The organism is Streptomyces sp. ISL-96 (assembly GCF_018614035.1).
Taxonomy (GTDB): domain Bacteria; phylum Actinomycetota; class Actinomycetes; order Streptomycetales; family Streptomycetaceae; genus Streptomyces.
The window spans coordinates 1-57,268 of the sequence record NZ_JAGGPA010000038.1 but is presented as its reverse complement, the minus strand read 5'-3'; the positions used below and the strand labels follow the sequence as shown (position 1 = coordinate 57,268).

Sequence of the window (57,268 nt, the reverse complement as noted above, 5' to 3'; positions counted from 1 at the left end):
GGTGGCCGTGGACGGACGGGTCGAGGCCGACCAGGTCGAGGAGTTCGGCGGCGCGCTCACGGGCCTTGGCGCGCTTGACGCCGAGGAGGTGGGGGACGGTGGCGGTGTTGTCCAGGACGGTCTTGTGGGGGAAGAGGCCGACCTGCTGGATGACGTAGCCGATACGGCGGCGGAGCTGGACGGGGTCGATGGTCGATATGTCGTCCCCGTCGAGGAATATCCGGCCGTCGGTCGGCTCGATCAGCCGGTTCACCATCTTCATGGTGGTGGTCTTGCCGCAGCCGGACGGGCCGACGAGCGTGACCAGTTCGCCCTCGGCGACTTCGAAGGAGAGGTCGTCGACGGCGGTGGTGCCGTCGGCGTACCGCTTGGTGACGTGCTCGAATCGGATCATGATTCCCCATTGTGGCCGGTCCGGTGTCAAGACCATGTTGCGGGAATGTGGCGGGCCCCGGCGGTTGTCAGTGGCCGGGGATAGGGTCGTCAGACATAGGTTCGAGGTCTCGGGGGAGGTGCGGCGGCATGAGCGGCGGCCAGAGCTGTCTGACGGCGAACGACTGGATTTGCGGGGAGTACGTCCGCTCCCGCAGCCAGGAGTTGACCGACGCGACGGTCCAGCATGTGTGGATCACGCTGGTTTCGGTGGCGATCGGCCTGCTGATCGCCTTTCCGCTGGCGCTGCTCGCGCGTGGCCCCGGCGGACGCCGGTCGAGATTCGCCGGCCCGGTCCTCGGCTTCACGACCGTGCTCTACACCGTGCCCTCGCTGGCGATGTTCTCGCTGCTGCTGCCGGTGTTCGGCCTGTCGGCGGCCGTGGTGGTCACGGGACTCGTGCTCTACTCGCTGACCGTTCTCGTGCGCAACATCCTGGCCGGGCTCGAAGCGGTGCCCGCGGAGGCGCGGGAGGCCGCGCTGGGGATGGGGTACGGCCGGGGGCGGCTGCTGTGGGAGGTCGAACTGCCGCTGGCGCTGCCCGCCCTGCTGGCCGGGGTGCGCATCGCGACGGTGTCGACGGTCGCCCTGACGACGGTCGGCGCGATCGTGGGGTACGGCGGGCTCGGGACGCTGATCGTCGACGGCCTCGACTCCCTCTTCAAGGCGCAGGTCCTGACGGCCTCGGTGATCTGCGTGCTGCTGGCGGTGGTGGCCGACCTGCTGCTGCTCGGCCTCCAGCGGCTGCTGACGCCGTGGACGAGGCCGCGTACGCCCCGAATACGTACGAGGGGCCGGGCTGCCGTCTCCACCACCCGTATCGCGAAGGCCGGCTGATTCATGGGAGCGATCGCAGACGCCTTCACGTGGCTGGGGACCGGCGCCAACTGGCAGGGTGAGAGCGGCGTCTGGAACCGGCTGGCCGAGCATCTGTACTTCAGCGGCGTGTGCCTGCTGCTGTCCTGTCTGATCGCGCTGCCGGTGGCGCTGTGGCTCGGACACCTGGGCCGGGGCGGCGCGCTCGCCATCAACCTCTCCAACGTGGGGCGGGCGATCCCCACCCTCGCGGTGCTGATCCTGCTGACGCTCACCCCTCTGGGCAAGCAGGGCGACCTGCCGACGGTCATCGCGCTGGTGCTGTTCGCCGTACCGCCGCTGCTGACCAACGCGTACATCGGTATGCGCGAGGTGGACCGGGCAGTGGTGGAGGCGGCGCGCGGGATGGGCATGTCGGGGTGGCAGCTGTTCGTACGGGTCGAACTGCCCCTCGCGTACCCGCTGGTGATGACCGGGCTCAGGTCGGCGGCCGTTCAGGTGGTCGCCACCGCCACGCTGGCCGCGATGGCGGGCGAGGGCGGCCTGGGCAGGATCATCACGGCCGGTTTCAACACGTACAACACGCCGCAGGTGGTGGCGGGCGCATTGCTCGTCGCCGTTCTCGCGCTGCTGGTGGAGGGCGTGCTGGTGGCGGCGGACCGGCTGCTCGACCCGATGCGGCGGCGCGGCTCGGTGTCGCGGCAGACGGCCTGACGATGGCTCTTTTCTTCTTCCTTGGATGGTGAACCTCATGAGCAGGATCTCGCGCACAGCGGGTGCGGTAGCGGCAGTGATGGCACTGGCCGGCGGGCTGGCGGCGTGCGGCGGCGAAAGCCTGGAGAAGGGCGGCACCGGTGGTGCGGGCGGGACCGGTGACACCGGCAAGAAGGTGTCGCTGGTCATCGGTTCAGCCGGATTCACCGAGTCCAAGGTGCTGGCCGAGCTGTATGCGCAGCTCCTCGACGATGCCGGATACGGCACCTCCATCAAGACGGTGGAGAACCGTGAACTGTACGAACCCGCCCTGGAGAAGGGCGAGATCGACGTCGTACCGGAATACGCCGCTACGCTTGCCGAATTCCTCAACGCGAAGGCCAACGGCCCCAAGGCGCCGGAGAAGAATCCGGTCGCGTCCAGCGATGTGGCCGCCACCTTCAAAGCACTGGAGAAGCTCGCGCAGCCGCGCGGACTGAAGGTGCTGCCGGCCGGCGAGGCCGTCGACCAGAACGCCTTCGCGGTGAGCAAGGAATACGCCGGCAAGAACAACCTCAAGACACTTTCCGATCTTGGTGAGTCCAAGCTCAAGGTGAAGATCGCGGCGGGCGACGAATGCGAGATCCGGCCCTTCTGCGCACCGGGTCTGAAGAAGAAGTACGGGATCGACGTCACCGGCGTCGACCCCAAGGGCGTAGGCACCCCGCAGTCCAAGCAGGCCGTCAAGGACGGCGCCGATCAGCTGGTGCTGACCACGACCACCGACGCGACGCTGGAGGGCTTCGGACTCGTACTCCTGGAGGACGACAAGAAGCTGCAGAACGCCGACAACGTACTGCCGGTGGTCAATGCGAAGGACGCCGGAACGCAGGAGATAGCGGACGCTCTCGGCAAGCTCACCAAGGTGCTCACGACCGAAGATCTGGTGGAGCTGAACCGCAAGATCGACGCTGACAGGGCGAAGCCGGCCGACGCCGCGAAGGAGTATCTGGAGTCGAAGGGTCTGATCAAGAAGTAGATCGCGTAAGGAATTGGGTAACCGCCCGGGAACAGATTGCCGGGCGGGTCCCCATCCGCCGTCTACGCACGGTAAATTTCAGGCCATGCCACGTGGACGCCACCGCCATTCCCCACCCCTGCACAGGATCCTTCCGCCTTCGGCGGTCGCCGGCGCGTCAATACTCTGCGCCGCCGGTGCCTGGTTGTTCGCGGAACCGGTGGTGCTGCGCGGTCTGGTCGCGGCCGCCGCCGCCGCGGCGGTCACCGGTGCGGTCCTCATGCGCGGCTGGGACCGTGCGGCGGGCAGGCGCGTGGCCGAATTGTCGCGGGCCCGTGCGAACGACGAGTGGAAGACCGAGGAGCGAATAGCCGACCTCGAATCGGACCTTGAGGAGTCGCGCGAGCTGCGCGCCAAGCTGGACGCGAAACTGCGCGCCAAGCGGGTCGAACTGGCCGCCCTGCGCGGCGAGCACGCCGCGCTCCTGCGGCGCTACGCGACCGCGGAGACCGAGCGCGCCAGCGCGCTGGAAGGCCGGCGGCTGCTGGCCATCGAGGCGGCGGCCCCCGCGAAGGCGTTGCCGGCCGCGGGAAGTTCGCCGACGCCGTCCGCGTATCTGAGGGCGTCCATGGCGCTGGACAAGCTGTCGCGCAACGCGGCGGAGCAGGAATCCCGGAAGTCACGGGAGTCGCGCGAGTCGCGGAAGTCGCGGGAGGAGCCGGAGGGGAAGTCCGAGGCGGCCGCCGGTAGCGACGCCGTGCCCTCCCAGGAGCACGCTCGCCCGGCGTCCGCCGTTGTGCCGCGCCCCATCGCTGCCGCCTCCGCGGTCGTGCCGTACGCAACCCAGCCCCGCCGGGCCTCGCGCGCCCAGGGGGGCTTCGACTTCTTCGGCGCCCAGAAGTCGGCCGCCGCGGCGATCGAAGCCGTCCAGAACGAGGACCTCGCGGACGTGGTGGGCGAGGAGGCGCTGGCCGACGCGCACCGGGTGGCGGGTGGCCGGGTGGTGGGCCAGGTCATCGACCTGACGGCCCACGACGAGACGGAACAGCTCGACGTGGCGGTCCTGCGCAGCGCGATCTCGTAACCCCGGAGGCGTGAAAGCCCTTCGGGCGTGTCCTCACGCCGAGTGCCGGCCGCCGCCGCCCGCGCGTACCAGCCCCGACTCGTACGCCAGCACCACCACCTGAACCCGGTCCCGCAGGTTGAGCTTGGTCAGGATGCGGCCGACGTGCGTCTTGACCGTGGCCTCCGACAGGACCAGCCGCGCCGCGATCTCACCGTTCGACAGCCCCTGCGCCACGAGCAGCATCACCTCCCGCTCGCGTTCGGTCAGCCGCGCCAGCGCGGTGTCGACGGCCTTCGTCTCCTTGCCCGTACTCGGCAGCATCGGCGAGAAGCGGTCCAGCAGCCGCCGCGTCGTCGACGGCGCGACGACCGCGTCACCGCTGTGCACCGCGCGGATCGCGGCCAGCAGTTCGGCCGGCGGCACGTCCTTGAGCATGAAGCCGCTGGCCCCCGCCTTCAGCCCGGAGAAGGCGTACTCGTCCAGGTCGAAGGTGGTCAGGATGAGCACCTTCGGAGCGTCAGGGTCCGCGCAGATGCGCCGCGTCGCCTCGACCCCGTCCAGCCTCGGCATGCGTACGTCCATCAGCACGACGTCCACCGCCGTGGAGCGCAGTACCTCGATCGCCTCCGCCCCGTCACCCGCCTCCGCGACGACGTCCATGTCCGGCTGGGCGGCCAGAACCATCCGGAAGCCGGTGCGCAGCAGCACCTGATCGTCTACGAGCATCACGCGGATGGACATGGGATGGGGTGCCTTTCGTCGGCATCAGTCGGCGTAGTTCGACGCAGTTCGGCGTAGTTCGTGGTCAGTGGGCCGGTTTGAGCGGCAGCAGCGCGCTGATCCGGAAGCCGCCGCCCGGCCGCGGCCCCGCGTCGAGCGTGCCGCCGACCATACCCACGCGCTCGCGCATGCCGATCAGGCCGTGTCCCTGACCGTCGGCGCCGCCGTCCTCGTACAGTTCGTGCGCCGCTCCCCGCCCGTCGTCCTCGACCAGCAGCCCGAGCCCGTCGTCGAAGTACACGAGCCGGACGCTCGCACCCGCCTCGGGCCCGCCGTGCTTGCGCGTGTTGGTGAGGGCTTCCTGCACGATGCGGTACGCCGTGAGTTCCACCCCGCTCGGCAGTGGCCGCGGTGTGCCCTCGACCTTGAAGTCGACGCTCAGCCCGGCGGTCCGTACCTTCTCGACGAGGTCCTCGATCTGCTCGACGTCGGGCTGCGGCACGTACTCGCCGCCCACTGCCTGCTCACCCGTCCGCAGCACGCCCAGCAGCCGCCGCATCTCGGCCAGCGCCTGGCGGCCGGTCGAAGAGATGGTCTCCAGCGCCTGCCTCGCCTGCGCGGGCGAGGCGTCCAGGACGTACGCCGCGCCGTCCGCCTGGACGACCATCACCGAAACGTTGTGCGCGACGACGTCGTGCAGCTCGCGGGCGATACGGGCCCGTTCGGCGGCGACGGCCACCTTCGACTGCGCCTCGCGCTCCTTCTCCAGGCGTGCGGCGCGCTCCTCCAGCTCGGCGAAGTACGCGCGCCGGGTGCGCATCGAGTCGCCGAGGACCCACGCCAGCGCGAAGGGGAGCGCCATGACGATCGAGAAGAAGACCGAGGCGAGGACCGTGCCGTCCTTGTCGGCCGGCCAGCGCAGGTGCGCGAGCGGAGCCGCCGCGAGACCGCCTATGAGCGCGACCCGTGATATCCAGCGGGGCCCGTCGCTCGCGGCGACGGTGTAGATGATGACGAGCATGGCCCAGTCGGCCGGATTGACCTCCACGTCCAGCACGAGCTGCGCGACGCCCATCAGGACGGCCAGCAGCAGCATCTTCTGCGGCGCGCGGCGGCGCAGGGCCACCACGAGGCAGAGCAGCGTGATGATCGGGAAGGCCGCGATGCGTGAGTCGCTGCCCATCGACGCCTGGACGGCCCACAGCAGGGAGAACCCGAGGAGCAGCACAGCCCAGAAGCTGTCGACACTCGTCGGGTGCCTGCGGATGAAATCGTAGAGGCGTTGCACGTAACCCAGCGTAGGGAAAACGAATAGGTGCAGGGGTCAACCGGAGGGGCGATCCGGTGGGCCGGAGCCTACTCCCCAAGGTGGAGACTTGGTGCCGTGACGGATGAGTGGCAGGGGTGGCGGGAGGCGGCGGAGCAGGCGCTCTACGGCCCGGAAGGTTTCTACGTGCGCCCCGGCGGTCCCGGCCCGTCCGGCCATTTCCGTACGTCGGTGCACGCGTCCGCACTGTTCGCGGGGGCGGTCGCGCGGCTGCTGGGGGACGTCGACGAAGCGCTCGGGCGGCCGCAGGAGCTGGCGCTGGTCGACGTGGGGGCGGGGCGGGGCGAGCTGCTGACGGCGGTACTGGCGGCGCTGGCCCCGGAGCCGGAGCTTTCGGCGCGCGTGAGGGCGTACGCCGTGGAACGCGCGCCCCGCCCGGCCGGTCTGGACCACCGCATCGAGTGGCTGGCCGAGCCCCCGTCGGGCGTCGCCGGGCTGCTGTTCGCGAACGAGTGGCTGGACAACGTCCCGGTCGACGTGGTCGAGACCGACGCGGCGGGTGTCGCGCGGTACGTGCTCGTACGCCGACGGGACGGCGAAGAGCGCCTGGGTGACCCGGTGGCCGGGCCGGACGCGCAGTGGCTCGCGCGCTGGTGGCCGTTGCCGCCGGACGCCGAACCCGGGCTGCGGGCCGAGATCGGCCGCCCGCGCGACGAGGCGTGGGCGGCGGCGGTCGCGACGCTCGACGCGGGCCTGGCCGTCGCGGTCGACTACGCCCACGAACGGGCGGCGCGTCCGCCCTTCGGCACGCTGGCCGGCTTCCGGGCGGGCCGGGAGGTACGCCCGGTCCCGGACGGCACCTGCGACATCACCTCCCACGTCGCGCTGGACGCCTGCGCGCTGCCGGGCGCGGAGCTGCTGCCGCAGCGCGAGGCGCTGCGCCGCCTGGGCGTCACGGCCGGCCGGCCCCCGCTGGCGCTGGCGACCACGGATCCGGCGGCGTACGTACGAGCGCTGTCGGGAGCGGGCGAGGCGGCGGAACTGACGGCCCGCGGGGGTCTGGGGGACTTCACCTGGCTGATGCAGTGGGCGGGCTTGTCCTCGGATGCCGGGCCAGGGCCCGGGGCGGAGCCCCGGCCGTAACCCGCACAGGGGATACTGGCCGCATGACGGAGACCATGGTCGGCATCGGCGGCGCGGCGGAGAGCACCGACATGGTGCTCAACATCGGCCCGCAGCATCCCTCCACGCACGGCGTCCTCCGCCTCAGGCTCGTGCTCGACGGCGAGCGCATCCAGCACGCGGAGCCGGTCATCGGCTACATGCACCGCGGCGCGGAGAAGCTTTTCGAGGCCCGCGACTACCGCCAGATCGTGATGCTCGCGAACCGCCACGACTGGCTGTCCGCGTTCTCCAACGAGCTGGGCGTCGTCATGGCCGTCGAGCGCATGCTCGGCATGGAGGTCCCGGAGCGCGCCGTCTGGACCCGCACGCTCCTCGCCGAGCTGAACCGAGTCCTCAACCACTTGATGTTCCTCGGCTCATATCCCCTCGAACTGGGCGGAATCACCCCGGTCTTCTACGCGTTCCGCGAGCGCGAAGAGCTGCAGGCGGTCATGGAGGAGGTCTCCGGCGGCCGCATGCACTACATGTTCAACCGGGTCGGCGGCCTGAAGGAGGACCTTCCCGCGGGCTGGCTCGGCCGGGCCCGCGAGGCCGTCGCGGACGTCCGGTCCCGGATGAACGTGTACGACGAGCTCGTCATCGGCAACGAGATCTTCCGCGGCCGTACGCGCGACGTCGGCGTACTGTCGCGCGAGGCCGTCCACGCGTACGGCGTCAGCGGCCCGATCGCCCGCGCCTCCGGCGTCGACTTCGACCTGCGGCGCGACGAGCCGTACCTGGCGTACGGCGAGCTCCAGGACACCCTCAAGGTCGCCACCAGGACCGAGGGCGACTGCCTCGCACGCTTCGAGATCCTTCTGGAGCAGACGCACAACTCGCTCGATCTGGCGGACGCCTGCCTGGACCGGATGGCCGACCTCGCGCCCGGCCCGATCAACCAGCGGCTGCCCAAGGTGCTGAAGGCCCCGGAGGGGCACACGTACGCCTGGACCGAGAATCCGCTGGGCATCAACGGCTACTACCTCGTCTCGAAGGGCGAGAAGACGCCGTACCGGCTGAAGCTGCGCTCGGCGTCGTTCAACAACATCCAGGCCCTGGTGGAACTGCTGCCGGGGACGCTCGTCGCCGACATGGTGGCGATCCTCGGATCGCTCTTCTTCGTCGTGGGCGACATCGACAAGTGACGAGTTCGCCTCTTAGCCCAGCACCTCAGTAGCTCAGCTGTTCGTCCCAGTCGGTTCCGCGCCCGTCCGGTGTGAGATCGAACAGGTTCCAGAGCGGTTCGATGGTGCCGAGATGCCGTGGGCCGTGCGCGGGATCGTCGGTGGGCGCGTAGAGCAGCTCCGAGCCCCAGAAGTGGCGGATCTCCTCGCCGTCGCGCCGGAACACGTTCAGCATCGGCATCGACGCCCCGTCCGCCGTCTCCGCCAGATAGTCGCGCCGGTACGCATTGCCGGCGGCGGACAGCAGCCGCAGCCGCCGCCAGCCGCGCTCCTCGGCGAAGGCGAGAAGCCGGGGCAGCGGCGCTTTCGCGACAACGGCGAAGTTGACGCGCTGGGTGACGTGCTCGACGGCGCCGTCGAGCTGATCGAGCAGGGCCGTACACGACGGGCAGGGTCCTTCTTCGAGCTTCAACCGCGCGGTACGTCCCTCCCTGGGCCCCGGCCGGTCGTCGCCGGGGTGGCGCGGGAACATGAAGCCGTAGATCACCAGCGAATCCTTGCCGGGCGCGAACAGCTCCGAGAGCCGCACATCGGCCGGAGCGCCGTCGGCCCCCGCCCCCTGGAAGACGTAATCCTGGGGCACCAGGCCGCCCGGAGGCAGCTTGCGCCTCGCGGCGGCCACCGCCTCGGTGGCGCGGCGCAGCGAGACCTCCTGCAGCAGCAGCCGATCACGTGCGGCACGGTACTCCGCCGATTCGCCTGGAAACATCACATTCATGCCGCCAGCGTGTGGTCTGCGACGGCCCACGGCCAGTCGGTACGCGTCTCAGCGCAGTACGCCCTCCAGGAAGTCGCTGCCCAGCCGGGACACCACCTGGAGGTCCAGGCCGTGCAGGACATAGCGGCCGCGGCGCTGGGTGGTCAGCAGGCCGGCCTTCCGCAGGATCGTCAGGTGGCGGGAGACCTCGGGCGCGGTGATGCCGTGTGCCTCGGCGAGCTCGCCCGTTGTGTACGGGCTGCGGGCCAGGTTGCGGCACAGGCGCATGCGCATCGGGTGGGCCAGCGCCTCCATCCGCAGCTTCAGCAGCTCCACCGAAGCGGGGCCCGGCAGTTCGGGGGCGCCGACCGGGTAGTGGATCACCGGACGCCAGCCGGGGGCGTGCAGGATCGACAGGTGCGGCCAGCCGAAGCTGGACGGGACGAAGGTGAGCCCCGCGCCGACGGCAGACTCCACGGCGCTGGTGCGGCCCTCGGCCAGCTTGTCGGCGTGGATACGGGTCCTGGCTCCCCCCGCGCCCCCGCTCTCCTTCAGCGTCAGCGCGGGGGAGACGGTGCGCAGCGCCTCCGCCAGGCCCTTGTGGCGCAGCACCTCTGCGTGGTGCCGGGCGTCGGCGGCCAGCTGGACCCGTATGCGGCGCCAGGTGTCGGCGAAGAACGCCTGGTCGCAGTCCTCGAACAGCCGCCGCAGCCAGGCCCGTACGGACGCCGGGTCGGCCAGCAGCCGACACGCGAAGTCCGTCTGCTTCGGCCCGCGCGCGGCGGCCAGGTCCAGGGCGCGGTCGCGCGTGGTCGCGTCGACGAGGGGGGACGGGCTGACGATGCCGTACGTACTGGAGCAGGTGAATTCCAGGGCGGCCGAGACGAACCGCTCGTCGTCCAGCCGGTCCAGCGCGTCCAGGTCCTCGCTGAGCGTCGCGCCCGTCCTGCCGTCGCCGCCGCGTACGCCGGCGAACGGCGTGAACACGTCCGAGAACGTACTCCGCCACAGGAACTCCGCCTCGCTCAACCGGTCGGCGAGGTCAGGTTTGAGCGAGGCGGCGGTCGCGGTCGCCCAGCCGTGCAGCCCTGGGTGGTGGCCTGGTTCGGACAGGGCGTGCAGGGCCATGCCGAGCTCCGCCAGCGGGGAGGTCTCGAAGACGATGCGCTCGGGCGGCAGGCCGGTGATGTCGATGGACACGCTCATGGGCTCCATCGTGCCTGGCGCCACTGACAGCCGGGCCGTCGATTGACGGGGCTCGTCAAACGCAGTGCGGTGCGGGGGCGGCGTACGCATGGTGAGGACATGAACGCCATTCAGCAGCACATGCTCGACGTCTACCGCGCCGCCCAGCTCGGCTCTCCCGCGCCGCCGGCGCCCGGTCTCAACGACTGGCAGGTGGTTCGGGAGGTCCGCGACCACCGCCGGGTCCGGGCGGTGGCCGAGAACCGACCGCACCGGGTTCACCGGCTCCGGGCCGCGCTGGCGAACCTTTTCGCCTCGCCCACCCGTCGCTCCGGGCGCCCCCGCCCTGTTGCTGGAACCGGATCCAGCGCGTGCGGCTAGGGGGTGGGCGCGGGCTCCCTGCGGGGCTTTTCCCCGCAGGCGCGCGCCCTACGCCGCAGCCAGCCGCCCCGCGAAGTCCCTCACCGCCGCCACCACGTCCTGCGCCGTCCACTCCAGGCCGTGAGACGCCACCGTCACCTCAGTGACGGAAAGCCCCGGCGGCGTGTCCGCGAACCACCGGCGGAACAGCGTCACGCCCGTCTCCTCCGCCTGCCGCACCCCCGCCTCCGTCAGGACCTCCGCCGCGTACGGCAGCCAAACCTGGAACTGGTGCGTGTGCGGCGGCTCCGGGTGTATCCGGAACCACGGCAGCCCGGCCGCCCGGAACCCCTCCGCGAGCGCCCCCGCCACCACCTTCGCGTGCGCCACGTACTCCGGCAGTCGCGGCAGCTCCCGCTCCAGGCCGAGCAGCGCGGAGAGCGCCGCCGGGTACTGCTGGAAGACCTGGCCGCCGTACCGGTGCCGCCAGGTCCGCGCCTCCGCGACCAGCGAAGCCGGACCCGCCAGCACCGCCCCCGACATCCCGTCCAGCGACTTGTAGAAGGACACGTACACACTGTCCGCCAGCTCGGCGATTTCCGGGAGCGTACGCCCGAAGTGGGGGGCGCACTCCCACAGTCGCGCGCCGTCGAAGTGCACCACCGCATCGCGTTCCCGCGCCGCCTCGACGACCGCCGTCAGCTCCTCCCACGACGGGAGTACGAAACCGGCGTCGCGCAGCGGAAGTTCCAGCATCAGCGTGCCGAACGGCTCGCTGAATTCCCGGACTTCGTCCGCCGTCGGAAGCCGCGGCGCGTGCGTCGGGTGCACCGTACGCAGCCCGCTCACCACCGACAACGCGCCGCCCTCGTGCATCTCCGGATGGGACAGCGGATGCAGCGCCACCGTCGCATTGCCCGTACGCCCCGCCCAGCACCGCAGCGCGATCTGCTGCGCCATCGTGCCGGTCGGGAAGAACGCCGCCGCTTCCAGACCCAGCGTCCGCGCGACACGCCGTTCCAGCTCGGCGACGACACCGTCGCCGTACACGTCGGTCCACTCGTCCAGGTCGTACGCCGAACCGGCATCCGCCGCCAGCGCCTTCAGCCGTTCGCCCACCGTCGAGTCCGCGGAGGCGCGCGAGAGTATGCGCCGCGAGTTCTTCCACGCGGTCAGCCTGCGCCGACGCTGCTCCTGCTCGCTGGTCTCTGTCATCAGCCGATCATCGCGTACCGTGCGGCCTCTGCCCACAGCCTGTGGACAGCGAGACAACCGCACGAAACGCTGGCGTAGCATGACGAGAAATCGTCCGGTACCCCCCGCGGACTGGAACGGAAGGCCGTCCCCGCGTGAACGTGAACGCACCAAAGGCAGCACATGAGTCCCTGGACGCCAGGGACCGACCGGCCCGCCTCACCGTCGGCGTGGTCGGAGCCGGCAGAGTCGGCCCCGTACTGGCCGCCGCGCTGCGGCTCGCGGGCCATCGCCCGGTCGCCGTGTCCGGCGTCTCGGACGCGTCCGTACGCAGGGCCGCGACGCTCCTGCCCGACGTCCCGCTCGTCACCCCCGCCGAGGTCCTGGCCCGCGCCGAGCTCGTCCTGCTGACCGTTCCCGACGACGCCCTGCCGGGCCTGGTCGAGGGACTCGCCGAGACCGGCGCCGTACGCCCCGGACAGCTCATCGTGCACACCTCCGGGCGGTACGGAACGCGCGTCCTCGCACCCGCCCTGCGCGCCGGCGCACTGCCGCTGGCCCTGCACCCCGCCATGACGTTCACGGGAACGTCCGTCGACGTGCAGCGGCTCGCGGGCTGTTCCTTCGGCGTCACCGCGCCCCAGGAGCTGCGCCTCGCGGCCGAGGCCCTGGTCATCGAGATGGGCGGCGAGCCCGAGTGGGTCGCCGAAGAGTCGCGCCCGCTCTACCACGCGGCCCTCGCCCTCGGCGCGAACCACCTGGTCACCCTGGTCGCCCAGTCGATGGAGCTGCTGCGCACGGCCGGCGTCGAGGCGCCCGACCGGATGCTCGGACCGCTCCTCGGCGCCGCCCTCGACAACGCCCTGCGCTCCGGCGACGCCGCCCTCACGGGGCCCGTCGCGCGCGGCGACGCGGGAACGGTCGCCGCGCACGTCGCGGAGCTGCGCAAGCACGCGCCGCAGGCCGTCGCCGGATACCTCGCCATGGCCCGTACGACCGCCGACCGCGCCCTCGCGCACGGCCTGCTCAAGCCGGAGCTCGCCGAGGACCTTCTCGACGTACTGGCCGACGGAACCGACGGGGACAAGACCACCGGAGAGGGAGAGGACCGATGAGCGGCGCCTTCGAGCTTGTCCCCACGCGTGAGGACCTCCACCACGTCCTCCAGCACTCCGGCGCCCCCGGCCGCACAGCCGTCGTCATGACCATGGGCGCCCTGCACGAGGGCCACGCGACGCTGATCCGCGCCGCCCGCAAGCACGTCGGACCCGAGGGCTTCGTCGTCGTCACCGTGTTCGTCAACCCGCTCCAGTTCGGCGCCGGCGAGGACCTCGACCGCTACCCCCGCACCCTCGACGCCGACCTCACGCTCGCCGAACAGGCCGGTGCGAACGCCGTGTTCGCCCCGTCCGCCGAGGAGGTCTATCCGGGTGGCGAACCGCAGGTCCGTATCACCGCCGGACCGATGGGCGAGCGCCTCGAAGGGGCGTCCCGTCCCGGCCACTTCGACGGCATGCTGACCGTCGTCGCCAAGCTGCTGCACCTCACACAGCCCGACGCCGCCTTCTTCGGGCAGAAGGACGCCCAGCAGCTCGCCCTGATCCGCCGCATGGCGCGCGACCTGAACTTCACCGTCGAGATCATCGGCGTACCGACGGTCCGCGAAGAAGACGGCCTGGCCCTGTCCAGCCGCAACCGCTACCTCTCGCCCGCCGAGCGCCGCACCGCGCTCGCCCTCTCCCGCGCGCTGTTCGCCGCCCGCGACCGGCTGATCGCCCTGGAGGCCCTGCACGAGCGTGCGGTCGCCCAGGGCGCGGTGACGACGCCCGCGCGCGTGGCCGCCCTCGCGGGCATCGGTGAGGCGCGTGCGGCGGCCGACGCGCACGCCGTCGAGCAGGCGGGCCACGCGGACCTGAGCGGCCCGGCCGCCGTCCGCGCGGCCGCGGCCGCCGTCCTGGACGAAGCCTCGCGCTTCGACCCCCCGCTCGCCCTCGACTACGTCGCCCTCGTCGACCCGTCCGACTTCACCGAGGTCTCCGACACCCACAGCGGCGACGCCATCCTCGCCGTGGCCGCCAGGGTCGGCGCCACTCGCCTGATCGACAACGTCCCGCTGACCTTCGAGCAGGGAGCTTCGGCATGACCCGCACTGGCATACGGCTGAAGGCCCCCGCCCCCGGCTGGACCGTAGACGCCGACGTCGTGGTCGTGGGCTCCGGCGTCGCGGGCCTGACCGCCGCCCTGCGTTGCACCGCCGCCGGCCTGCGTACGGTCGTCGTCACCAAGGCCCGCCTGGACGACGGCTCCACGCGCTGGGCGCAGGGCGGCATAGCCGCTGCCCTCGGCGACGGGGACACCCCCGAGCAGCACCTGGACGACACGCTCGTCGCGGGCGCGGGCCTGTGCGACGAGGAGGCCGTACGGACCCTGGTCACCGAGGGTCCCGACGCGGTACGCCGGCTGATCGACACCGGCGCCCTGTTCGACACCGACCCCGAGTCGGGCGTCATCCAGCTCACCCGCGAGGGCGGCCACCACCGCCGTCGCATCGCCCACGCGGGCGGCGACGCGACGGGCGCGGAAATCTCCCGGGCGCTGGTCGAAGCCGTACGCCTCGCGTCTCTTCGTACGATCGAGAACGCCCTGGTCCTGGACCTGCTGACGGACGCCGACGGACGCACGGCGGGCGTCACCCTGCACGTCATGGGCGAGGGCCAGCACGACGGCGTCGGCGCCGTCCGCGCCCCGGCCGTCGTCCTCGCGACCGGCGGCATGGGGCAGGTCTTCTCGGCCACCACCAACCCCTCCGTCTCGACCGGTGACGGTGTCGCGCTCGCCCTGCGCGCGGGCGCCGAGGTCTCGGACCTCGAATTCGTCCAGTTCCACCCGACGGTGCTCTTCCTGGGCGCCGACGCGGAGGGCCAGCAGCCGCTGGTCTCCGAGGCCGTACGGGGCGAGGGCGCCCACCTCGTCGACGCGGACGGCGTCCGTTTCATGCTCGGGCAGCACGAGCTGGCGGAGCTGGCCCCGCGCGACATCGTCGCCAAGGGCATCATGCGGCGCATGCGCGAGCAGGGCACCGAGCACATGTACCTGGACGCCCGGCACTTCGGCGCCGAGATGTGGGAGTCCCGCTTCCCGACCATCCTGGCGGCCTGCCGCTCCCACGGGATCGACCCGGTCACCGAGCCGATCCCGGTCGCCCCCGCGGCCCACTACGCCTCCGGCGGCGTACGGACGGACCTGCGCGGCCGTACGACGGTCCCGGGGCTCTACGCGTGCGGTGAGGTCGCCTGCACGGGCGTGCACGGCGCGAACCGGCTCGCCTCGAACTCCCTCCTCGAGGGCCTGGTCTTCGCGGAACGCATCGCCGACGACATCGCGGCCGCCCACCCCGCCACCCCCGGCCCGGCCGTTCAGAGTGCGGAGGCCCCCGGTCCGCTTCTCGACCCGGCCACCCGCATCGAGATCCAGCGGATCATGACGGCGGGCGCCGGAGTACTCCGTTCCGAGGCAAGCCTCGATCACGCGGCGGACGCCCTGGAGATCCTCTACCGCAGCGCGGCCTCCGAAGCGGATCAGGAGCATGACACCAAGGAAGCCGAGCCCGGCGTGGACGCCTGGGAGGCCACCAACCTCCTCCTCGTCTCGCGCGTCCTGGTCGCCGCCGCCCGCGCCCGCGAGGAGACCCGCGGCTGCCACTGGCGCGAGGACCGCCCCGACCGCGACGACGCCACCTGGCGCCGCCACCTTGTCGTACGGCTCACCCCCGACCGCACCCTCGCCGTACACCGCACCGAATCCGCGTCATTCCCGCCCGTAAAAGCTCAGAGGGAGCAGTAACCGTGAGTACGCCCGACAACCCCCAGCTCCTGCCGACCGCGTCCGGCGGGTGCGGCGACTCCTGCGGCTGCGGCGGTGAGGAGGAGACGTACGAACTCGACACCGCCGAGTGCGGCCTCGACCCCGACCTCGCGCAGCTCCTCGTCGCGGCGGGCCTCGACCCGATGGAGGTCGAGGACGTCGCGAACGTCGCCCTCGCCGAGGACCTCGCCGACGGCGTGGACGTGACGACCGTCGCGACGGTCCCCGAGGACGCCGTCGCGACCGGCGACTTCACGGCCCGTGAGGCCGGCGTCGTGGCGGGTCTGCGCGTCGCCGAGGCGGTCCTGTCCATCATCTGTACGGACGAGTTCGAGGTCGAGCGGCACGTCGAGGACGGCGACCGCGTCGAGGCCGGGCAGAAGCTGATCAGCGTCACTACCCGCACCCGCGACCTGCTCACCGGCGAGCGCAGCGCGCTGAATCTGCTGTGCCGCCTGTCGGGCATCGCGACCGTCACGCGCGCGTGGGCGGACGTTCTGGAAGGTACGGGCGCCAGGGTCCGCGACACCCGCAAGACGACTCCGGGGCTGCGCTCCCTGGAGAAGTTCGCGGTCCGCTGCGGCGGCGGCGTCAACCACCGCATGTCCCTCTCGGACGCGGCGCTCGTCAAGGACAACCACGTGGTCGCGGCGGGCGGCGTGGCCGAGGCGTTCACGCTCGTACGCAAGGCGTTCCCCGAGGTCCCGATCGAGGTCGAGGTCGACACGCTCGCCCAGGTGGCCGAAGTCCTGGAGGCGGGCGCCGACCTGATCCTCCTCGACAACTTCACCCCGGAACAGACCGCCGAGGCGGTGGCTCTCGTGAACGGCCGGGCGACGCTCGAATCCTCCGGCCGCCTCACCCTGGAGAACGCCCGCGCGTACGCCGACACGGGCGTCGACTACCTCGCCGTCGGGGCGCTCACGCACTCCTCCCCGATCCTCGACATCGGTCTCGACCTGCGCGAGGCGAAGTAACCCATGCTGCTCACCATCGACGTCGGCAACACGCACACCGTCCTCGGCCTGTTCGACGGGGAGGAGATCGTCGAGCACTGGCGCATCTCCACCGACGCGCACCGCACCGCCGACGAACTCGCCGTACTCCTCCAGGGCCTCATGGGCATGCACCCGCTGCTCGGTGACGAGCTGGGCGACGGCATCGAGGGCATCGCGATCTGCTCGACCGTCCCGTCCGTGCTGCACGAGCTGCGCGAGGTGACCCGCCGGTACTACGGCGACGTCCCCGCGGTGCTCGTCGAACCGGGCATCAAGACGGGCGTACCGATCCTGATGGACAACCCGAAGGAGGTCGGCGCGGACCGCATCATCAACGCGGTCGCGGCCGTCGAGCTCTACGGCGGCCCGGCTGTCGTCGTCGACTTCGGTACGGCGACGACCTTCGACGCCGTATCGGCGCGTGGTGAGTACGCGGGCGGCGTCATCGCCCCGGGCATCGAGATCTCCGTCGAGGCGCTCGGCGTCAAGGGCGCCCAGCTCCGCAAGATCGAGCTGGCCCGGCCGCGCAGCGTGATCGGCAAGAACACGGTCGAAGCCATGCAGTCCGGCATCGTCTACGGCTTCGCGGGCCAGGTCGACGGAGTCACCCAGCGCATGGCGCGCGAGCTCGTGGGCCCCGACGGCGACCCGGACGACGTGACGGTCATCGCGACGGGCGGTCTGGCGCCGATGGTGCTGGGCGAGTCCTCGGAGATCGACGAGCACGAGCCGTGGCTGACGCTGATCGGCCTGCGCCTGGTGTACGAGCGGAACGTCGCCCGGATGTGACGCGGGGGCGCCGTCCGCCGCGCCGTCGTAGATCAATTAAACAGATTTTGTCCGTTTGGTGCGTATTGTCACTGCATGCCCACGCCATACGGATCTCGTGGCGGCATGGCGTTCAGCGCGGACGAGCTGCGTGTGCTCCGACGCGCCCTCGCCATCGCCCTCCATCCCGCGTCACTGTCCGACGAAGACGTCCAGGACTGCCTGCGCCTCGCAGGCTCCCTGGACGAGGCGGTCCGCGAGGCGGGCCGGCTGCGCGCCTTTCTCCTCGCCGACCTCGCCCGCTACCGCGACGCCCTCCCAGCGGCCGCAGGCGGCTATCTGGGGCTACTGCAGGACGCCCTGGATGCCGGCTACCAGCCGGTCCCGGACGATCTCGTGGCGCTGCGCGGGCTGCGCGGCAGGCCGGCCGGCGCGGCGCTCCTCGACCGCTGCCGGGCCATCGCGGAACAGTCCGTACGGGCCCGCCTGGCCGGCCGCAGCGCCGCCCCCCTGCCGCGCACCCGGCTGCTGGCCATCGCGGGCGGCCGTACCGGCGCCGGCGACCAACCGCCGAAACCCAAGCAGCCGGCGCCCGACCGCGAGCCATCGGAGCGTCCTATGCCGAAGCCTTCCGAGGTCTTCCCACCGCGTAAGCGCCCGGTGCCCCCGCGGGAACACATGGTGGCGGGGTAGCTACTCTGGTCGGCATGGACTACGTTTCCGCGCTCCTGCCCCCCGTGGTGATGGCCGCGTTCTTCATCGCCCTGGTCACGACGATCGTCAAGTCACAGGGCGGTTCCAACAAGGCCAAGGAAGACGCGGCCGTGGACGCCACGCTCGCCCGCGCCGAGTCCGCCCGCCAGGCCGGAACGCCCAAGACCGGCGATGCCTGACTGTCTGACCTGACCCACCGCGTACTCCACGGGGGACTTCACGAGGGCGTGCGGCTCATTTCGAGTCGTACGCCCTTTTCGCTGGGCAAAAAACCTGCCATTACCGAAATCTCCCACTATGGTGGCGCTGTGCCTCGCCAATTGGGAGAGCTGGAAGACGCCGTCATGACGCGCGTGTGGCAGTGGAACCGGCCGGTGACCGTCAGGGAAGTCCTTGAGGACCTTCAGAAGGAACGGTCCATCGCCTACACCACGGTCATGACCGTAATGGACAATCTCCATCAGAAGGGCTGGGTCCGCAGGGAAGTCGAGGGCCGCGCCTATCGATATACGGCTGTCTCCACCCGGGCCGCCTACTCGGCCGCACTGATGAACGAAGCATGGTCGACCAGTGACAACCCCGCGGCGGCTCTTGTCGCCTTCTTCGGCATGATGTCGGCCGAGCAGCGCGAAGCTCTTGAAGACGCGATGCGCGTCGTTCAGCGCGCCGATCCCCCGGCCGATACCGCGACGCCCGCTCCCCCCGCGGGTCCGGCAGAGGTCGCCGAGAGCCCCGAGGGCCCGGGACGATAGCGTCGACGTATGCCGTCAGAGCAAAAAGCCATCACCGTCCGGCGCGCGAGGACCAGTGATGTGCCATCCGTGCGCAGTCTCGTCGACACGTACGCGCAGAAGCGGATCCTGCTCGACAAAGCGAACGTGACGCTTTACGAGGACATCCAGGAGTTCTGGGTCGCGGAACGCGACGAGGATGCCACCGTGGTCGGCTGCGGCGCGCTGCACGTGATGTGGGAAGACCTCGCCGAAGTGCGAACTCTCGCCGTGGATCCGTCCTTCAAGGGCGCCGGAGTGGGACATCAAGTACTCGACAAGCTGCTCCAGACCGCACGCTGGCTCGGTGTACGCAAGGTTTTCTGCCTCACCTTCGAAGTCGAGTTCTTCATGAAGCACGGCTTCGTGGAGATCGGAGAGGCACCGGTCGACGGAGATGTCTACAGCGAGCTGCTGCGTTCCTATGACGAGGGCGTAGCGGAGTTCCTGGGTCTCGAACGAGTGAAGCCGAACACCTTGGGCAACAGCCGGATGCTTCTGCACCTGTGATCGCCAGAAGCCATGAGAGCCCTATGTCCGAAACGCGCACGTTTCCCGTCTCCTTGAGGTACTGAACCTCCACCGGGGGTTTGTGTTTTCCAGGGAAAAGCGGTTTCCTTTCCGCGTACTGCATTTTCGATGAAAGGAAATCCGGTGGCACAGAAGGTTCAGGTCCTTCTTGTCGATGACCTCGACGGCGGCGAGGCGGACGAGACCGTAACGTTCGCTCTGGATGGCAAGACCTACGAGATCGACCTCACCACCGCGAACGCGGACAAGCTCCGTGGTCTGCTCGACCCGTACACCAAGAGCGGGCGGCGCACCGGTGGCCGTGCGGCTTCCGGTCGCGGCAAGGCACGCGCGGCGGTGGGCGGCAACCAGAACACCGCCGAGATCCGTAAGTGGGCCAAGGCGAACGGTTACAACGTGAATGACCGCGGCCGTGTCCCGGCCGACATCCGTGAGGCCTACGAGAAGGCCAACGGCTGAGCATTCGCGTAAGCGGAATTCGCACGCAACAAGCGGGCCCGGTGGCATTCCGTCGCCGCCGTGCTCACGAGTCGTACGAGACCGGGTGTTTCCCCACGGCACCCGAGTCCGGCGAAGGCCGGCAGGGTCGGTTCCACCTCGTGCCGCGGCTCGGGGGGTCGCAGCCAAATGGCGGCCCCCTGCGAGTGCGCCCATCCGGGCGGTGAGGGCGCGGTCATCCGCCCGCCGGTGCCCAGTGCGCGCAGATCGAGGGCCACGCCGCCCCACTCCAGCCAGTCGAGCAATCCGGGGAGCTCCTCGGCGCTCCCCGCGGCCACCAGCAGCAGCATCCGCTGCTCCATGAGGGCGACGGGACCCGTGAGCCCCGCGTGACGCCGCAGTACAGCGAAACCCGCGTCCGCAGGCAGCTCCAGTACGTCGAAGCGCAGACCGGTCAGCAGCTGCACCGGCGGGCCCGCGCCCATGCCCTCGCCGCTGTCCCCGCCGCTCGCCGCGGTGGCCCAGCCGAGCTCGTGTTCGTACCACTGCGCGATGCCGTTTTCGGGCGGCGAAGGCACCGGTGTGCTCGGCATGCGCGGGAACGGAACCGTGGGCGTCATGTCCGGACCAACTCCTGAGACGCCCCGGAGTTACGCTGTGTCCGCGTCCGACTGCGCTGCGTTGATGCTGTGGGGGCGTGCGGGGGCATTCGGCGGCGCAAGGGTGTTCGCCCGTAGCTGAGGGAACTGGGGCGCGCCGCATGGAGTGTCAGTGCTTACGGGTAAGACATTCCTAGTGGGAAGGGTCGACACGCCTGCCGAACCGTCTCACGTTCGCCATCGGCGTAGTGGATGGACGGGTATCTGTTTGGCCTGCGGGAACATCGTCTCCCACCATCAGGTTGGAGCAGGTGTCGGCTGTTCGGCAGCTCGATTCCCCGCGGAGGCGGGGGTGATCCGGACGGATGTCGGCAGTTGGAATGAGCTGTCCCGTCCTGCGGGACTAGCATGCGGAAGGACTGGGAGGGGACCGACCCCTCACTGACCGACCGCTCTGAGGAGCGATTAACGATGTTCGAGAGGTTCACCGACCGCGCGCGGCGGGTTGTCGTCCTGGCTCAGGAAGAAGCCCGGATGCTCAACCACAACTACATCGGCACCGAGCACATCCTCCTGGGCCTTATCCACGAGGGTGAGGGTGTCGCCGCTAAGGCCCTGGAGAGCCTCGGGATTTCGCTCGAGGCGGTCCGCCAGCAGGTGGAGGAGATCATCGGTCAGGGCCAGCAGGCTCCGTCCGGTCACATTCCCTTCACCCCCCGTGCCAAGAAGGTCCTGGAGCTTTCGCTCCGCGAGGCCCTCCAGCTCGGCCACAACTACATCGGTACAGAGCACATCCTGCTCGGCCTGATCCGCGAGGGTGAGGGCGTCGCCGCCCAGGTCCTCGTGAAGCTGGGCGCCGATCTGAACCGGGTGCGGCAGCAGGTCATCCAGCTGCTCTCCGGTTACCAGGGCAAGGAGACCGCCGCTGCCGGCGGCCCGGCCGAGGGCACGCCCTCGACCTCTCTCGTCCTGGACCAGTTCGGCCGCAACCTGACGCAGGCTGCCCGCGAATCCAAGCTCGACCCGGTCATCGGGCGCGAGAAGGAGATCGAGCGGGTCATGCAGGTGCTGTCCCGTCGTACCAAGAACAACCCGGTCCTCATCGGCGAGCCCGGCGTCGGAAAGACGGCGGTCGTCGAGGGCCTGGCGCAGGCCATCGTCAAGGGCGAGGTGCCCGAGACCCTCAAGGACAAGCACCTCTACACCCTCGACCTCGGCGCGCTCGTCGCCGGTTCCCGCTACCGCGGTGACTTCGAGGAGCGCCTGAAGAAGGTCCTGAAGGAGATTCGCACCCGCGGCGACATCATCCTGTTCATCGACGAGCTCCACACCCTGGTGGGTGCGGGCGCCGCCGAGGGCGCGATCGATGCGGCTTCGATCCTGAAGCCGATGCTGGCCCGTGGTGAGCTCCAGACCATCGGTGCGACGACGCTCGACGAGTACCGCAAGCACCTTGAGAAGGACGCGGCGCTCGAGCGCCGCTTCCAGCCGATCCAGGTGGCGGAGCCTTCCCTCCCCCACACGATCGAGATCCTCAAGGGCCTGCGCGACCGTTACGAGGCGCACCACCGCGTGTCCATCACGGACTCCGCGCTGGTCGCGGCGGCCACCCTGGCCGACCGCTACATCTCGGACCGCTTCCTGCCGGACAAGGCGATCGACCTGATCGACGAGGCCGGCTCCCGGATGCGCATCCGCCGGATGACCGCACCGCCGGACCTCCGGGAGTTCGACGAGAAGATCGCGGGCGTCCGTCGCGACAAGGAGTCGGCGATCGACTCCCAGGACTTCGAGAAGGCGGCCTCTCTCCGCGACAAGGAGAAGCAACTTCTCGCGGCCAAGGCCAAGCGCGAGAAGGAGTGGAAGGCCGGCGACATGGACGTCGTCGCCGAGGTGGACGAGGAACTGATCGCGGAGGTCCTGGCCACGGCCACGGGCATCCCGGTCTTCAAGCTCACCGAGGAAGAGTCTTCCCGCCTGCTGCGCATGGAGGACGAGCTCCACAAGCGCGTCATCGGCCAGAAGGACGCCATCAAGGCCCTCTCGCAGGCGATCCGCCGTACGCGAGCAGGCCTGAAGGACCCGAAGCGCCCCGGTGGCTCGTTCATCTTCGCCGGCCCGTCCGGTGTCGGTAAGACCGAGCTTTCCAAGACGCTCGCCGAATTCCTCTTCGGCGACGAGGACGCACTGATCTCCCTCGACATGTCGGAGTTCAGTGAGAAGCACACGGTTTCCCGTCTCTTCGGTTCTCCCCCCGGTTACGTGGGATACGAAGAGGGCGGACAGCTCACCGAGAAGGTGCGCCGTAAGCCGTTCTCCGTCGTTCTCTTCGACGAGGTCGAGAAGGCCCACCCCGATATCTTCAATTCCCTGCTCCAGATTCTGGAAGACGGTCGCCTGACCGACTCCCAGGGCCGGGTCGTGGACTTCAAGAACACGGTCATCATCATGACGACCAACCTCGGGACCCGGGACATCTCCAAGGGCTTCAACCTGGGCTTCGCGGCTCAGGGCGACGTCCAGACGAACTACGATCGGATGAAGAACAAGGTCAACGAAGAGCTGAAGCAGCACTTCCGCCCCGAGTTCCTCAACCGTGTCGACGACACGGTCGTCTTCCACCAGCTCACCGAGGAAGACATCATCCAGATCGTCGACCTCATGCTGGCCAAGGTGGACGAGCGCCTGAAGGACCGCGACATGGGCATCGAGCTGAGCTCGGAAGCCAAGTCGCTGCTCGCGAAGAAGGGCTACGACCCGGTCATGGGCGCCCGGCCGCTGCGCCGGACGATCCAGCGGGAGATCGAGGACATCCTGTCCGAGAAGATCCTCTTCGGCGAGCTGCGTCCCGGCCACATCGTGGTCGTAGACGTCGAGGGCGAGGGTGAGGCGAAGAAGTTCACCTTCCGCGGCGAGGAGAAGTCGGCCCTGCCCGACGTCCCCCCGATCGAGCAGGCAACGGGCGGCAGCAGCGGCCCGAACATGTCGAAGGACGCGTAACAAGCGCCTTGACGGCGTGTAGCGCCTGAAGCGCCTAAGGGGTGGCCCCGGAACCATTCAGTTGGTTTCCGGGGCCGCCCCTTTACGCATGCCCGCTGCTGCTGCCGCTGCTGTCGATGGCGCCCTGGACGACGCGGGCGAGGTCTTCCTCGGTGGGCAGCAGGGCCTTGGCCGAGGGCGGGAGCATGGAGTACGTGCTGACGGTGAGCGGGCGGTTGCTGGTCTCCAGAGCGGCCTGCATGACTGCCTTGTTGCGCTCGGCCACGACGAGGAAGCCGAGGGTCTCGTCGTCGCGCTCCGGGTCGCGCACCATCTTGTCCACGACGTTGGTGTAGAAACTGAGCTTGCCGATGTGCTCGGGGAGAGCTGCCGTGGTCTTGAGTTCGATCACCACGTAGCGGTGCAGCTTGAGGTGGTAGAAGAGCAGATCGATCCGGAACTCGTCGCCGCCGATGAAGACGGAATACTGCCGGCCGACGAAGGCGAAGCCGTAACCGAGTTCGGTGAGGAACCGGATGATGTCGGCGACGATCGCGTCCTCGAGTTCGCGTTCGGTGTGGCGGGAGTCGAGGCCGAGGAAGTCGAGCCGGTACGGGTCCTTGGCGATCTCCTGGAGTACGGCGGCTCCGTCGGGGATGGTGGCGGAGAAGTTGTTGTCGGCGGCGCCCTGCGTGAGGTGCAGCTGCTGGGAGATGGACTGCTCCAGCCGGTCGCGCGAACAGCCTTGTTGGACGGCGTTGGACGCGTAGAAGTCCTGCTCGGAGCGGGTCTTGAGGCGGGTTACGAGGGTGACGATGTGACCCCACGGCAATTGGGCAATGGGCTGTTGCACAATTGGCCCCGGCCAGGCCCGGGCCATCTGGTGCATGTACATGAGATTGCGCCGGGAGAAGCCGCGCTGGTTGGGGAACGCCGTCCTCAGATCGGCCGAGAGACGGTCGACGACCTTGGCGCCCCAGCCCTCCTCCTTCTGGCGGGCCAGGATGTGGTGCCCGATCTCCCAGTGCATCTGGATGAGTTCGGTGTTGACCGCTCGCCGAGCGCTGGTGCGCGCTTTGGAGACGGACTCCTTGACCTCGCCCAGCAGGTCGCCGTACCAGGACGGCAGGGTTCCGGGCTGGGCGGGGACCAGGGCTTTGCTGTCGGTGCTCTTGCTCATGGTGCAGACGCTCGCGCATCCATGCCGTTTACGTACGTGGGTTTTCTGTCACTCCACCGAACGAGTGAGTGAATGAGCGAGTAAGGCGGTGCGCTGTGTCAGCAGAGTGCCGGCTTGCGCCAGGAGCATTCGAGAGTGGTGTCGGTGGGCTCGGTGGTGGGCGTGGCGGCGCGTTGGGTGGTGGGACGTACGAGGGTGGTGGTGGTCTTGGTTGAGGAGGCGAGGGTAGTCACGATCGCGTCCTCAACACTCTTGATTGATGCGGCCAGGTGGTTGTTGAGGACGATGCTGTAGACCAGCTCGCGGCCGCCCGCGTCCGTGACGTATCCGGAGAGGGCGGAGGCGCCGGTAAGGGTGCCGGTCTTGGCTCGGGCGTTCAAGGCGGCGGGGGTCTTGCACATGCGGGAGCGGAGGGTGCCGCCGGTCGCGCGGTCCGGGGCGCAGGCCACGGGGAGGGACGCGTACCAGTCGGCGTACCAGGGCGCGGTGCGTACGGCGAGGAGGAGTTTGGCGAACTCGGCGGCCGGGATGTTGTTCATGCGGGAGAGGCCGGAGCCGTCGACCTGGCGGAGGGTCGCCGTGTTCATGCCTTCCTTCTTGAGGTAGTTGGAGATGCCGGCGAGGCCGGCGCTCCAGGTGCCTTTGCCTGCCGTCTCGTAGCCGATGGTCTTGGTGAGGGCCTCCGCGTGCATGTTGTTGGAGAGCTTCATGAAGGGACGGATCAGCTCTTTGAGCGGCATGGAGGTGTGGGTGGCGAGGGGTTTGGCGTTCTTGGGGGTGGGGCGGCCGAGGTGGGTGGGGCCTGTGATGCGTACGCCGTGGGCGGTCAGGGCGTCGGCGAAGACGGCGGCGGCGTAGCCGGTCGGCTCCCAGACGGTGACCCACTCCTTGGTGGCGTTCGCACCGAGGGGGATGTTTCCGGTGATGCTGATGGTGTTCGAGCCGTGCAGGCGTTCGATGGTGAGGGTCTTGGGCTGGCCGGCCGGGACGGTCGTGGCGCCGCGCATGTCGAGATCGACGTAGTCGGTGCGGGGGGTGAGGGTGAGCTCGGGAGCGGCGCCCGGTTCGGCGCCTGGGGCGGCCTGGACGATGACGGTGCCGGAGTCGTAGTCGGTGTCCGGGGCGACGGTCAGTGCAGAGATCTGAGCGGAGTAGTACGACGATTCGTCGTCGGCGGCCCAGGAGCGCCCGAGGCGCTGGGTGTCGAAGCGGGTGTCGTCGGCGATCAGGCGGCCGGTGATTCGTTTGATGCCGGAGTCGGCGACCTGGGCGGCGAGTTCGTCGTAGTCCGCGGCGAGGGTGGTGGGGTCGCCGGTGCCGCGGAGGTAGAGGTCACCGCGGAGTACGGAGCCGTTGCGGCTGCCGGTGGTGAGGGCGTCCGTCCGGTAGCGGTAGTCGGGGCCGAGCAGGGCCATGGCTGCGACGGAGGTGGGCAGCTTGGTGTTGGAGGCGGGCATCAGGCGGTCGGAGCCGTCGCGCTGGTAGAGCGTTTCGCCGGTGGTCGCGTCGGCGACTACGACGCCGGCGGCACCGCCGTCGAGGCGGGAGTCGGTGAGGATCGTGTCGATGGCCCCCTTGAGGCCGGTGTCTGAGGGGCCGGCGACGGTGGTGGTGGTTGAGCTCCAGGTGAGTGTGCAGGCGAGGGCGATGGCGAGGATGGCGATGGAGGTTGTGCGGCGAGTGCGGCGAGTTCGGGGGGCGCGGAGGGCGCCGACGGCGCGGGGGGTGCGAGGGGTAGGGAGCGTGCGGCGCTGGGCGCGGATCACGGGTCTACTCATGGCACAGGAGCATCCCGGACGGCGGCGGCGGGGGGAAGGATGCCAGCAGTTGGGTGAGTCGTGGGGCGTTGGCGGCCCCGGGGCGGTGATTGCTTCTGGCGTGGGGGCCGCCACATGTAAGTGTGGCGGCGGAGGCCCGCCGGTAAAGGGCGCTCCTGCGTCGCGTCGCCTGCGGCGATTGCGCTGCGCTTCACCCTTGACCGTCGCCCCTCCGCCGCAATGCTTCTGGGGGGCGGCCCCCGGGGGGAGCCCACGGGAAGCTCCGGCGATTGGCTGCTGTGTCGCTGCCGCCCGAGGGTGTGTGGGTGGGGCGCGGCAGGTTGAGGGGGCGGTGCGGCCCCAGTCTCGGCGACCGCGGGGACGGCCGTTGGTGCGACGTCCCCATTCCCACGCACACGCGCGCCCACGACGGCGGTCGGTTGGCCCGTCCGGTCGACCTGCGGACTCTTGGTGGTGGCAGGTGGGTCGCGACAGTTCGATGGGGCGACTCGGGCGGGTTCGGCGTCCACCCCGGCCGGTGGTCGGCCGAACCTCAAGCACGTTGCTGATGTGGGTGGATGGTGGAGAACCGAAACGCTCCCGTGATGGCTGGAGGCGATACAGCTGGGACTGGTGGGGTCGGAGGGGTGTTGGGATTCATCAAGTGTTGGGTTAGTTGCATTCCGAGCCTGGAACCGTGTTGCTGGAACGACTGAACCCGCCAAGGGGCGTAGTTCAGGCGTCACTTGGGCCGGGCGGCGTTGGAAGAGACATCTCGGCCACCCTGTCCGGCCTCACCACCCTCACCGACTGTGGGTCGAAACACTCCCACGGCGACGGGAAGTGACACAGCTGAGACCGGATGGGACTGAAGGGGCGTTGGGGTTCGCCAAGTACGGGGTTAGTCGCGCGACCGAACCCCACGAGAGCTTGCCCGCCGCGTGGTCCGAGACCGCAACTCAGTGTCGACGTATCGCCCACTCAGTCAGCTGAGACAGTTGCGGCAATTGGGGCCCGTGGGATTATGGGGCGGCGGGCAAAGCGAATGCCGGGCTGCTGGCGTGCGATGAACCCAGCACATGACGCATGTGGCCCCTTACCAATTGCCATAAGCCGGGCAAATGGGGTGCCCCTATTCGTCTTCTGCTGGGTTAGTCCCATGCCGCCCGGCTGAGAGCCGGGAACCGCTCCGCTGGCCCGCCGAGAGAGTCGAGTCGGCCGGCCTGCGAGCTAGTTGCTCGTCCGGCCGGGCCGTCGGCAGGACCGCCGACTCCTGGGCACCCTTCCACCCACCCACATCAGCAACCTGCTTGCGGCCCAACCGACCACCGGTCCGGGTGGACGCCACAGCCACCCGAGTCACCCCATTCAACTGCCGCGCCCCACCCGCACCGACACGAGTCCGCACGTCGACCCGACCGGCCAACCCGCCGCTCACGTGGGTGCTTGTGTGCGTGGGAATGGGGATGTCGCACCAGCGGCCGTCGCCGCAGTCGCCGAGACTGGGGCCGCGCCGCCCCCTAAACAGACCGCGCCCCACCCACTCGGCCGTCGGCCACCGAACCGACCCACCCGCGCTACTCCCCGAGCCCCCGTGCAGGGCGTTTTTCTTTGGGCCGTCCCCGTATAAGCGTCAGCGGTGGGCCGGGGCGGCGGGTCAAGGGTGGGCCGCAGGCACATCGCGTAGCGACGCGACGCAGGAGCGCCCTTGACGCGCCGGTCCGGCCCACCGACACTCGAGCGCTCGGGACGGCCCGAAACCCCCAGACGCGATCTGTGGTCACGGACCCCGGTCAATCGGTCCTGAGTACCCGTACACCTCGGTGCTCTCAGGTAGGCGGTCGAGGCCATCCACGGAGCGGGTGCCAATGGGGAACCTGATGTACCGCAGCTCCGGCAGTCTCGCCAGCGAGCTGACGTCAAAGGTTCTCTGCTGCGACCAAGAAAGCGTGAAGTCCACGAGGTTGGGGAACAGCTCCGGGACTCTCTCGAGTGACGAAGGCGGGAGTTCACCGCAGAGGTTCAAGCAAGAGACCGCTGGCAAGATCAGGTCACGCGGCGCGCGCGCAAGGGAGTCTCCCGTTGCCGCGAGGTCGCGCAGCCTGGGCAATCGGCTGATCTCCTGCCACTCCTCGGCCTCCTGTGGGCTGCTCTGAGAGCCGAGGTGGAGGCTGTCCAGCGTCTCGCCGTATCTGCACAGTCCCTGAAGGCCACCTGCTGGGCGGGCTGCCTCGCGAAGGTACAGATGAGTCAGGGATGCCGGTGAGGGGAGATCCGCCATGGACCAGGCGGTGTCGTGTCCAGCGAGACCGAGGTGTTTCAGTCCCTCCAGCGATGCGAGGGGGCCGAGGTCGGCGCCACCGTTCATGACCAGGACGACGGTCTGGAGTGGGAGCCCTTCAATGCCGGTGAGATCCGTCAGTTGCGGGCAGTCGGAGATGTCCAGGCTGGAGAGGCTGGTCTGGCCGCGCAGGAAAGATACACGTCGCAGGGACGGGTTCTCGCGGATGCGAGCGTGGGTGAGCCTGGCCTCGGCCGCGTACGCCCGCAGCGCAGTCTCGGATAGGCCCCCTCTCGCGTCCAGCCGCGGTCGGGTGCCGAGTGCGCGCAGGGCCGCGAGCTGGTCGTCCGTTGTGACGGTGAAGTCCAGGCCGGTGGGGTCGGTATGGGCGACGACCTCTTCGGCGTACGTCTTCGTGTCGAATTTGCCCCAGGACCAGATGAGCTGAGCCCGGACTTGTCGTCGTTCGTGCTCGCAGAATCGGGCCAGGTACGGGATGGCCCGATCCGATGCCACATGGGACGCGGCTATGACCACAAGCTCGGCGGTATGGACGGTAGAGGCGCTATTCGGGTCTTCGGCCAGTCTCTCCGGACCCGGCAGCAGGTCCAGGATCACAGGCCCCGCCGCCGCGAGCTCGCGGGCTGCGCGGGCGTCCGCCGGTGGGATCAGGGCTGCCGCGCGGTGCTCGACCTCCTGGCGTACGGCCGGGGACAGTTCGGCGGCGTCTTCCAGGCAGACTGCCGCGAGGAGGTGGACTCGGGTCCGTACCGCAGCGTCCGCCTGTCTGTCGCCGTAGGCCAGCAGATCCGTGAAGAACTCCGCCCGTTCTCGCGGGCGCGCGTGAGCCACCGACATCCGGATGACGTCCTCCCACTGGTCGTCCGCCGCGTGCCCGGCCAGGACACCGAAGTCGCCCTCGTCGACGGCGGCGCGCGCGCCGAGGAAGTCCTGGAAGGTGCGGTGGATGAAGTCGACCGTTCCCGGGCCCGGTTGGCGGAGCAGACCGCTCCGGTGCAGGAAGTGGTCGAAGACCGCCTTCGCGTCGCCCAGCGCCGCCACCTCCGGGACGGCGGGAAGCGTGTCGGCGATGATGCTTTCCGCTCGTGCGCGGTCCATTTCTGTGCGGCCGTTGCGGATCAGCCAGTACGCGAGGCGCTGGAGGAGCTGGACCTGCGGCTCTTCGCGCAGTTCCGGTACGCCCATGTCGCGCTCGCGATCGCGGCGTACCAGCAGCATCGAGAGCGCCGCCGTATAGAGGTCCTTGCGACCGAGGGGCAGGAAGCCCCGGCGGTCGCGGTGCAGGGCGCAGATCAGGCCGCACATCAGCGGGTTGGTGGCGAGGCGGCCCAGGTCGGGTTTGGCGCGTACCGCCGCCCGGAGTTGGCGCTCGTACGAGACCAGAGCCGCGTCCTCGTCCTCGTCCTCCGAGCCGGTACGGGCCGCCGCGTGCCAGCGCTTGATGAACGCCGCCACGTCGGCCGGGCTCATCGAGGAGAGCGTCAGTTCGGTGAAGTCCTCGTCGGCCAGCCAGTCCTCCCGTACGGCCGAGGGGCGGGACGTGACCAGCCAGCGGTTTCCGGGACAGGCGTCGATCAGGTCGCTCAGCCAGGCGCGGGTGCGGGAGCGCTCGGCTTCCGGGATCTCGTCGATGCCGTCGATCAGGACGAGGGCGCGGCCCGTCGCCAGTACGCGCGACTCCCAGCCGGCGGGCTGTTCCCCGGCCAGCGGGGAGCCGACGGCGGCCAGGAAGTCCTTGGGGGCGGGGAGGCGCTCGCCGTGGCGGGTCAGGGTGCGCAGGGGGAGTACGAAGGGGATGCGGTTGTAGAGGTACGCCATGCGGCCGCCGCGGTCGCGGTCACCTTGGTCGTCGCGGTCGTCGCGGTCGTCGCGGTCGTCGGCGTCCTGGCGAGCCGCCGAGACCGCCAGCCACTGGACCAGTGTTGTCTTGCCGGAGCCGGCTTCGCCGCGCAGCAGAACGCGCTCGTGGTCGGCGAGGGCCTGATCGGCGGGGCGTGATGCGAAGACGGCAGGGTGGATCGGCCCGTCCCACCTGTTGCCCCAGTCGCCCGGCTTTCCCTGCGTGATCCATTCCTCGGGGAAGGGCTCCCGCAGATCGGGCATGGTCCTGGTGCTCGCCCCGGTATTTGCCCCGGTATTCGCCCCGGCAATCGCCTCGGTGCCCGCCCCGCTGCTCGCCGTCGCCTCCAGGCTCAGATAGGCCGCGTCCAGCGGCCACTTCCCCGGTGAATTGGTCAGGTCGATGCCGAAGATCGTCAGCTTGCTGTGCTTCTTCGCCATGTGGGCCAGGTAGCGGCGCTCGAAGGCAATGTCCTCCGTCCCCCGCAGCGGACTGCGGGCGATGAGGGCGTCGACCTTGGCGATCAGTTCGCCCTGGCGGCGGCTCTGCGCGACCAGGGTTGCCGCGACGAAGGTCGAGCGCTGGGTGAAGAAGTGGACGATGTGCAGGCACGTGGCGTCGAGCAGGCGCTCGTAGAAGTACGTCGCGTCCGCCGACAGGTGGCGCTCGGGCCTGTCGCTCGCCCGGCGCAGAACACGCGCGAGCTCCGTGTGGCCCATCTCGACCGCCTCTACGTCGCTCAGTGCGAGGTCTCCCATGGAGTGCAGCGTCGTGGCCAGGGCGCGTACGACGGACTCTTCCTCGTCGGGGGATACCGGCCGCTCGCCCGTGCGCAGTCCCGTGCGCAGCGCCTGCCCGCACAGCTCGGCGGACAGCCTGTCCAGGTCCGTACGGGTGAGGGTGCGCTTCTCGCCCTTGAAGGAGACGTAAGCGGAGAGGCGGACCGGTTTGTCCACCAGGCCGGCGCCCGGGCCCTCCGCCACGAAGAGCTTCCTGATCAGTGGTCCGGCCACGCTCGATGCGAGGCGGGTGCCGATTACCGCGGGATCCACGTGCCGTCCCCCGGGGGCCTGTGCTGTCCAGTGGATGGATGTGGATCAGCGTATCGAGGGGCCCCGCGGTGACAAGGCGCACAGGGGTTTTGGGGTCTACGAGGCGCAGTAGTGGGCCTCTCGCGTGTGGGGCGAGGACGGGGCGAGGACTTTCGGGTGGCTGGACGGGGGACCTTCGGGCCTGGGCGGACGAGGGGACGGAATCCTAGGTGGCGGGCCTCTCTGTGCCGGTCTGAGGTGGGATTAAACCAGGCAAAGTGGGCTTATTTCACTAGTTCTGGAGTGTCTGGGCGATTGCGTCAAGAGTCGAATAGTTGATGCTGCTAATACGGCTCTTGGTAGTAGATGGGTCATTTTGGGTCCGGCGGGGTCGCGGGTTACCAATGTGAAGCCAGCCCGGCGGAATGCCGGGTTCATTCACGCCTGGAGGTTCCCCCCGTATGACGAAGTTCGACATGTTCTCCCGCGCCCGCACCTCGTCCGTCCGTACCCGTCGCAACGCTGTCATGGCCGCCGGGCTCGGCGCGTCGATGATGCTCGGCACGGCGGGCGTGGCGTTCGCCGCCGAGGGGACCGCTGCCGCGGCCGTCGAGAAGCAGGCCGTGGTTCAGGCCAAGGCCGCCGACAGTGCGAAGAAGGCCGCTGCCGACGCCAAGAAGGCGGCCGACGTGAAGAAGGCTGCGGCGAAGGCCAAGGCTGCCGCCGCGGCGAAGGCCAAGGCCAAGAAGGCGCCCTCCTGGCAGAAGCCCGTCAAGCAGTACTCGCTCAGCGCGACGTACGGCAAGGGAGGTGGCATGTGGGCGAGCAAGCACTCGGGCCAGGACTTCGCGGTGCCGGTCGGCACCCCGGTCGACGCCGTGCACGGCGGCACCGTCGTGAAGGCGGGCCCCAACGGTGGCGGTGACGGGCCGGCGTACGGCAACGCGATCGTGATCAAGCACGCCAACGGCACGTACTCGCAGTACGCGCACCTGTCCAAGATCCAGGTGACCCCCGGCGAGAAGGTCAAGACGGGCGAGCGCATAGCCCTCTCCGGCAACACCGGAAACTCCAGCGGCCCGCACCTGCACTTCGAGATCCGTACGACGCCGAACTACGGCACCGCGATCAACCCGGTGTCCTTCCTCCGTGCGGAGGGCGTCAGCATCTGACCTCCGTCAGTGGCTGACCGTGCCGGCGCGTGATCCGCGTCAGCGCGTGACCCCCGGAGCCTGGCCGTGCGCCTGGCTCACCAGATCGATGGTCGCCAAGGTCGAGGAAATCGCCGGAGCCCACGGCCTCCCGCAACCCCACGGCCCCCGGGATGCGCATGCGCGCCAGGGGTCGTTGTCAGTGGCGCATGTCAGCATCGAAGACGTGGACACCACGACTCCGGTGACCGCGCACCTCGCACACCTGCGACAGCTGCGCCTCGCCAAAGACGCCATGGACCGCGACTGGGCCGAGCCGCTCGACCTGGACGCGGTGTCGGCGCATGCCGGCTACTCGCGGTACCACTTCATCCGCGCCTTCAAGGCGGTGTACGGCGAGACGCCCGGCCAGTACCTGTCACGCAGACGCATAGAGCGCGCCGAGGAGATGCTGCGCTCGGCGAATCTGTCCGTCACCGAGATCTGCGTGCTGGTCGGCTTCACCAGCCTCGGCACCTTCTCCGCGCGCTTCAAGAAGCAGACCGGGCTGTCGCCGAGCGACTACCGCACCCAGCACGTGCGGCGCGGGGCCGCGCTGATACCCGGGTGCTACGCGATGCTCTGGGCCGGAGCCTTCCCCGAGATGAACGACCGCAATTCCGAGGAAGCGCGGTAAAGCGCCCGCTGCCTACGGTGACCGTGCAGCGCCGAAAGCGGCACTGAAACACCCCTCCGAGGAGCTCTCCATGATCAAGGGACTTGCCATTTCCACCGTCTGGGTCCTGGACCAGGACCGGGCCAAGGAGTTCTACACCGAGAAGCTCGGACTCGAAGTCCGTACGGACATGACCATCGGCGAGGGCGGGATGCGCTGGCTGACCGTCGGGGCGAAGGACCAGCCCGACGTCGTGCTGACGCTCATGACTCCGGGGCCGCCCGCGATGGATCCCGAGTCCGCCGACGCGATCAAGAAGCTCGTATCCAAGGGAGTGCTGGGGGCCGGTGTCCTTGCCACGGACGACGTCCACGGGGACTACGAGACGCTCAAGGCGCGCGGGGTCGAGTTCCTGCAGGCGCCGCAGGAGCGTCCGTACGGCACAGAGGCGATCTTCCGGGACGACTCCGGGAACTGGTTCTCGTTCACCCAGGCCCGGCAGGGCGACCTGGACATGGAGAAGGACTGGGCCTGCTAGGTCCGTGACCGTGACCGCCACCCGGCGTCGGGCAGCTCCGGCAGCTGCACGATCGGCAAGCTGCCCGTGGTGGTCGGCGCGTGTTCCGGCAGCCACAGCACCGCGATCGCGCCGCCGTCCTGGTGCGCGTTACGGAAGGTGAGGCGCGCCCCGAGGACGCGGGCCTGGCCGACGGCGATCGTCAGGCCCAGGCCGTGCCCGCGGCCGGCCCGGTCGCTGCTGCCCGTACGGAACCGGCTCGGCCCCTCCTTCAGCAGCGCCTCGGGGAACCCGGGCCCGTGGTCCCGTACGCGTACGACCCGGCCCTCGACGGTGACCTCGAACGGCGCCTTGCCGTGCTTGGCGGCGTTGCCCAGCAGATTGCCGAGGATGCGTTCCAGGCGGCGCGGGTCGGTGTTCACCCATGACTCGTGCACCACGCGCACCACCGCGTCCGGGTCGACGAGCGCGACCCGGCGGCTGACGAACTCGCCGAGCGCGATCTCCTGAAGCTCGGCCCGCTCCGCCGCGCTGTCGAGCCGTGCGACCTCCAGCACGTCCTCGACGAGCGTCCGCATCGCCTGGGCCCGGTCGCGTACGAGCTCGGTGGGGCGGCCGGGCGGCAGCAGTTCGGCCGCCGTGAGCAGGCCGGTGACGGGGGTGCGCAGTTCGTGGGCGATGTCCGCGGTGACGCGGCGCTCCGCTTCCAGCCGCTCCTGGAGCGCGTCCGTCATGGCGTCGACGGCGCGCGCGAGCTCGTCGGTCTCGTCGCGTACGAGGCCCCCGATGGCATCCCGTACGCGAACTTCCGTATTGCCCTGCGCGACCTTTCCGGCGGCGGTGGCCGCCTTGCGCAGGCGGCGCGAGAGCTGCCCGCCGATCAGCACCCCGAGCGCGCAGCCGCCGAAGACGACCGAGACCGAGCCGATGACCAGGGCGCGGTCGAGTTCGTCCATGATCGTGACACTGCGGTCGGTGAACCGGGTGTGCAGGGACAGGACGTCACCGTTGCCGAGAGGGGCGGCGGCCCATACGTCGGGCACACCGTTGTGGCGCTCCGTGACATAGGTCGCGCGGCGGCCGTTCGCCATGCTCGCCTTGAGCTCTTCGGGCAGGGCCGGGTCGTTGAGCTTGGTACCGAACCTGGGCTCGCGCGAGGACTCGTACCAGCGGTGGGCGAACTCCAGGCGCTCCACCTGTACGTCGCGGGCGTTGTCCAGCATCGAGACGCGGGCCGAGTTGTGCACGACAAGGCTGAGCGCGATGGCGATGAGCGCGCCGACCGCGGCGATGGCGATGCTGATCTTCCAGCGGACGCCGGTGCGCAGTGCGAGGCGCATGGTGCTCAGGCCTTCAACTTGTAGCCGAAGCCCCGGACCGTCTCGATGCGGTCCTGGCCGATCTTGGTCCGCAGGCGCTGCACATGGACGTCCACGACCCGTGTGTCCCCGCCCCACCCGTAGTCCCAGACCCGCTCCAGCAGCTTGTCGCGCGACAGCACCGTGCCCGGCGCGGACGAGAACTCCAGCAGTAGCCGCATCTCCGTCGGCGTCAGCCCGACCGGCACGCCGCCCTTGCGGACCTCCATGCCCTCGGTGTCGACCTCCAGGTCACCGAAGACGAGCAGCCCGCCGTCCGGCCCCGCGCCGTCGTCGTACGTCCCGCCCGCCGCCCGGCCCGCATGCCCGAAGCGGCGCAGCACCGCCCGGATACGGGCCACGAGCACCGCACCGTCGAAAGGCTTCGTCACATAGTCGTCGGCCCCCGCCTCCAGGCCCAGTACGACGTCGATCGAGTCGGCCCGCGCCGACAGCATGATCACCGGCACCGTCGACTCGTCCCTGATACGCCGGCACAGGCTCACCCCGTCCAGGCCGGGCACCATCACATCGAGCAGCGCGATGTCCGGCTGGTCGCGGCGGAAGGCCTCAAGACCGGAAAGCCCGTCGGGCATGGCGGTGACCACGAAGCCGTCGCGCTCCAGCGCCAGCTGTGTTGCCTCGCGGATGACGTCATCGTCCTCCACGAACAGGACATGGGTCTCGGCCATCCTCTGCTCTCTGTCCTCTCAGCTCTTCGAGTTCTCTCAGTTGCCCGACGGGGCGGGCGGGTCCTGCTCTGATCCGTCCCCGTCCCCGCCGACCGCACGGCTGAAGTCGTTGTGCACCTGGTCGTGCACGGTGAACTTGTTCCCCACCCAGCGGTACGTGATCACTTCTTCGCCGGACGGATACGCCATGGGATCGTTCTCCCCGTAGACCGGCTTCGTCAGCACCAGGTCCCCGCGGTCGATCTCCGCGTACACCGCGGGCGCCTCTGCGGCGAAGACGTTCTCGTACGCGCCCCCGTCCTCCCGGTACACGTACGTCCCGATGCCCACGGCGTCCCCGCACGTCATCACATTGACCACGACGTCATTGGCCGGCCCGCCGGTCAGCTTCCCGTACGACGCGTCGACCGGGTACTCGTCCTTGACGCACGGCTTCAGGTCCCGCTTCACCGTGTCGCTGACCTTCGGATCGCCGCGGAGCAGCGCGACCGGGTTCACCAGCTTCGTGGCCGGAGGCGGCGACTCGCCCGCCGAAGGAGTCGCTCTGGCGACCGGATCCGTACGCGCCGGACCCGCGTCCCGCGCGCCCGTCCCCCCGGCGTTGCACGCCACCACGAACAGGCCGACGGCGGCGACGCCGGCCGCCGCCGTGCCACCCGCCGCCACTGAGAACCTGCCGCCCCTGCCTAGGCCGCGCAACGCTCCATCCCCCGTTCGTCACCCTGCTCCGCACGCTCCAGGGCGTACGCGTCCAGTTCGCGGCTCTCCAGCTCCTGCCGGAGACGGGCCAGCGCCCGGTGCAGCGTGCTCTTGACCGTACCCGCCGACATGCCGAGCGCTGCGGCCGTCTCCTCGGTGCTCATCTGCTCCCAGTGTCGCAGCACGACTACGCTGCGCTGCTTGGGTGCCAGTACGCCGAGAATGTCCATCAGCAGCGCACGGTCCGCACGCTGCTCGCTGCCGTCCTCGACGCTCGCGTCCGGCAGCTGCTCGGTCGGGACCTCTTCGAGCTTGCGGGCACGCCACCACTCGGTCCGCGTGTTGATCATGACGCGGCGCAGATAGGCGTCGGCCAGGGACTTGTCCGCTATGCCGTCCCAGCGGCCGTACGTACGCACCAGCGCGGTCTGGAGAAGGTCCTGGGCGTCCACCGGATCGGGGACCAGACGCCTGGCGCTCCGCAGCAGGGCATCCTGCCGAGTGCGTACGTACTCTTCAAATTCGAGCACCTCGCCGTGTGCCATGTCAGAACCGCCTCCGTCCACTGGCAAGCAGACCCCGTGACCTGCTTGCTTACGGCGATGACGCTACGGAGGCGTTGTCACGGCACTGTGCGGGTCAGCCGTCGGCAAACGCACGGCTGTCCATCGGTTGTGTAACGGAGTTGTGGCCGGGCTGTGCACATCCCAGCTCGCCCCGGCTCATCCCACAGGCAGCCGGTAGACGCCGTTCTCCAAAGGCTCCACGAGTCCGTCGGCGACCAGCCCGTCCAGCGCCCGCGCCCGCTGCACCGGCTCGTGCCACACCGCGTCGAGCGCCGCCTGCGGCACCGGATCGACCGCGTCCCTGAGGACGGCGAGGAGTTTGCCCCGCACCTGGCGGTCCGTACCGGCGTACGTCTGACCGCGCCGCGGCGCCCCCACATGCGCCGGCTTGCCCGCCAGCCGCCACGCGCACTGCTCCGAGACCGGGCAGCGCCCGCAGTCCGGGCTCTTCGCGGTGCACACGAGCGCGCCGAGCTCCATGGAGGCGGCCGCCCAGCGGGCCGCCCGCGCCTCGTCGCCGGGGAGGAGGGAGCGGGCGAGCCTGCGCTCGGCGGCGGTGGTGGCGTTCGGCGGGTACTGGATGCCGGTGACCGTACGGGCGAAGACACGCCGGACGTTCGTGTCGAGGACCGGGTGCCGCTGGCCGAACGCGAAGGAGGCGACGGCCGCGGCCGTGTACTCGCCGATCCCGGGCAGGGCCAGGAGCTGGCCGTGGTCGCTCGGTACTTCGCCGTTGTGCCGGTCCCTTATCGCTACGGCCGCGCCGTGCAGCCGCAGCGCGCGGCGCGGATAGCCGAGCCTGCCCCAGGCGCGGACCGCCTCACCGGGGGCGTCGGCGGCCAGGTCGGCGGGGCGCGGCCAGCGCTGCATCCACTGCTCGTACACCGGCAGGACCCGGCTCACCGGCGTCTGCTGGAGCATGAACTCGCTGACCATCACGGCCCAGGCGCCCGCTTCGGGGCGGCGCCAGGGGAGGTCGCGGGCGTTCGCGTCGAACCACGCGATGACGGGGGAGTGGAGGGCCGCGGTGGCGGCGGCGTCGGTCGCGTTCGTGGTGATCTCGCTTGTCGCAGTCATGGCACCACCGATCCTGACATGTTTCTGCGCGGGGCCGGACGAGGCTCGGCCGCTGCCACCGCACGCGAGGCGAACTCTTCGTATCGGCAGACCACTTCAGAATCAGCTTCCGGGACGGCTGCCCGGCCGTCACATGCGGCGATCGCCAGGCGCCGGACCCGACGAAAGACAGGGGCGGGCAGCGGCGGTGCGAAATGATGATCGTGCGAAAGTTGGGGGCTGAGGCGGCGGGTGGGGCAGGAGTTGGCCACGATCTCTCGTACAGTTTGCGCCGTGGGATCTATGCGCAATCCAGTCGGGCCGCTTCCCTCCTCCATTTACTGGCGCCGGAGGGCAGTCGCGCTGTCCCTGCTGGTGCTGCTCGCACTGGTGATCCTATGGATCGTCATGTCCGCGGGCGGCAGTGGCGACAAGAACGACGGCGCCCACAGCGGCGCCACGCCCGCGCCGTCCACCATTACCCCCGGACCGGACTCGTCGGGCCCCGCCATCACCGAGGACCCGGGCGGCCGGGGCGACCCGCGCGGCACGGACAGCGGCGGCGCCGACAACGGCGGCAGCGGCAGCAGCGACGGTGGTGACGGCGACGGCGGCGGCGGTGGCGAGGACGGCGGCGGCGCCGGTACGGACGCGGGCAGCGGCGGTGCCGGCGCCAGTGACGGCGCCACAGGCAGCGGCGGCGCGGGTGACGGCGGCGGCGACGGTTCCGGCGAAGACGGCGGCGCCGGAGCGGGCGGCGGCAGCGGCTTCGGCGGGGGCGGTGGCGGCGGTGGTCAGCGCGTACCGGCCGGCTCCAGCCTCCCCGACTGCAACGCGTCCACGGTGGAGTTGTCGCTGCGCAGCGTCAAGAACGAGTACGAGCCCGGTGAGAAGCCCAAGTTCGAGCTGATCGCGGAGAACCTGTCGGGCGCCGCCTGCAAGGTCGACTTCGGACCGAAGGCCGCCGTACTCACGATCACCGACGACGACAACAAGACGGTGTGGTCCTCGAAGGACTGCCCGCGGGCCCCCGGCAGCATGCTGCTCCGCGTCCCCGCGCACAGCACCATCAAGCACACCGTCGAGTGGGACCTCAAGCGGAGCGAGCCGAAGTGCGAGACGCCGTCCGAGGCGTCTGTCGGCGACGGTACCTACCTGCTGGAGATGCCGGGCGCGAAGTCCCCGGCGGCGTTCACCCTCAAGAAGGACTAGCGAAGAAGGGTGGGCGCCGGTCCTGCGGACCGGCGTGCTGCCCTCAGACGTACCGTTCCAGGATCGACGACTCCGCCAGCCGGGACAGCCCCTCGCGCACCGACCGTGCCCGCGCCTCGCCGACGCCGTCGACCGTCTGCAGGTCGTCGACGCTCGCGGCGAGCAGCTTCTGCAGGCCGCCGAAGTGCTCGACGAGCCGCTCGATGATCGCGCCGGGCAGTCGCGGCACCTTGGCCAGCAGCCGGTAGCCACGCGGCGAGACCGCCGCGTCCAGCGTCTCGGGCGACCCGCTGTACCCCAGCGCCCGTGCCACCACGGGCAGTTCGAGCAGCTCGGAGTGGGGCAGCGCGTCCAGCTCGGTCAGCGCTTCGTCGACCGTGCGGGAACGCTTCGCCGTCGGCTCGGGCACGTAGTCCCGTACGACCAGCTCGCGCTCCGGCTCGACACCCGCGATCAACTCGTCGAGCTGGAGGGAGAGAAGGCGTCCGTCGGTGCCCAGCTCCACCACGTACTCGGCGATCTCGGTGGCGATGCGCCGCACCATCTCCAGGCGCTGCGCCACCGCCGTCACGTCCCGGACCGTGACCAGGTCCTCGATCTCCAGCGCGGACAGCGTGCCCGCGACCTCGTCGAGGCGGAGCTTGTAGCGCTCCAGGGTGGCCAGGGCCTGGTTCGCGCGGGACAGGATCGTCGCCGACTCCTCCAGGACGCGGCGCTCCCCGTCGACGTACAGCGCGATCAGGCGCATCGACTGTGACACCGAGACGACCGGGAAGTTGCACTGCTTGGAGACGCGGTCCGCCGTACGGTGGCGGGTGCCGGTCTCCTCCGTCGGGATCGACGCGTCCGGTACGAGCTGGACGCCGGCCCGCAGGATCTTGGTGATGTCCTTGTCGAGGATCAGCGCGCCGTCGAGCTTGCACAGCTCGCGGAGTCGGGTCGCGGTGAATTCCACATCCAGCACGAATCCACCGGTACACATTGATTCGACCGTTTTGTCCATACCCAGGACAATCAGACCGCCGGTGTTGCCGCGGAGGATGCGCTCCAGGCCGTCGCGCAGTCCCTTGCCGGGCGCGACAGCGCTCAGCGAGGCGCGCATCAGCGCTTCGGTGCCCGAGCCTCCGCCGGACTTTCCGGATGCTGCTGCCCGGTCGATGGCTGCCACTGCACTCCTCCGGTCACACGGTTGCGGTGCCCTTGAGGCACTGAACTTCGCCTCGCGTACTCGTACGGATGGGCGAGACCAGGGCAAAGTCTACCGGCGCTGTTCCTCACCTTGTGGGGCCTGTGCACGAGAGCGCCGCGGAAGGACCCTGAGGGCGTCTCCCATGTCGGCGACTTCGATGACCTTCATGCCGGCCGGGACCTTCCCCGGGTCGCTCGGAACCAGGGCGTGCGTGAACCCGAGACGGTGCGCCTCGGCCAGCCTGCGCTGGACACCGGTGACCCGTCTGACCTCTCCCGCGAGGCCCACTTCGCCGATCGCGACGAGGTTCTTCGGCAGCGGGGTGTCACTGGCCGCGCTGGCGAGCGCGAGCGCGATGGCGAGGTCGGCGGCGGGCTCGGTGAGCTTCACGCCGCCCACCGTCGCGCTGTAGATGTCGCGCTTGCCGAGAGCGGTGATCCGGCCGCGCTGCTCCAGTACGGCGAGCATCATCGACACGCGCGAGGTCTCCAGGCCCGAGGTGGTGCGCCGGGGGGACGGAATCTGCGAGTCGACGGTCAGCGCCTGCACCTCCGCGACGAGCGGCCGGCGCCCTTCGAGCGTGACGGTCAGGCACGTCCCCGGCACGGCCTCGGCCCGCCGCGTGAGAAAGAGACCCGACGGGTCGGCAAGGCCGGTGATGCCTTCGTCGTGCAGCTCGAAGCAGCCGACCTCGTCGGTCGCGCCGTAACGGTTCTTGACTCCCCGTACGAGCCGCAGGCGCGCGTGCCGGTCGCCCTCGAAGGACAGCACGACGTCGACGAGGTGCTCCAGCAGGCGCGGCCCCGCGATGGCGCCGTCCTTGGTGACGTGCCCGACCAGGAGCGTCGACATGGCGCGCTCCTTGGAGGCCCGGATGAGCGCGCCCGCGACTTCCCGGACCTGGGCCATGCCGCCCGGCGCGCCGTCGATCTCGGGCGACGCGACGGTCTGGACCGAGTCGAGCACGAGAAGAGACGGCTTCACGGCGTCGAGGTGTCCGAGCACGGCGGACAGGTCGGTCTCGGCGGTGAGATAAAGATGATCGTTGAGCGCGCCGATCCGGTCGGCCCGCAGGCGCACCTGGCTGGCGGACTCCTCGGCGGTCACGTACAGCGTGCGGTGGTCCTCGCTGGCCGCCTTCGCGGCGACGTCCAGCAGCAGCGTCGACTTGCCGACACCGGGCTCGCCCGCGAGCAGCACGACGGCGCCCGGAACCAGACCGCCGCCGAGTACGCGGTCCAGCTCGTCGACGCCGGTGGAGCGGGCGGTGGCGGTGCGGCCGTCGACCTGGCCGATGGGGAGCGCGACGGTGCTCACCCGGCCGGCCGCTGTCGTCCTTACGGCGGGCGCGCCGGTTTCCTCGATCGTCCCCCAGGCCTGGCATTCGGGGCAGCGGCCGAGCCATTTGGCGGTCGTCCACCCGCATTCGGTGCAGCGGTAGGACGGCCGGTCCTTGGCGGATGAACGAGATGTACGGGCAGCCATGGTGGTGACCGTACAGGCAGGCTCTGACAGTCGTCGGCCACTCGTCCGCCACCCGTTCGCCGCAGCCGGAATCCACGATTCCTGTCCCCTTTTGAGGGAAGTGTTCACCCGTACGGGTTAAAAGTGCTCAAGGGGTACGAAGTGACGTGCCTTCTCTGCCTACGGTCGCCGGGTGACAAGCAGCAGGCTGGAGCCCCCTACGCACATCACCGGCGCACACCGGGCGCAAAGTCGTGCGCCCCGGCCCACGCTCGCGCAGGCCCCCCCGAGCTCACAGGCCCCACCGACACGGTACGAGCCGTATCTGGACGGCCTGTTCACCTACTGCCTGTCCGTGCTCTGCGACCACGACGCGGCAACGGCGGTCCTCGGTGACGTACTCGCCATCGCCGAGCGGCAGTACGGACGTTGCCCGTCCCGCGAGCCGGAGCGCAAAGCCTGGCTGTACGCGCTGGCGCGGTGGGCGTGCCTGCGCCGGGTCGCGGAGCAGAAGCGGCGAAGGCAGGGGGCGCACGGCGGCCACCGCGCCCACGCCCCCGACCCGGCAGGCGCCGCGGCCGTACCGGACGAGACGGCCGTACGCCGACAGCGCGAACTGGCACTCCTGGCGTGGCCCGAGGCGGCCGGCACCACCCCCGCGCAGCGCGAGTCGCTGGAGCTCGCGGTACGCCACGGGCTGGGCCCGCGCGAGGTCGCCGCCGTCCTGGGCATGGACTACCCCGCCGCCCGCGAACTTCTCGCCGCCGCGGCCTGCGAGGTGGAGCGGACCCGGGCCGCGCTCGCCGTAGTGGAGAGCGGCAGCTGCCCGACCGTCGCCCGGCTGACCGGCGACAACCAGGTGCTGCTCGGCGCGGCCCTGCGCCACGAGCTCGTACGGCATGTCGACGACTGCCCGCGCTGCCGGCGCTTCGCCGAGCGGTCCGGGGCCGGCGGGCCCTGGCCGGGTACGGTCGCGGCGCCGACCGCGCTGCCGGTGGTCGGGGCGCCGCGCGCGGCGGCGTACGCGGCGATGGCGAACGTCCCGCGGGCGCGCGCGGGTGCGCCCCGCTTCGGCCGCGACGGCTTCCCGCTGGACCCCAAGGACCACGCGGCCCGGCGCGACCGGCTGCGGACCAGGGCGGTCACGACGACGGTCGTCGCGACTGTCGTCGCAGCCCCGGTGTTCGCGCTCTGGGCGGCGTACCGGGGCGCACCGCTCACCGGCGAGAGCCACGGCGGCGCGTCGGTCACCGCGAGCGAGGCGGACGATCCGGAAGGCCTCGGCGGCGACCCGCACAACGGCCCGGGCGGCCCCGGCGGGCCGGCGTACGAGAACACGGGCAACGCCCGCACGACCCCCGACCCCCACTTCACGGAGGGCGGCCGGTCGCCGGACGTGTCGGTCGAGGTCGTCAGCGGCGGTACGTCGATGCCGGGCCGGCCCGGGGAGGCCGGGGCGGGGCGGCTGACGGTCGAGGCGAGATCCGCGGGCAGCACGACGGTCCTCACCCTGACCGCGACGGGCGACTCGCCGGTGTCCTGGTCGGCGTGGACGAACGCGCCCTGGCTCTACCTGAGCCAGACGTCGGGCACGCTCGAACCCGGCCGCTCGCTCACTCTGTACGTGTCCGTGGACCATGAGCGGGAGCCGGCCGGAGGGTGGCGCGCGCGTATCGGGGTGGACCCGGCCGGTGCGGTGATCGCTGTGCGGGGCCACGGCCGGACCACACCGTCCCCGCCGCGCCCGGACCCGCGCCCGTCGACGCCGCCGCCTCCGTCGCCGGACCCGACGCCGCCGCCCACCTCCCCGGACCCGCTCCCTACGGAGTCGACCCCGCCACCGTCCCCGGACCCGACGCCGACGGAGTCGACGCCACCCCCCTCCCCGGATCCGACCCCGACGGAAGCGACCTCACCGGCGCCGTAGAGGGGCCCTGGGGCTCCGCCCCAGACCCCGCTCCTCAAACGCCGGAGGGGCTGAGAGCTGCCGCAAGCGGCAGAATCCAGCCCGTCCGGCGTTTGAGGACACGCCCGGAGGGCGTCTGTGTCCCGCGCAGCGGCCCGCCCGCCCCAGCCTGCGCCCTATGCGGACGGCGCCGGATCCGCCGGATGCGGCGCCATCGGAAGCAGCGACGACAGTCGCTCCTCGCAAAGCTCCACCAGCCGGTCGTACGCCGGCTTCCCCATCAGCTCCGTCAGCTCCGGCCGATACGTCACGTACACCGGATCCCCCGCCCCATGCGCAGACGTCGCAGACGTGCACCACCAGTGCAGGTCATGACCCCCGGGACCCCAGCCCCGCCGGTCGTACTCGCCGATCGAGATCTGCAGGACGCGCGTGTCGTCGGGCCGGTCGATCCAGTCGTACGTACGCCGCACCGGCAGCTGCCAGCAGACATCCGGCTTGGTCTCCAGCGGCTCCTTGCCCTCCTTCAGCGCCAGGATGTGCAGCGAGCACCCCGCGCCGCCCGCGAACCCGGGCCGGTTCTGGAAGATGCAGGAGCCGTCCCAGCGGCGCGTCTGGCGTTCGCCGTCCTCGTCGGTCTGGGTCCAGCCCGACTCCGTACCGACGTCGTGGAACTGCCACACGTCAGGGGTGAGGCGAGCCACATGCCCCGCGACCCGTTTCTCATCGTCCTCGTCCGAAAAATGCGCGCCCAGCGTGCAGCAGCCGTCGTCGGCGCGCCCCGCCTGGATCCCCTGGCAACCGCTGCCGAAGATGCAGCTCCACCGTGACGTAAGCCACGTCAGGTCGCAGCGGAAGACCTGCTCGTCGTCGGCCGGGTCGGGGAACTCCACCCAGGCACGGGCGAAATCGAGCCCGCCCTTCTCGTCCTGGGCAGGAGGGAGCGGCGGAGTTGTCTTCGGCAGTTTCACGGCTTTGCCCGGCTTCGCCTTTTTCGTCTTCGACACGGGGCCAAGGGTAAGCGCGCCGCCGCAGTAGCGTTCCGCATATGAGACTCGGAGTCCTCGACGTGGGTTCGAACACGGTTCATCTACTGGTGGTCGACGCGCACCCCGGCGCCCGCCCCCTGCCCGCCCCCTGCCCGCCCACTCGCACAAGGCCGAGCTGCGCCTCGCCGAGCTCCTCGACGCGGACGGGGCCATCGGCGCCGAAGGCGTCGACCGCCTCGTGGCGACGATCAGCGACGCGCTCCAGGCCGCCGAGGACAAGGGCTGCGAGGACGTCCTCCCGTTCGCCACCTCCGCCGTGCGCGAGGCCACCAACGCCGACGACGTGCTGGCCCGCGTCAAGACCGAGACGGGCGTCGACCTCCAAGTCCTGAGCGGCGCGGAGGAGGCCCGGCTCACCTTCCTCGCCGCCCGCCGCTGGTTCGGCTGGTCGGCCGGCAAGCTCCTGGTCCTCGACATCGGCGGCGGCTCCCTGGAGATCGCGTACGGCATGGACGAGCAGCCCGACGCCGCCGTGTCGCTCCCCCTCGGCGCCGGCCGCCTCACCGCCGGCTGGCTGCCCGGCGACCCCCCTGACCCGCAGGACGTGAAGGCGCTGCGCCGTCACGTACGGGCCCAGATAGCCCGTACCGTCGGCGAATTCGCCCGCTTCGGCAGCCCCGACCACGTCGTCGCGACCTCCAAGACCTTCCGGCAGCTGGCCAGGATCGCGGGCGCGGCCCGCTCCGCCGAGGGGCTGTACGTACAACGTGAGCTCAGTCGCAAATCGCTGGAGGAGTGGGTGCCCAAGCTCGCCGCGATGCCGATAGCGCAGCGCGCCGGCCTCCCCGGAGTCTCCGACGGCCGCGCCGCGCAATTGCTGGCAGGAGCCCTGGTGGCGGAGGGTGCGATGGATCTCTTCGGCGTCGAGACGCTGGAGGTCTGCCCCTGGGCGCTGCGCGAAGGGGTCATCCTGCGCCGACTGGATCACCTGCCGACCGCCTGACGCCCACCCCCTACCGGCCCGTACGCTGTCCCTCGTGGCAGAACCAGTGGTGCGCATCCCTGATGCGAAGGTCGCGCTGTCCACGGCGTCGGTGTATCCGGAGTCGACGGCGACGGCCTTCGAGATCGCCGCACGCCTCGGCTACGACGGCGTCGAGGTCATGGTGTGGACGGACCCCGTCAGCCAGGACATCGAGGCCCTGCGCAGACTCTCCGACTACCACGGCGTCCCCGTCCTGGCCGTCCACGCACCCTGTCTGCTGATCACCCAGCGCGTGTGGACCACCGACCCGTGGACGAAGCTGCGGCGCGCACAGGCGGCTGCCGAGAAGCTCGGTGCTTCGGCCGTGGTCGTACACCCGCCCTTTCGCTGGCAGCGGCAGTACGCCCGGGATTTCGTGAACGGAATCTGGCGCATGGCGGACGAGACCGACGTCAGGTTCGCCGTCGAGAACATGTATCCGTGGCGCTACAAGGACCGCGAGATGCTGGCGTACGCCCCCGAGTGGGACGTCACCAAGGACGACTACCGGCACTTCACCGTCGACCTCTCCCACACCGCGACCGCCCGCACCGACACCATGGCCATGGTCGACCGGATGGGCGACCGGCTCGGGCACGTCCACCTGGCGGACGGCAAGGGGTCGGCGAAGGACGAGCACCTCGTCCCCGGGCGCGGAAACCAGCCGTGTGCCGAGCTCCTGGAGCGCCTCGCGCTCAGCGGCTTCGACGGCCATGTCGTCATCGAGGTCAATACGCGGCGGGCCATGTCGTCCGCCGAACGCGAGGCCGACCTCGCGGAGGCCCTCGCCTTCACCCGGCTGCACCTGGCGTCCCGGGTCTCGCAGCAGTGACCAGCAGCGACAGCGGTACGCCGGAGCCCGCCGCCGAGCCCCGCCGCCGAGGCCGCCCGCGCCGCTCGCCCCAGGACGCCGGCCCGGGCGCCCGCGAGCGCATCCTCCAGTCCGCCCGCGACGAATTCGCGGAGCGCGGCTACGACAAGACCTCCATGCGCGGCATCGCGAAGGCGGCGGGCGTTGACGCGGCGCTCGTCCACCACTACTTCGGTACGAAGGACGACGTCTTCGCGGCCGCCATCGAGATGTCCTTCGAGCCGGCGATGGCGGTCCCCGCGGTCCTCGGCCAGGGCGGCACGGAGGGCATCGGCGAGCGGCTGGCCCGCTATTTCATCGGCGTATGGGAGAACCCGGCGACCAGGGCTCCGCTGCTCGCGGTCGTACGGTCGGCGCTGACGAACGAGACGGCGGCGAAGGTTCTGCGTACGTTCGTGCTGCGCCGGCTGCTGGAGCGGGTGGCGGCCGAGCTCGACGTACCGGATCCGACATTCCGGGCGGAGCTCGCGGCCTCGCACATGGTCGGGATCGCGATTCTGCGCTACGTGATCAAGGCGGAGCCGCTGGCGTCGGCGGATCCCGAGCGGATCATCGAGATGGTGGCCCCGACGCTCCAGCGGTACCTGACGGAGGCGTGACGCGGTACCCCGCCAGGGTCGTGACCGAAGGCTGAGCGCGCCATCCCGCATATCGGACGACCTGTCCAGATCGTGGATCCGGGGCGTACGCTCGAAGCTACTCTCGTAAGTGAGCCTCGTACGTCCCATCTGCCTAAGGAGCGAGCGACGATGCCCGAGCTGAGGTCCCGCACAGTCACCCACGGCCGCAACATGGCGGGCGCGCGTGCCCTTATGCGGGCTTCGGGCGTAGCGAGCGCGGACATCGGCAAGCCGATCATCGCGGTCGCGAACTCCTTCACCGAGTTCGTTCCGGGGCACACGCACCTCGCCCCGGTCGGCCGGATCGTCTCCGACGCCATCCTGGCGGCGGGCGCCGTCCCCCGTGAGTTCAACACGATCGCCGTCGACGACGGCATCGCGATGGGCCACGGCGGAATGCTGTACTCCCTCCCGTCCCGCGACCTGATCGCGGACTCGGTCGAGTACATGGTCGAGGCGCACTGCGCGGACGCGCTGATCTGCATCTCGAACTGCGACAAGATCACGCCGGGCATGCTGATGGCCGCGCTGCGCCTCAACATCCCCACGATCTTCGTCTCCGGCGGCCCGATGGAGGCCGGAAAGGCCACGCTGGTCGACGGCACGGTCCGCAAGCTGGACCTGGTCGACGCGATCTCCGACGCCGTGAACGACAAGATCTCGGACGAGGACATCCTCCGTATCGAGGAAAACGCCTGTCCGACCTGCGGCTCCTGTTCCGGCATGTTCACCGCGAACTCCATGAACTGCCTGGCCGAGGCCATCGGCCTGGCCCTGCCCGGCAACGGCTCGGTCCTCGCCACGCACACCGCCCGCAAGGCGCTGTACGAGAACGCCGGCCGCACGATCGTCGAGATCACCAAGCGCCACTACGAGCAGGACGACCTCACCGTCCTCCCCCGCAACATCGCCACCCGCGCCGCCTTCGAGAACGCCATGGCGCTCGACATCGCGATGGGCGGCTCCACCAACACGATCCTGCACCTGCTGGCCGCCGCCCAGGAGGCGGAACTGGACTTCGGCCTCGACGACATGGACGAGGTCTCGCGCCGCGTCCCGTGCCTGGCCAAGGTCGCGCCGAACGTCGCCCCCGGCGGCACGTACTACATGGAGGACGTCCACCGGGCGGGCGGAATCCCCGCCATCCTCGGTGAGCTCTACCGCGGCGGCCTCCTCAACGAGGACGTGCACACCGTCCACTCCGCGACCCTCGCCGAGTGGCTGAAGACCTGGGACGTGCGCGGCGGCTCACCGTCCGACGAGGCCGTCGAGCTGTGGCACGCGGCGCCCGGCTGCGTCCGCTCCGCGACCGCCTTCTCGCAGTCCGAGCGCTGGGACACCCTGGACACGGACGCCGAGGGCGGCTGCATCCGCTCGGTCGAGCACGCGTACTCCAAGGACGGCGGTCTGGCCGTCCTCAAGGGCAACCTCGCCGTCGACGGCTGTGTCGTGAAGACCGCCGGTGTCGACGAGTCGATCTGGACCTTCGAGGGCCCCGCGGTCGTCTGCGAGTCGCAGGACGAGGCCGTCGACAAGATCCTCCGCAAGGAGATCAAGCCGGGCGACGTCGTCGTCATCCGATACGAGGGCCCGCGCGGCGGCCCCGGCATGCAGGAGATGCTCTACCCGACGTCCTTCCTGAAGGGCCGCGGCCTCGGCAAGACCTGCGCGCTCGTCACGGACGGCCGCTTCTCGGGCGGTACGTCGGGCCTGTCCATCGGCCACGCCTCCCCGGAGGCGGCGTCGGGCGGCACGATCGCGCTCGTGGAGGACGGCGACCGTATCCGCATCGACATCCCGAACCGTACGATCGAACTCCTCGTCGCGGACGAGGACTTGGCCGTCCGCCGCGAGGCCCTGGGCGGCGTCTACGCGCCGAAGAACCGCGAGCGCAAGGTCTCGCAGGCCCTGCGCGCGTACGCCGCGATGGCCACCAGCGCCGACAAGGGCGCGGTGCGGGACGTCTCGATGCTGGGCTGAGGCGCGCGCCTGCTCACCGCTTACCGCCCGCCTGCTCACCGCTCACCAGCGGCCGGGGTCCCGGGCATCCACGGCGAAGACCGACCCGTCGGGGGCAGTGGCGAAGACCTTGCCCGCGGCGGGGACGGGGGCGGGAAAGATGGTGGTGACCGTATCGGTCTCCTCACCCATGCGGGGCCTGGTCTGCCCCAGCAGCGTCCCGTCGGCGGCGTCCACCGCCAGCAGCCGCCCGTCCGCCGCCGTCAGATAGACGCGGTCCCCGCTCGCGACCGGCCGTGAGGCGCGGCTCACCGTTGTTTCGAGCCGCCACCGCTGGGCCTGCTGCGCGCTCCCAGCACTGCCGGTGTCGACGGCGACGAGGGAGCCCGAGCCGCCGAAGATGTACGCCGTGTCTCCGCGCACGGTGGCCTGCGCCTGATTGACCGGCGTGACGAGAGGGATGCGGCGGGCGGTGCGGTCCTTGATGCCGAGGCGGACGACCGCGCGCGTCTGCGTATCGGTGTCACTGGACAGCAGAAACAGAGCTTCGCCCGACGCGCCGACCGGGTTGAGCACCCCATTCAGCCGCTGCTCCCACAGCATGGTGCCGCTGTCTGGATCGACCGCGCGGACGGTGCTGGCCGTGCCGTCCGCAGACGGCGTAACCGCGAAGACGGGCCCTTCGGGGCGGCCGGGCGAGGCCATCCACAGCGTGCCGATCCCGCCGAGCGGCCGAGTCCAGCGAGTCTCCCCTGTGGTGTTGTTGACGGCCTTGACTGCTCCGTCGCCCGTGGCCACGAGAAGCACGGACTTCGCCGCGAGGAGGGCCACGGGCCGTCCGGAGAGGCCGATGCTCCAACGGCGCTTGCCGGACTTCGGATCGAGGGCTTCCAGGCGGTCCCCGCCGGGTGCGACGACATGCAGCAGCCCGCCGGAGAGCACGGGCGCACTCCCGTCCCAGACCGGCTGCGAGGTACTGGCCGACCTCTTCGACCAGCTGACGCTGCCGTCGGCAGGGCTCAGGCGGGAGGCCTGGATACCGGGGGCGTTGCAGTAGAGGGAGCTCCCCGCGTACGAGCAGACAGGCGCGATGCTCCCACCACCGCTCCCGCCCCGCAGCGAGACGCTCCAGGGCAGAGCACCCGCCCCCGCCCCCGTGCCGGACTGCTGCACGGCGGGAGCGGTCTCTGGGCGGCCGCCGCCGTCCGCCAGCGTGCGTACACCGAGGGCCCCACCCAGGACCAGGGAGCCCAGCGCCAAGGCGAGGACCACGCGCCGACGACCGCGCCCGCGAGCGGGGCACGGCACGGCGACCGAGCCGGATCCCGGCGTGGAACTGTCCGCCGTCTCCTCCGTCACGCCCTCCGCCCGGCCAGGGATCCGCTGTGCGGGTATGAAGGCGTGGGTGTCGTCCCCGGTCGGGTACGCGGCGGCCCGCAGTGCCGTCATCAGCGCGTCAGGCGTGGGCCGGTCGGCGGGATCCTTGGCGAGGCAGCGGGCGAACAGCGGGGCCAGACCGTCAGGAACGCCCGTCAGGTCCGGTTCCTCATGGACGACTTGGTACGCCACGATGTACGGGCTGTCGGAGTCGAAGGGCCCACTGCCGGTCGCCGCGTGGACCAGCACGGACCCCAGCGCGAACACATCCGCCGCGGGCCCGACCTCGCGCGGGCGCTGGAACTGCTCGGGCGCCATGAAGGGCGGCGTACCGATCAGCTTGCCCGTCTCCGTACGCAGATCACTGTCGGTCGGCCGGGATATGCCGAAGTCGATGACCTTGGGCCCGTCGGCGGCCAGCAGCACGTTGCTCGGCTTGAGATCCCGGTGCACCACGCCGACGCGGTGGATGTCGCGCAGCGACTCAGCCAGTCCCGCACCGAGCCTGAGCAGCTCCTCCGTACCCAGCGGGCCATTCCGCTTGACGCGTTCGGCGAGCGTGGGGCCCTCGACGTAAAGGGTGGCCATCCAGGGGCGTTCGGCATCCGTGTCCGCGTCGACGACGGGCGCGGTGAAGGCACCGCTCACGCGACGGGCGGCAGCGACCTCTTGCCGGAAACGTGCCCTGAACTCGGGATCCTGGGCAAAGTCGGCGTGCACCACCTTGACGGCGAGCCGCAACCCGGAAGCAGACGTGGCCAGATGGACCACACCCATGCCTCCCGAGCCCAGTACCGACTTGAGCCGATACTGCCCGGCATATTCCGGATGCTCCGCTTCCGGTCCCGTCCCGGTGCTGCGCAGCGGCGGCATCGTCCACCCCCGTGTGTTCGTCCGCAAGCGCGACGCACGGAGCCTAGTCGATGATGCGTGCGATGTCGGTGTGGCTTGCTAGCCTGCGCGGCGTACGAATACGAACATCCACGGGGGAGGGCCCAATGGCCATTGGAGACACCGAAGTGAACGCCGGAAGCGCCGACGAAGCGGTCTCCACGCTCGACGCGTCGGTGGTGCTGTACCCGGTCGCTCCCGGCTACCGCGTGAACGTACGCAGCGGTCCGGGCACCCAGTACCGGATCGTCAAGGTCCTGCCGTACGGCGCACGCGTCCCGATCAACTGTCAGAAGCCGGGCGAGACGGTCACGGGCCCGTACGGGACCACGAACCTCTGGGACAACATCGCCAACGGCCAGTTCGTCGCGGACGCCTACATCAACACCGGCAGTGACGGCTACGTAGCCCCGCGCTGCGCCTGACTTCCATCCCGCCCGCTCCGGGGATAATCGACCCTGTGAGCGATAACCCCGACGGCACCCCGACCGGCCCGCAGCCCGAGCCCATCCGTTTCTTCGGTACGACCTGGCTGAACCACGACAACGGCTACGGGCTGCGCCGGGCCGGCGTCGCCGTCGGCTCCCTGGCAGCGGCGGCGGCCGGATGCTTCGTCCTCCGTTTCGCCTACCAGGGCCTGGCGATCGCCGACGTCGGCGGCTTCGTCAGCATCCTGGTCATCGCCATGTTCGCGATCTGCAGCGCGATCGCCTTCCGCCGCACCTGGGCGGGCTACGCACGCCGCCCGGACCCCGACACCGAGGCGTCGCTGCGCAGCCTGAAAACCATCGGCTTCATCGGCTCGCTCCTCGCGTACTTCTTCCGCTCCCTCACCGAGGCGCCGGGCGAGAAGCTGCGCCGAACCGAGTACGAGACGGCCCTCACCCAGTACGAACGCCGCCGCCACTCCCGCACAGGCAACCCCGCAGCCCGCAAGAAGCCCCCCAAGCGACGCCGCCCGAATTGACCCCGCCAGTGGGAGGACCGGCCGGGCAGCGGAGCCTGTCCGGCGTGTGCGGGCCGGTCTCGGGCGGGGTCGGTCGCCCGTGCTTGCATGCAGCCGGTCTGGGCGGAGCCCAGCTACCCCGGCCCCTATTTCATCCCGTCCGGCGTTTGAGGACCGGGGTCTGGGGCGGAGCCCCGGTTACGGGAAGGGGTGGGTAGGGGAAAGCTCAGCCGGACACCCCACCCCTGACCCGCGAACCAACGCCGGCCCCACCGCGAGGTGCCACACTCGCAGCCGCACCACCCGCAACCGCACCACCCCCATCCGCACCACCAGATCGCATACCCTCCACTCCCTCCACCCCACTCCGCCCCGCCCACCCCTCCAACGCCGCCGCGCACGCATGGTCGACGTGTCGCAGACCGCCCAGGTCCAGCTGTACGGGGCGGTCGTCCGGCAGTGCCTCCAGCGCGCCCATCAGCTTCGGCAGCCGCAGGAACGTCGCATTCCCACGCACCCGCACCAGAAGCCCGTCCACCGCGCCCAGATCCTCCGTCTCCACATGCACCTGACTGGTGTCCCACGCGGTCTTGGCGACGGCGAGCAGCAACCCCACCAGCACCCCTTCGAAGAGGTTCGTCACCACGATCGCCCCGGCCGTAACAACCAGCACGACCACCTCGCCCCGATGCTCCCGCCACAGCGGCACCAACTCCCGTACGGGAATCAGCTTGCAGCCCGCGTGCACAAGAACCCCCGCCAGCGCCGCCACCGGAATCACCCCGAGCGCCGCCGGCACGGCGGCCGCGAAAACCAGCAGCCACACCCCGTGCAGCACCCGCGAGGCCTTCGTGCGCGCACCAGCCCGCACATTGGCGGCGCTGCGCACGATGACGGCGGTCATCGGCAGCGCCCCGAGCGCCCCGCAGACCGTGTTGCCCGCGCCCTGTGCGATCAGCTCCTTGTCGTAATCGGTACGCGGCCCATCGTGCAGCCGGTCGACGGCGGTCGCGCTGAACAGCGACTCGGCGGAGGCAATCAGCGCGAACGCCAGCACCGTCCCGACAACCCCGCCCCAGACCCCGACCCCACCCCCCACCAGCCGCGCGAATGAATCGGCCCCCGGCGGCTGCACCGCGTCCAGCAGCCCGTGCACCTCCACGCGCCGCACCGGCAGATCCAGCACCGCGGTCGCCACCGCCGCCAGCGCCACCGCCACGAGCGGCGCCGGCGCCACCCGGGCCGCAGCCCGCCACCGGGGCCACCCGACGAGCACCGCAATGGTCCCCACTCCCAACGCGGCAGCGGCGACCCCGGCCTCACCCAGCCCACCAACCAAGCCACCCAACCCAAGCACCTTGGCCACCCCACCCGCAGGCGCCTCCGCATCGGCCATGGCGTACACCTGCCCGGTCACCAGCACCAACCCGATCCCGGCGAGCATGCCCTGGACGACGGCGACGGAAATCGCCCGGAACCACCGCCCGAGCCTCAGCACCCCCATGGCCACCTGCAGCAGCCCGGCGGCCACCACCAGCACCCCGAGCGCGGCGACGCCGTACCGCTGAACGGCTTCGTACACGAGCACGGTGAGCCCGGCCGCCGGACCGCTGACGTGCAGGCTGCTGCCGGGGAGCGCTCCGGCGACGAGCCCGCCGACGATGCCGGTGATCAGGCCGAGCTCGGCCGGTACGCCGGAGGCGACGGCGATGCCCACGCACAGCGGCAGGGCGACGAGGAACACGACGAGAGAAGCGGTGAAGTCGGCTCGGCGCAACGACAGACCACGCACACGCAAGAGGAAACCTCCGTCTGGACGACGAACTCAATTGTCCGGTAACGGAGTTGGACATCCCAGGACTTTCCGGAACGCATCGGTGCCCATCGAAGCGCGAAGGAGGCGGACGCTCCGCTTCCGATCGCGCCGCTGCCCGCCTGCGCCGCCCCGCACCCCCGCACGCCGCCTCTGCCCCCTACCCGCGCCCCCGAACACCACGAGGCGAGGCCACCCCTCCCCTCGCGAGGCTCTTGACGCGCAGGCCCACCCGGAGGATATTCAACACATGATGAATTATTCCCCCGGACCCGCCGCCACGGCAGAGGGGGCCGCCGTGACCGCCCACGGCCTCACCGTCGTACGCGGCCCCCGCACCGTCCTCCGCGGCCTCGACTTCGCCGTACCCCGAGGCAGGATCACGGGCCTCCTGGGACCCTCCGGCTGCGGCAAGACAACCCTCATGCGAGCCATCGTCGGCACCCAGGCCAAGGTCACCGGCACACTGAAAGTCCTGGGCCACCCGGCAGGCGCAGCCGTCCTGCGTCCCCGCATCGGCTACGTGACCCAGGCCCCCTCCATCTACTCGGACCTGACCGTCCGCCAGAACCTGGACTACTTCGCGGCAGTCCTCCAGCCGGGCCGCAACCACCGCGAAGCCCGCCACGACGCCGTCACCCGGGCCATCGCGGACGTCGACCTCACCTCGCACGAAACGGCCCTGGCCGGCAACCTCTCCGGCGGTCAGAGCAGCCGCGTCTCCCTGGCCGTAGCACTCCTGTCCACGCCCGAACTCCTGGTCCTCGACGAACCGACCGTCGGCCTCGACCCCGTCCTGCGCCGCGACCTGTGGACCCTCTTCCACACCCTGGCGGACCGCGGAACCACCCTTCTCATCTCCTCCCACGTGATGGACGAGGCCGAGCGCTGCCACCGCCTGCTCCTCATGCGCGAAGGCGAGATCCTGGCCGAGGACACTCCCGACGCTCTCCGCGACCGCACCCACACCGCCACAGTCGAAGCGGCCTTCCTCCACCTGGTGGACGAGGCCAATTCCCGCCAGGAGACGCTCCGATGAACGCTTCCCGCACCCTCGCCACCGCAGCCCGAGTCCTGGCCCAGCTCCGCCACGACCGCCGCACGATCGCCCTGCTGCTCCTCATCCCGGTAGTGATGATCACGCTGCTGCGCTTCGTCTTCGACGCGTCACCGCAGACCTTCGACTCCATCGGGGCATCGCTCCTGGGCATCTTCCCGCTCATCACGATGTTCCTGGTGACGTCGATCGCCACACTGCGCGAACGCACCTCGGGCACCCTCGAACGCCTTCTCGCCATGCCCCTGGGCAAGGCCGACCTGATCGCGGGGTACGCCCTGGCCTTCGGCGCCCTGGCCGTAGTCCAATCAGCCGTAGCCACAGGGGTCTCCCTCTGGCTCCTGGGCCTCGATGTAGTCGGCTCCCCCTGGCTCCTGCTCCTGATCGCCCTGCTCGACGCACTACTCGGCACAGCGCTGGGCCTCTTCGTTTCCTCCTTCGCCGCGTCGGAATTCCAGGCGGTCCAGTTCATGCCGGCGGTGATCTTCCCGCAGCTGCTCCTGTGCGGCCTGTTCACCCCGCGCGACACGATGCAGCCGGCCCTGGAGGCGATCTCGAACGTGCTGCCCATGTCGTACGCCGTGGACGGCATGAACGAGGTCCTGCGCCACACGGACGTCACGGTCACCTTCGTCCGCGACGCCACGATCGTGGCGACCTGCGCCCTGCTGGTCCTCACCCTGGGAGCAGCCACCCTCCGCCGCCGCACAGCCTGAAGGATCCCAAGCTGCACCCCACCCCGGCAACGTCCCGCCCACCGGACACCGCACCCCCACCCCGCACCCCGGTGCGAGGATGTACCCGGACGCAAAGAACAAGAACGCACCCCATCACAGCCCCACCGGCGAGGTGAACCGCATGACCCAGACAGTCGCATTCCTCGGCACCGGAAAAATCGGCGAGGCCCTGCTCAGCGGAATGATCCGAGCCGGCTGGCGCCCCGCAGACCTCCTGGTAACCGCCCGCCGCCCGGAGCGAGCCGAAGAACTCCGCACCCGCTACGGCGTAGAGCCGGTGTCCAACGCCGAAGCCGCCAAGCGCGCCGACACCCTCATCCTCACGGTCAAGCCCCAGGACATGGGCAAGCTGCTCGACGAGCTCGCCCCCCACGTCCCGGCCGACCGCCTCGTGATCAGCGGCGCAGCGGGCATCCCCACGTCGTACTTCGAAGAGCGCCTCGCCCCCAACACCCCCGTCGTCCGCGTCATGACGAACACCCCCGCCCTCGTGGACGAGGCGATGTCCGTCATCTCGGCCGGCACCCACGCCACGGCCGAGCACCTCCTCCATACCGAGGAGATCTTCGGCGGCGTAGGCAAGACGCTTCGCGTCCCGGAGTCCCAGCAGGACGCGGCCACCGCCCTCTCCGGGTCCGGCCCGGCGTACTTCTACTACCTCGTCGAGGCGATGACCGACGCGGGCATCCTCCTCGGCCTGCCCCGAGCCCAGGCGCACGACCTGATCGTCCAGGCGGCGATTGGTGCGGCCGTGATGCTCCGGGACAGCGGCGAGCACCCGGTAAAGCTCCGCGAGGCAGTGACGTCCCCGGCCGGCACCACCATCAACGCGATCCGCGAGCTCGAAAACCACGGTGTACGAGCCGCCCTCATCGCCGCGCTGGAAGCGGCCCGCGACCGCAGTCGCGAACTCGCCTCAGGCAACGGCTAACCCCAATGCTGGTGATTTAGG

51 protein-coding genes and 1 pseudogene (1 of these 52 cut by a window edge) are annotated in these 57,268 nt (G+C 70.4%); 32 read left to right on the top strand and 20 right to left on the bottom strand.

From position 1 onward, the window contains the following. Positions 1-394, bottom strand: the 5' portion of a protein-coding gene (locus tag J7E96_RS23655; RefSeq protein WP_215133678.1) for an ABC transporter ATP-binding protein. Its footprint begins 773 nt before the window's first position; 394 of the gene's 1,167 nt are visible here — the first part of the coding sequence; it begins with the start codon at positions 392-394; its stop codon lies beyond the left edge, outside the window. Positions 395-522: 128 nt separating this feature from the next. Here J7E96_RS23655 and J7E96_RS23650 point away from each other — a divergent pair, with 128 nt between their 5' ends. From J7E96_RS23650 to J7E96_RS23635, 4 genes are all read left to right on the top strand, one after another. Further along, positions 523-1,269: an ABC transporter permease gene (locus J7E96_RS23650; RefSeq protein WP_215133677.1), complete on the top strand. Its 747-nt coding sequence runs from the start codon at positions 523-525 to the stop codon at positions 1,267-1,269. 3 nt (positions 1,270-1,272) lie between these two features. Further along, entirely contained in the window at positions 1,273-1,962 is a 690-nt protein-coding gene (locus J7E96_RS23645) for an ABC transporter permease (RefSeq protein ID WP_215133676.1), read from the top strand. Between the two features lie 37 nt (positions 1,963-1,999). Next, positions 2,000-2,980 (top strand): ABC transporter substrate-binding protein, encoded by a 981-nt coding sequence (locus tag J7E96_RS23640; protein WP_215133675.1) that lies wholly within the window; start codon positions 2,000-2,002, stop codon positions 2,978-2,980. A gap of 85 nt (positions 2,981-3,065) precedes the next feature. Then, the gene (locus J7E96_RS23635; RefSeq protein WP_215133674.1) at positions 3,066-4,043 is read left to right on the top strand and encodes a hypothetical protein; all 978 of its coding nucleotides are present in this window, start codon (positions 3,066-3,068) and stop codon (positions 4,041-4,043) included. 33 nt (positions 4,044-4,076) lie between these two features. Here the strand turns inward: J7E96_RS23635 and J7E96_RS23630 are convergent, their stop codons facing one another. Together J7E96_RS23630 and J7E96_RS23625 are read right to left on the bottom strand one after the other, a co-directional pair. Next, positions 4,077-4,766 (bottom strand): response regulator transcription factor, encoded by a 690-nt coding sequence (locus J7E96_RS23630; RefSeq protein WP_215133673.1) that lies wholly within the window; start codon positions 4,764-4,766, stop codon positions 4,077-4,079. 64 nt (positions 4,767-4,830) lie between these two features. Next, positions 4,831-6,033, bottom strand: a complete 1,203-nt coding sequence (locus tag J7E96_RS23625; RefSeq protein ID WP_215133672.1) for a sensor histidine kinase — start codon at positions 6,031-6,033, stop codon at positions 4,831-4,833. 96 nt (positions 6,034-6,129) lie between these two features. Between J7E96_RS23625 and J7E96_RS23620 the strand changes: the two genes are divergently transcribed. Both J7E96_RS23620 and J7E96_RS23615 read left to right on the top strand, forming a co-directional pair. After that, positions 6,130-7,155: an SAM-dependent methyltransferase gene (locus tag J7E96_RS23620; RefSeq protein ID WP_215133671.1), complete on the top strand. Its 1,026-nt coding sequence runs from the start codon at positions 6,130-6,132 to the stop codon at positions 7,153-7,155. A 23-nt stretch (positions 7,156-7,178) separates the two neighbouring features. After that, on the top strand, positions 7,179-8,321 hold the full coding sequence (locus J7E96_RS23615) for an NADH-quinone oxidoreductase subunit D (protein ID WP_215133670.1): 1,143 nt from the start codon (positions 7,179-7,181) through the stop codon (positions 8,319-8,321). A gap of 25 nt (positions 8,322-8,346) precedes the next feature. Here the strand turns inward: J7E96_RS23615 and J7E96_RS23610 are convergent, their stop codons facing one another. Both J7E96_RS23610 and J7E96_RS23605 read right to left on the bottom strand, forming a co-directional pair. Continuing rightward, positions 8,347-9,078: a DUF899 family protein gene (locus J7E96_RS23610; protein ID WP_215133669.1), complete on the bottom strand. Its 732-nt coding sequence runs from the start codon at positions 9,076-9,078 to the stop codon at positions 8,347-8,349. 48 nt (positions 9,079-9,126) lie between these two features. Then, the gene (locus tag J7E96_RS23605) at positions 9,127-10,257 is read right to left on the bottom strand and encodes a DUF5937 family protein (protein ID WP_215133726.1); all 1,131 of its coding nucleotides are present in this window, start codon (positions 10,255-10,257) and stop codon (positions 9,127-9,129) included. Positions 10,258-10,362: 105 nt separating this feature from the next. Between J7E96_RS23605 and J7E96_RS23600 the strand changes: the two genes are divergently transcribed. Beyond that, positions 10,363-10,623, top strand: coding sequence for a hypothetical protein (locus tag J7E96_RS23600; protein WP_251070317.1), 261 nt, complete (start codon positions 10,363-10,365; stop codon positions 10,621-10,623). Positions 10,624-10,671: 48 nt separating this feature from the next. On the opposite strand, the gene J7E96_RS23595 is transcribed toward J7E96_RS23600, so the two are convergent. Next, entirely contained in the window at positions 10,672-11,817 is a 1,146-nt protein-coding gene (locus tag J7E96_RS23595) for a low specificity L-threonine aldolase (RefSeq protein WP_215133668.1), read from the bottom strand. Between the two features lie 134 nt (positions 11,818-11,951). Between J7E96_RS23595 and J7E96_RS23590 the strand changes: the two genes are divergently transcribed. The 10 genes from J7E96_RS23590 to J7E96_RS23545 all read left to right on the top strand — a co-directional run bounded on the left by J7E96_RS23590 (position 11,952) and on the right by J7E96_RS23545 (position 19,900). Then, a complete protein-coding gene (locus J7E96_RS23590) occupies positions 11,952-12,911 on the top strand; it encodes a Rossmann-like and DUF2520 domain-containing protein (protein ID WP_215133667.1) in 960 nt (319 codons plus the stop codon). Beyond that, positions 12,908-13,939, top strand: a complete 1,032-nt coding sequence (gene panC, locus J7E96_RS23585; RefSeq protein WP_215133666.1) for a pantoate--beta-alanine ligase — start codon at positions 12,908-12,910, stop codon at positions 13,937-13,939. The genes J7E96_RS23590 and panC overlap by 4 nt, the downstream gene beginning before the upstream one ends. After that, positions 13,936-15,639 carry an L-aspartate oxidase gene (locus J7E96_RS23580; protein WP_215133665.1) on the top strand — a complete coding sequence of 568 codons (1,704 nt, stop codon included), beginning with the start codon at positions 13,936-13,938 and terminating at the stop codon, positions 15,637-15,639. Before panC ends, J7E96_RS23580 begins: the two co-directional genes overlap by 4 nt. A 2-nt stretch (positions 15,640-15,641) precedes the next feature. Then, positions 15,642-16,637: a carboxylating nicotinate-nucleotide diphosphorylase gene (gene nadC / locus J7E96_RS23575; protein WP_215133664.1), complete on the top strand. Its 996-nt coding sequence runs from the start codon at positions 15,642-15,644 to the stop codon at positions 16,635-16,637. Between the two features lie 3 nt (positions 16,638-16,640). Continuing rightward, the gene (locus J7E96_RS23570) at positions 16,641-17,447 is read left to right on the top strand and encodes a type III pantothenate kinase (RefSeq protein ID WP_215133663.1); all 807 of its coding nucleotides are present in this window, start codon (positions 16,641-16,643) and stop codon (positions 17,445-17,447) included. 105 nt (positions 17,448-17,552) lie between these two features. Beyond that, positions 17,553-18,119 (top strand): hypothetical protein, encoded by a 567-nt coding sequence (locus tag J7E96_RS23565; protein WP_215133725.1) that lies wholly within the window; start codon positions 17,553-17,555, stop codon positions 18,117-18,119. A gap of 14 nt (positions 18,120-18,133) precedes the next feature. Beyond that, positions 18,134-18,319, top strand: a complete 186-nt coding sequence (locus J7E96_RS23560) for a hypothetical protein (protein ID WP_215133662.1) — start codon at positions 18,134-18,136, stop codon at positions 18,317-18,319. Positions 18,320-18,448: 129 nt separating this feature from the next. Further along, on the top strand, positions 18,449-18,892 hold the full coding sequence (locus tag J7E96_RS23555; protein ID WP_308296101.1) for a BlaI/MecI/CopY family transcriptional regulator: 444 nt from the start codon (positions 18,449-18,451) through the stop codon (positions 18,890-18,892). 9 nt (positions 18,893-18,901) lie between these two features. Further along, entirely contained in the window at positions 18,902-19,420 is a 519-nt protein-coding gene (locus tag J7E96_RS23550) for an amino-acid N-acetyltransferase (protein ID WP_215133661.1), read from the top strand. A gap of 144 nt (positions 19,421-19,564) precedes the next feature. Next, on the top strand, positions 19,565-19,900 hold the full coding sequence (locus tag J7E96_RS23545; RefSeq protein WP_215133660.1) for an Lsr2 family protein: 336 nt from the start codon (positions 19,565-19,567) through the stop codon (positions 19,898-19,900). Here the strand turns inward: J7E96_RS23545 and J7E96_RS23540 are convergent. After that, positions 19,879-20,499 carry an SCO3374 family protein gene (locus J7E96_RS23540; protein WP_215133659.1) on the bottom strand — a complete coding sequence of 207 codons (621 nt, stop codon included), beginning with the start codon at positions 20,497-20,499 and terminating at the stop codon, positions 19,879-19,881. The genes J7E96_RS23545 and J7E96_RS23540 overlap by 22 nt on opposite strands. A 450-nt stretch (positions 20,500-20,949) precedes the next feature. On the opposite strand from J7E96_RS23540, the gene J7E96_RS23535 reads away from it, so the two are divergent. Next, complete coding sequence (locus J7E96_RS23535; RefSeq protein ID WP_215133658.1) at positions 20,950-23,478, top strand: ATP-dependent Clp protease ATP-binding subunit; 2,529 nt, start codon at positions 20,950-20,952, stop codon at positions 23,476-23,478. Between the two features lie 82 nt (positions 23,479-23,560). Here J7E96_RS23535 and J7E96_RS23530 read toward each other — a convergent pair whose 3' ends face one another. The 3 genes from J7E96_RS23530 to J7E96_RS23520 all read right to left on the bottom strand — a co-directional run bounded on the left by J7E96_RS23530 (position 23,561) and on the right by J7E96_RS23520 (position 31,588). Further along, positions 23,561-24,637 (bottom strand): YhcG family protein, encoded by a 1,077-nt coding sequence (locus J7E96_RS23530; protein ID WP_215133657.1) that lies wholly within the window; start codon positions 24,635-24,637, stop codon positions 23,561-23,563. Positions 24,638-24,735: 98 nt separating this feature from the next. Further along, positions 24,736-26,415 carry a D-alanyl-D-alanine carboxypeptidase/D-alanyl-D-alanine-endopeptidase gene (gene dacB / locus J7E96_RS23525; RefSeq protein WP_215133656.1) on the bottom strand — a complete coding sequence of 560 codons (1,680 nt, stop codon included), beginning with the start codon at positions 26,413-26,415 and terminating at the stop codon, positions 24,736-24,738. Positions 26,416-28,174: 1,759 nt separating this feature from the next. Further along, positions 28,175-31,588, bottom strand: a complete 3,414-nt coding sequence (locus J7E96_RS23520; protein ID WP_308296100.1) for an NACHT domain-containing protein — start codon at positions 31,586-31,588, stop codon at positions 28,175-28,177. Between the two features lie 455 nt (positions 31,589-32,043). Here J7E96_RS23520 and J7E96_RS23515 point away from each other — a divergent pair, with 455 nt between their 5' ends. The 3 genes from J7E96_RS23515 to J7E96_RS23505 all read left to right on the top strand — a co-directional run bounded on the left by J7E96_RS23515 (position 32,044) and on the right by J7E96_RS23505 (position 33,911). Then, positions 32,044-32,739 carry a M23 family metallopeptidase gene (locus J7E96_RS23515; protein ID WP_215133723.1) on the top strand — a complete coding sequence of 232 codons (696 nt, stop codon included), beginning with the start codon at positions 32,044-32,046 and terminating at the stop codon, positions 32,737-32,739. A gap of 205 nt (positions 32,740-32,944) precedes the next feature. After that, on the top strand, positions 32,945-33,394 hold the full coding sequence (locus J7E96_RS23510) for a helix-turn-helix transcriptional regulator (protein ID WP_374196713.1): 450 nt from the start codon (positions 32,945-32,947) through the stop codon (positions 33,392-33,394). A 70-nt stretch (positions 33,395-33,464) separates the two neighbouring features. Beyond that, positions 33,465-33,911, top strand: a complete 447-nt coding sequence (locus J7E96_RS23505) for a VOC family protein (RefSeq protein ID WP_215133655.1) — start codon at positions 33,465-33,467, stop codon at positions 33,909-33,911. Here J7E96_RS23505 and cseC read toward each other — a convergent pair. The 5 genes from cseC to J7E96_RS23480 all read right to left on the bottom strand — a co-directional run bounded on the left by cseC (position 33,908) and on the right by J7E96_RS23480 (position 38,282). Next, entirely contained in the window at positions 33,908-35,230 is a 1,323-nt protein-coding gene (gene cseC / locus J7E96_RS23500; RefSeq protein WP_215133654.1) for a two-component system sensor histidine kinase CseC, read from the bottom strand. The genes J7E96_RS23505 and cseC overlap by 4 nt on opposite strands. Before the next feature lie 5 nt (positions 35,231-35,235). After that, positions 35,236-35,940, bottom strand: coding sequence for a two-component system response regulator CseB (cseB, locus tag J7E96_RS23495; protein ID WP_214980618.1), 705 nt, complete (start codon positions 35,938-35,940; stop codon positions 35,236-35,238). A gap of 36 nt (positions 35,941-35,976) precedes the next feature. Next, complete coding sequence (locus J7E96_RS23490) at positions 35,977-36,606, bottom strand: hypothetical protein (protein ID WP_308296099.1); 630 nt, start codon at positions 36,604-36,606, stop codon at positions 35,977-35,979. A gap of 20 nt (positions 36,607-36,626) precedes the next feature. After that, positions 36,627-37,184 carry a SigE family RNA polymerase sigma factor gene (locus J7E96_RS23485; protein ID WP_215133652.1) on the bottom strand — a complete coding sequence of 186 codons (558 nt, stop codon included), beginning with the start codon at positions 37,182-37,184 and terminating at the stop codon, positions 36,627-36,629. Between the two features lie 177 nt (positions 37,185-37,361). Beyond that, a complete protein-coding gene (locus J7E96_RS23480; RefSeq protein ID WP_215133651.1) occupies positions 37,362-38,282 on the bottom strand; it encodes an A/G-specific adenine glycosylase in 921 nt (306 codons plus the stop codon). 282 nt (positions 38,283-38,564) lie between these two features. On the opposite strand from J7E96_RS23480, the gene J7E96_RS23475 reads away from it, so the two are divergent. Further along, positions 38,565-39,473: a hypothetical protein gene (locus J7E96_RS23475; RefSeq protein WP_251070315.1), complete on the top strand. Its 909-nt coding sequence runs from the start codon at positions 38,565-38,567 to the stop codon at positions 39,471-39,473. Between the two features lie 43 nt (positions 39,474-39,516). On the opposite strand, the gene disA is transcribed toward J7E96_RS23475, so the two are convergent. After that, a complete protein-coding gene (gene disA, locus J7E96_RS23470) occupies positions 39,517-40,641 on the bottom strand; it encodes a DNA integrity scanning diadenylate cyclase DisA (protein WP_069927610.1) in 1,125 nt (374 codons plus the stop codon). Between the two features lie 90 nt (positions 40,642-40,731). Then, positions 40,732-42,147 (bottom strand): DNA repair protein RadA, encoded by a 1,416-nt coding sequence (gene radA, locus J7E96_RS23465; RefSeq protein WP_215133649.1) that lies wholly within the window; start codon positions 42,145-42,147, stop codon positions 40,732-40,734. A 172-nt stretch (positions 42,148-42,319) separates the two neighbouring features. Here radA and J7E96_RS23460 point away from each other — a divergent pair, with 172 nt between their 5' ends. Next, positions 42,320-44,053, top strand: coding sequence for a sigma-70 family RNA polymerase sigma factor (locus J7E96_RS23460; protein WP_215133648.1), 1,734 nt, complete (start codon positions 42,320-42,322; stop codon positions 44,051-44,053). Positions 44,054-44,208: 155 nt separating this feature from the next. On the opposite strand, the gene J7E96_RS23455 is transcribed toward J7E96_RS23460, so the two are convergent. After that, positions 44,209-45,039, bottom strand: a complete 831-nt coding sequence (locus tag J7E96_RS23455; RefSeq protein ID WP_215133647.1) for a hypothetical protein — start codon at positions 45,037-45,039, stop codon at positions 44,209-44,211. A 41-nt stretch (positions 45,040-45,080) separates the two neighbouring features. Between J7E96_RS23455 and J7E96_RS23450 the strand changes: the two are divergent. The 4 genes and pseudogenes from J7E96_RS23450 to ilvD all read left to right on the top strand — a co-directional run bounded on the left by J7E96_RS23450 (position 45,081) and on the right by ilvD (position 49,516). Then, positions 45,081-46,024 (top strand): annotated as a pseudogene (locus J7E96_RS23450) (Ppx/GppA family phosphatase). 34 nt (positions 46,025-46,058) lie between these two features. Next, the gene (locus J7E96_RS23445) at positions 46,059-46,877 is read left to right on the top strand and encodes a sugar phosphate isomerase/epimerase (RefSeq protein ID WP_215133646.1); all 819 of its coding nucleotides are present in this window, start codon (positions 46,059-46,061) and stop codon (positions 46,875-46,877) included. Then, positions 46,874-47,515 carry a TetR family transcriptional regulator gene (locus J7E96_RS23440; RefSeq protein ID WP_215133645.1) on the top strand — a complete coding sequence of 214 codons (642 nt, stop codon included), beginning with the start codon at positions 46,874-46,876 and terminating at the stop codon, positions 47,513-47,515. Before J7E96_RS23445 ends, J7E96_RS23440 begins: the two co-directional genes overlap by 4 nt. A 150-nt stretch (positions 47,516-47,665) precedes the next feature. Continuing rightward, the gene (gene ilvD, locus J7E96_RS23435) at positions 47,666-49,516 is read left to right on the top strand and encodes a dihydroxy-acid dehydratase (protein ID WP_215133644.1); all 1,851 of its coding nucleotides are present in this window, start codon (positions 47,666-47,668) and stop codon (positions 49,514-49,516) included. A 42-nt stretch (positions 49,517-49,558) separates the two neighbouring features. On the opposite strand, the gene J7E96_RS23430 is transcribed toward ilvD, so the two are convergent. Then, positions 49,559-51,745, bottom strand: a complete 2,187-nt coding sequence (locus J7E96_RS23430; RefSeq protein ID WP_215133721.1) for a serine/threonine-protein kinase — start codon at positions 51,743-51,745, stop codon at positions 49,559-49,561. A gap of 125 nt (positions 51,746-51,870) precedes the next feature. On the opposite strand from J7E96_RS23430, the gene J7E96_RS23425 reads away from it, so the two are divergent. Together J7E96_RS23425 and J7E96_RS23420 are read left to right on the top strand one after the other, a co-directional pair. Continuing rightward, positions 51,871-52,188, top strand: coding sequence for an SH3 domain-containing protein (locus tag J7E96_RS23425; RefSeq protein ID WP_215133643.1), 318 nt, complete (start codon positions 51,871-51,873; stop codon positions 52,186-52,188). A gap of 35 nt (positions 52,189-52,223) precedes the next feature. Next, on the top strand, positions 52,224-52,730 hold the full coding sequence (locus J7E96_RS23420; protein ID WP_308296097.1) for a hypothetical protein: 507 nt from the start codon (positions 52,224-52,226) through the stop codon (positions 52,728-52,730). A gap of 205 nt (positions 52,731-52,935) precedes the next feature. Here J7E96_RS23420 and J7E96_RS23415 read toward each other — a convergent pair whose 3' ends face one another. Further along, entirely contained in the window at positions 52,936-54,501 is a 1,566-nt protein-coding gene (locus tag J7E96_RS23415) for a SulP family inorganic anion transporter (protein ID WP_308296105.1), read from the bottom strand. Between the two features lie 271 nt (positions 54,502-54,772). On the opposite strand from J7E96_RS23415, the gene J7E96_RS23410 reads away from it, so the two are divergent. The 3 genes from J7E96_RS23410 to proC all read left to right on the top strand — a co-directional run bounded on the left by J7E96_RS23410 (position 54,773) and on the right by proC (position 57,247). Beyond that, positions 54,773-55,561 (top strand): ABC transporter ATP-binding protein, encoded by a 789-nt coding sequence (locus tag J7E96_RS23410; protein ID WP_215133642.1) that lies wholly within the window; start codon positions 54,773-54,775, stop codon positions 55,559-55,561. Next, positions 55,558-56,295 (top strand): ABC transporter permease, encoded by a 738-nt coding sequence (locus J7E96_RS23405; RefSeq protein ID WP_215133641.1) that lies wholly within the window; start codon positions 55,558-55,560, stop codon positions 56,293-56,295. The genes J7E96_RS23410 and J7E96_RS23405 overlap by 4 nt, the downstream gene beginning before the upstream one ends. 142 nt (positions 56,296-56,437) lie before the next feature. After that, positions 56,438-57,247, top strand: coding sequence for a pyrroline-5-carboxylate reductase (proC, locus tag J7E96_RS23400; protein WP_215133640.1), 810 nt, complete (start codon positions 56,438-56,440; stop codon positions 57,245-57,247). Positions 57,248-57,268: the final 21 nt, after the last annotated feature.

Coding starts and splice junctions, on each gene's coding strand:
- J7E96_RS23650 (WP_215133677.1), top strand. CDS start 523: ATGAGCGGCGGCCAGAGCTGTCTGACGGCGAACGACTGGATTTGCGGG.
- J7E96_RS23645 (WP_215133676.1), top strand. CDS start 1,273: ATGGGAGCGATCGCAGACGCCTTCACGTGGCTGGGGACCGGCGCCAAC.
- J7E96_RS23640 (WP_215133675.1), top strand. CDS start 2,000: ATGAGCAGGATCTCGCGCACAGCGGGTGCGGTAGCGGCAGTGATGGCA.
- J7E96_RS23635 (WP_215133674.1), top strand. CDS start 3,066: ATGCCACGTGGACGCCACCGCCATTCCCCACCCCTGCACAGGATCCTT.
- J7E96_RS23630 (WP_215133673.1), bottom strand. CDS start 4,766: ATGTCCATCCGCGTGATGCTCGTAGACGATCAGGTGCTGCTGCGCACC.
- J7E96_RS23615 (WP_215133670.1), top strand. CDS start 7,179: ATGACGGAGACCATGGTCGGCATCGGCGGCGCGGCGGAGAGCACCGAC.
- J7E96_RS23610 (WP_215133669.1), bottom strand. CDS start 9,078: ATGAATGTGATGTTTCCAGGCGAATCGGCGGAGTACCGTGCCGCACGT.
- J7E96_RS23600 (WP_251070317.1), top strand. CDS start 10,363: ATGAACGCCATTCAGCAGCACATGCTCGACGTCTACCGCGCCGCCCAG.
- J7E96_RS23595 (WP_215133668.1), bottom strand. CDS start 11,817: ATGACAGAGACCAGCGAGCAGGAGCAGCGTCGGCGCAGGCTGACCGCG.
- panC (WP_215133666.1), top strand. CDS start 12,908: ATGAGCGGCGCCTTCGAGCTTGTCCCCACGCGTGAGGACCTCCACCAC.
- J7E96_RS23580 (WP_215133665.1), top strand. CDS start 13,936: ATGACCCGCACTGGCATACGGCTGAAGGCCCCCGCCCCCGGCTGGACC.
- J7E96_RS23570 (WP_215133663.1), top strand. CDS start 16,641: ATGCTGCTCACCATCGACGTCGGCAACACGCACACCGTCCTCGGCCTG.
- J7E96_RS23565 (WP_215133725.1), top strand. CDS start 17,553: ATGGCGTTCAGCGCGGACGAGCTGCGTGTGCTCCGACGCGCCCTCGCC.
- J7E96_RS23560 (WP_215133662.1), top strand. CDS start 18,134: ATGGACTACGTTTCCGCGCTCCTGCCCCCCGTGGTGATGGCCGCGTTC.
- J7E96_RS23550 (WP_215133661.1), top strand. CDS start 18,902: ATGCCGTCAGAGCAAAAAGCCATCACCGTCCGGCGCGCGAGGACCAGT.
- J7E96_RS23540 (WP_215133659.1), bottom strand. CDS start 20,499: ATGACGCCCACGGTTCCGTTCCCGCGCATGCCGAGCACACCGGTGCCT.
- J7E96_RS23535 (WP_215133658.1), top strand. CDS start 20,950: ATGTTCGAGAGGTTCACCGACCGCGCGCGGCGGGTTGTCGTCCTGGCT.
- J7E96_RS23530 (WP_215133657.1), bottom strand. CDS start 24,637: ATGAGCAAGAGCACCGACAGCAAAGCCCTGGTCCCCGCCCAGCCCGGA.
- dacB (WP_215133656.1), bottom strand. CDS start 26,415: ATGAGTAGACCCGTGATCCGCGCCCAGCGCCGCACGCTCCCTACCCCT.
- J7E96_RS23515 (WP_215133723.1), top strand. CDS start 32,044: ATGTTCTCCCGCGCCCGCACCTCGTCCGTCCGTACCCGTCGCAACGCT.
- J7E96_RS23505 (WP_215133655.1), top strand. CDS start 33,465: ATGATCAAGGGACTTGCCATTTCCACCGTCTGGGTCCTGGACCAGGAC.
- cseC (WP_215133654.1), bottom strand. CDS start 35,230: ATGCGCCTCGCACTGCGCACCGGCGTCCGCTGGAAGATCAGCATCGCC.
- cseB (WP_214980618.1), bottom strand. CDS start 35,940: ATGGCCGAGACCCATGTCCTGTTCGTGGAGGACGATGACGTCATCCGC.
- J7E96_RS23485 (WP_215133652.1), bottom strand. CDS start 37,184: ATGGCACACGGCGAGGTGCTCGAATTTGAAGAGTACGTACGCACTCGG.
- J7E96_RS23480 (WP_215133651.1), bottom strand. CDS start 38,282: ATGACTGCGACAAGCGAGATCACCACGAACGCGACCGACGCCGCCGCC.
- J7E96_RS23475 (WP_251070315.1), top strand. CDS start 38,565: ATGCGCAATCCAGTCGGGCCGCTTCCCTCCTCCATTTACTGGCGCCGG.
- radA (WP_215133649.1), bottom strand. CDS start 42,147: ATGGCTGCCCGTACATCTCGTTCATCCGCCAAGGACCGGCCGTCCTAC.
- ilvD (WP_215133644.1), top strand. CDS start 47,666: ATGCCCGAGCTGAGGTCCCGCACAGTCACCCACGGCCGCAACATGGCG.
- J7E96_RS23430 (WP_215133721.1), bottom strand. CDS start 51,745: ATGCCGCCGCTGCGCAGCACCGGGACGGGACCGGAAGCGGAGCATCCG.
- J7E96_RS23425 (WP_215133643.1), top strand. CDS start 51,871: ATGGCCATTGGAGACACCGAAGTGAACGCCGGAAGCGCCGACGAAGCG.
- J7E96_RS23410 (WP_215133642.1), top strand. CDS start 54,773: ATGATGAATTATTCCCCCGGACCCGCCGCCACGGCAGAGGGGGCCGCC.
- J7E96_RS23405 (WP_215133641.1), top strand. CDS start 55,558: ATGAACGCTTCCCGCACCCTCGCCACCGCAGCCCGAGTCCTGGCCCAG.
- proC (WP_215133640.1), top strand. CDS start 56,438: ATGACCCAGACAGTCGCATTCCTCGGCACCGGAAAAATCGGCGAGGCC.